Origin of the sequence: Pseudomonas sp. BIGb0176, assembly GCF_024810175.1 — a bacterium.
Classification (GTDB): Bacteria; Pseudomonadota; Gammaproteobacteria; order Pseudomonadales; family Pseudomonadaceae; genus Aquipseudomonas; species Aquipseudomonas protegens.
On the sequence record NZ_JANUEC010000007.1, the window covers coordinates 169,999 to 227,669 of the forward strand.

The following is a 57,671-nucleotide window of genomic DNA, read 5'->3' on the forward strand; positions in this document are numbered from 1 at the left end:
TCTATCACTCGTCGAACTCCTCGTAGAGCCCCACCGCAAGGGTTTTCACCTGGCCAAGAATGCCGGAGCTGATACTCCCGCTGGTACTCAGGGCAGCGCCCAGAGCATCCTGCATCTGGGTCAGGGTGGCGTGGCGGATCTGCGTCGACGAATAGCGTCTGGGCAACGCACCGGCACGCTGTTGCAGCTTCAGCAGCTTGGAGGTCAGGCTCGGGTCCCGCAGGGTCAACAGTTCCTTGGTCAGCTTGGCCCGTTCCTGGCGGTTGAGGCCCTTGAGCAACTGCATCCAGCTTTTGCCGGTGTTCGCCGCCTTGCTGGCCTTGAGCAGCCTGAGAGTGGTCAGCGCCGAACCGCCGACACCCACCAGGGAAATGCCATCGAGAATCGGCGTGACTATGTTGTACCACTCGGCATCGTCCATGCGGTCGTTGGCCGCCGGGTCCTGGATCTCGTTGATCACCCGCGCGCCGCCAATCACGCACTGAGCGGTGCCGGCCATCGCCGCCGAGGCCCCAAGCGCTACCACCCAGACACTGGCACCGGCGGTGAAGGGCACGGCGATGCTGCCGCTGAACACCACCAGCCAGCCGATCACTGCGGCCGTGCAGGCCAGGGTGGTGTTGAAGGATTCAGTGGCCAGCCGCGATTCGCGCGGGTTGTTCTTCACCTGGTCGACGAACTGCTGGGGCGCGATGTAGCGCTTGGCCTCGCGCAAGATCACCCGCTTGGGCACGATGCTGCAGATCGGCCTGAATTCGCGCAGGGTCACGACATTGAAGTCGGCATCGATGTACACCACCCCGGCACCGGCAATCGAGGGATCGGTGTCGATGGCGGCAAACAGACGCGGCAGGTTTATCTGGCTTTCGATCCGTTGGCGGGCAAGAACCTGGGTCAGGCTGAGGTCCCTGATCACTCCGTCTAGTGGGCTGGTCACGCGGTTCATCCTTGGTCTGACGATGTGAATCTGCCTGGTAGCCATGAGCCAGCCAGGCATCGCGGCAATGCAAGCCCGGCAACCTTAACAAAGCCCTGACCGTTTGTTGCTCGCCCGCCGGTAAAAAAATCGATCTCCATAAAAGCAAAACGCCAGCTCGGTGGCTGGCGTTTTGTGGGGTTTAGCGCGGCACTACCGGCTTGCGGGTCGGCTTCTTGCCCTTGGCCGCGTCGGCGCGTTCCTTGGCCGCCTGCTTGTTGCGGGCAAACGCTGCGGCCTTGGCCTGTTCGCGCTTGTCCCAGGCATTGCCGCCGTCGCTGCCGCGAGGAGGTAGCCCGGTGTGCTGGGTAAGGATCTTGGTTTCCTTGGCCACCTTGTGGCTGCCGGCCGGTGTCGAATTCTTACGACGGGCACTCTGGTAGCTGTCGGTAGCCGGCTGGTGGGTCGGAATCAGCTGGTTCTTGCCCGGACCGATCAGGTCGCCACGGCCCATGCGCAGCAGAGCCTCGCGCAGCATCGGCCAGCCCTTCGGATCGTGGTAGCGCAGGAACGCCTTGTGCAGGCGGCGCTGCTCCTCGCTCTTGACGATGGTCACGCCGTCGCTCTTGTAGGTGACCTTGCGCAGCGGGTTCTTGCCCGAGTGGTACATGGCCGTGGCGGTGGCCATCGGCGACGGGTAGAACGCCTGCACCTGGTCCGCGCGAAAGCCGTTGCCCTTGAGCCACAGGGCCAGGTTCATCATGTCTTCATCGGTGGTGCCCGGGTGGGCGGCGATGAAGTACGGAATCAGGTACTGCTCCTTGCCCGCTTCCTTGGAGTATTTCTCGAACATCCGCTTGAAGCGGTCGTAGGTACCAATGCCCGGCTTCATCATCTGATTGAGCGGACCTTCCTCGGTGTGTTCCGGGGCGATCTTCAAGTAGCCGCCCACGTGGTGGGTCACCAGCTCCTTGACGTACTCCGGCGACTCGACCGCGAGGTCGTAGCGCAGGCCGGAAGCGATGAGGATCTTCTTCACCCCGGGCAAGGCACGGGCGCTGCGATACAGCTGGATCAGCGACGAATGGTCGGTGTTCAGGTTCGGACAGATGCCGGGGAACACGCAGGACGGCTTGCGGCACGCGGATTCGATTTCCGGGCTCTTGCAGGCGATGCGGTACATGTTCGCGGTCGGGCCACCGAGGTCGGAAATGACCCCGGTAAAACCTGGAACCTTGTCGCGAATTTCTTCGATCTCGCGAATGATCGACTCTTCGGAACGGTTCTGGATGATCCGCCCTTCGTGCTCGGTGATGGAGCAGAAAGTACAACCGCCGAAGCAGCCGCGCATGATGTTCACCGAGAAACGGATCATGTCGTAGGCCGGGATCTTTTCCTTGCCATAGGCCGGGTGCGGAATGCGCTGATAAGGCATGCCGAACACGTAGTCCATTTCCTCGGTGGTCATGGGAATGGGCGGCGGGTTGAACCACACGTCCACGTCGCCATGCTTCTGCACCAGGGCGCGGGCGTTGCCCGGGTTGGTTTCCAGGTGCAGCACGCGGTTGGCGTGGGCGTACAGGACCGGGTCGTTGCGCACCTTTTCCATGGACGGCAGGCGGATCACGGTCTTGTCCCGAGTCATGCGCGGGCTGGCAAGGATCTGCACCACCTTGGCTTCCTGGGGATCGTCCACCGGGCCCTTTTCCTGCTCGATGGCGCAGGCCTGGGTGTCCTGGGTGTTGACGTAGGGGTTGATGATCTTGTCGATCTTGCCCGGGCGGTCGATACGGGTGGAGTCCACTTCGTACCAGTCCTTGGGCGTGTCGCGGCGGATGAAGGCGGTGCCGCGCACGTCGGTGATGTCTTCGATCTTGTGGCCGTAGGACAGGCGCTGGGCCACTTCGACAATGGCTCGCTCGGCGTTGCCGTACAGCAGGATATCGGCACTGGCGTCGATCAGGATCGAGTTGCGCACCCGGTCCTGCCAGTAGTCGTAGTGGGCGATGCGGCGCAGGGACGCTTCAATGCCGCCGAGAACGATGGGCACGTGCTTGTAGGCTTCCTTGCAGCGCTGGCTGTAGACCAGGCTCGCACGATCCGGGCGTTTGCCCGCCAGGCCACCGGGGGTGTAGGCGTCGTCGGAGCGGATTTTCTTGTCGGCGGTGTAGCGGTTGATCATCGAGTCCATGTTGCCGGCAGCGACACCGAAGAACAGGTTCGGCTCGCCGAGCTTCATGAAGTCGTCTTTGGACTGCCAGTTGGGCTGGGCGATGATCCCGACGCGAAAGCCCTGGGACTCCAGCAGCCGGCCGATGATCGCCATGCCGAACGACGGGTGATCGACGTAGGCATCACCGGTGACGATGATGATGTCGCAGGAATCCCAGCCGAGCTGATCCATCTCCTCCCTGCTCATGGGCAGGAATGGTGCTGGCCCGAAACATTCGGCCCAGTACTTGGGATAGTCAAATAACGGCTTGGCTGCTTGCATGTCGATGACCGGTGTTGGCTTGGATAGGGACGCGTTGATTCACAGGGAAATTCGCGGGCGCGGAATATAGCACAAAAAATAACCAATTCCGACCGTTATGGTCGGAATTCGGTGCAGCCGATTCGCCGGCGAGCCGGCTCCTACAGGCTCCTACAGGCTCCTACAGGCGCCGGCAGGCGGATGGCCGGCGAACGGGCGGGTTATTCGTCGTCGTCGAAGTTGTAGCTGCCCGGAGCAAGGTTCTCGAAGCGGGTGTACTTGCCGATGAACGCCAGGCGGATAAAGCCGATGGGGCCGTTCCGCTGCTTGCCGATGATGATCTCGGCAATGCCCTTGTGCTCGGTTTCCGGGTGATACACCTCGTCCCGGTAGACGAACATGATCACGTCGGCGTCCTGCTCGATCGCTCCGGATTCCCGCAAGTCGGAGTTCACCGGGCGCTTGTTGGGACGTTGTTCCAGGGAGCGGTTGAGCTGGGACAGGGCCACTACCGGGCAGTTGAACTCCTTGGCCAGGGCCTTCAGGGACCGGGAAATCTCGGAAATCTCGTTGGTCCGGTTGTCGCCGCTGGAACCTGGAATCTGCATGAGCTGCAGGTAGTCGATCATGATCATGGCGATATCGCCGTGCTCACGCACCAGGCGCCGGGTCCGCGCACGCATCTCCGAGGGGCTGATGCCCGCGGTGTCGTCGATGAACAGCTTGCGGTCGTTGAGCAGGTTGACCGCCGAGGTCAGGCGTGGCCAGTCGTCGTCTTCCAGCTGGCCGGAACGGACCTTGGTCTGGTCGATGCGGCCCAGGGAGGAGAGCATACGCATGATCAGCGATTCACCTGGCATCTCCAGGGAGTACACCAGCACCGCCTTGTCGCTGCGCAGTACCGCGTTCTCCACCAGGTTCATGGCGAAGGTGGTCTTACCCATGGACGGACGGCCGGCGACGATGATCAAGTCGGCCGGCTGCAGGCCGCTGGTCTTCTCGTCGAGATCGGTATAGCCGGTGGACAGGCCGGTGATGGCGTTGTCCGTGTTGAACAGGGTATCGATGCGGTCGATGGCCTTGGTCAGCAGTTCGTTGACCCCCACCGGGCCGCCGGTCTTGGGCCGCGCTTCGGCGATCTGGAAGATCTGCCGCTCGGCCTCGTCGAGAATCTCTTCGGCGGTGCGCCCTTCCGGGTTGAAGGCACTGTCGGCGATCTCGGTGCTGATGCCGATCAGCTGGCGCAGGGTTGCCCGCTGGCGAACGATCTGCGCATAGGCCTTGATGTTGGCCACCGACGGAGTGTTCTTCGCCAGCTCGCCCAGGTAGCCCAGGCCGCCGACCTGTGAAGTCTGGCCTTCCTTGTCCAGTTGCTCGGACAGGGTGACCACGTCGATGGGCATGTTCTGGTCGGCCAGCTTGGCGATGGCGCGGAAGATCAAACGGTGGTCATGCCGGTAGAAATCGCCGTCGGACACTTGATCCAACACACGTTCCCAGGCGTTGTTGTCCAGCATCAGACCACCGAGCACGGCCTGTTCGGCCTCGATGGAGTGCGGCGGCACCTTCAGGGCAGCGGTTTGCAGATCGTATTGCTCGGGAGCGGAGATATCGTTCATGGCCACTTGGAATTCGGGGGATGAAAATCAGGATCAGCAGAAAGACAAAGGGCACGACCTGTAAACAGGATCGTGCCCGATGTTAACCGTCAGCCACACAAGGTGCCAGACGATTTGGTACTGCTTAAGCAGCCACCACGACAACGCGTACGGTTGCTTCAACTTCAGCGTGCAGGTGCACGGCTACGTCGAATTCACCTACGTTGCGGATGGTGCCGTTCGGCAGACGAACTTCGCTTTTTGCCACTTCAACGCCCGAGGCGGTCAGTGCATCAGCGATGTCGTGGGTGCCGATCGAACCGAACAGCTTGCCTTCGTCACCGGCGGTGGCAGTGATGGTCACTTCCAGCTCAGCCAGTTGCGCAGCGCGAGTTTCGGCAGAAGCCTTCTTCTCTGCAGCCAGTTTTTCCAGCTCGGCACGACGCGCTTCGAACGCAGCCAGGTTGGCAGCGGTAGCAGCGGTGGCTTTGCCGAAAGGCAGCAGGTAGTTACGGCCGTAACCAGCCTTAACGTTTACCTTATCGCCCAGGTTGCCCAGGTTGGCGATTTTTTCCAGCAGGATCAGTTCCATTTGGTAATAACCTCTTAACTTTTAACCTTCACCGTTCGCAGAGCCGTTATCAGCGTCTTTCGGCGCCAAACGACCGCGAAAATCAACCAGACTGTCGACAATGGCCAGGACCACGAGCAACGGATAGATCAGTTGCATGAACGGCAACAGCGTGACGTACAACCCCACCAGCCAGAACCTGGCCAGTCGCCCTTGTGCCACCAGCCCGTGAATCAGGGCCAGCCCGGCAAAAGCCAGCGGGACACTGCACATCGGCGTCAGCATGGCCAGTTGAGGTCCGAAGTTCGGCCCTACCAGCATGCACGCCAGCAGCAACATCGCTGGCCCAAGAGGGATTCTGATGGCGCGAAACTCGCGACCAAAACCACCCGGGTTATACAACACAGCCTGCCAGTAACGCCCAAGAATCAGGCTCAGCACGCTGATGGCTTGCAACAGGGCCGCTATCAGGCCGGTCAGGATCGGTGCAATCAGCGTGGCAAGACGAGCTCGCTCTTCAACCGATAGCTGCTGGTAGACCTCACCCAAGGCCATCGGCAGGATTTTTATCAATTCCTGTGACAGCGCTTCGATCTGAGGGCGGAAAGCCGCACCCAGGACTCCAGCAAACACCAACCCCATCGCTATGCTGACCAGCAGCACGCGGCTCCAGGACTCGCTTGCGCGCAAAACCAACGCAAGACTCGAAGAACCCAGCAGCACCAGAAGTGCCCGCGGGTCATCGAACGTCAGCCACCAGAGCAAAGCTGGCAGCACTCCCAGAGCGAGGACGCCAAGGGCATCCTTCAATCCGCGCCGCAGAAGCACCAGGCTCCCGGCGGCAGCACCCAACCAATACAACAACGGCAATGCCGAACAGCCAGCCACTACCAGAGTGGCCTGCATACGACCGCGCATGATGAACTCAGCTAAGGCGCGCATGCATTCAATCCCTTACTACTTGTCGACTGCCCGATCTCAGCGGCCGTGGCTGTCGGTGTAGGCCAGCAGGGCCAGGAAGCGGGCGCGCTTGATAGCGGTGGCCAGCTGACGCTGATAACGAGCTTTGGTACCGGTGATGCGGCTTGGAACGATTTTGCCGGTCTCGGATACGTAGGCTTTCAGAGTGTTGAGATCTTTGTAATCGATCTCTTTCACGTCTTCAGCGGTGAAGCGGCAGAATTTACGACGACGGAAGAAACGTGCCATGTAATTGGCTCCTCAAAAGGTCCGTGGATTACTCGTCAGCGTTATCGCTGGCGTCGCTGTTGTCGCTGTCATCGCCATCGGCGCTGTCAGCATGCTCAGGACGGTCACGACGCTCACGGCGCTCACTGCGGTTTTCTTCAGCCTTGAGCATCTCGGATTGGCCAGTGATGGCTTCTTCGCGACGGATGACCAGGTTACGGATCACAGCATCGTTGTAACGGAAGTTGTCTTCCAGCTCAGCCAGGGCTTTACCGGTGCACTCAACGTTCAGCATCACGTAGTGAGCCTTGTGAACATTGTTGATTGCGTAGGCCAGTTGACGACGGCCCCAGTCTTCCAGACGGTGGATTTTGCCGCCGTCTTCTTCGATCAGCTTGGTGTAACGCTCAACCATGCCGCCGACTTGCTCGCTTTGATCCGGGTGGACCAAAAAGATGATTTCGTAATGACGCATGAATGCTCCTTACGGGTTGTAGCCTGCCGCCTATAAGCGGTCAGACAAGGAGTGAATGACACTGGTGTGTCTTGCCTGGTAGTAGGCACATATGCGCCTGCCGTCACGGCAAGGGGCGCAATTGTAGAGAAGGGGGAACAGCGGCGCAAGGCAATTGGTGATTATTTGAACAACCACCTGCGGGAGCCGGCGTGCCGACGATGGACGGCAGCACGCGCCTCGCCGGCAAGCCGGCTCCTGCAACTGCGGGTCAGGCTTTCTTGGCGCCGGCCTTGGCCTTGGCACCGCGCTGGCGCATGGCTTCGAACAGGCACACGCCAGTGGCCACGGAGACGTTGAGGCTGCTGACGCTGCCGGCCATCGGCAGGCGTACCAGGTAGTCGCAGTGCTCGCGGGTCAGGCGACGCATGCCCTTGCCTTCGGCCCCCATGATGATGATGGTCGGGCCGGTCAGGTCCTGGTCGTACAGTTCCTGTTCGGCCTCGCCGGCGGTGCCGACGATCCACAGCCCACGCTGCTGGAGCTTCTCCAGGGTGCGGGCCAGGTTGGTCACGGCTACCAGCGGAATCACTTCGGCGGCGCCGCAGGCCACTTTGCGCACGGTCGGAGTCAGGGTCGCCGACTTGTCCTTGGGCACCAGCACTGCCAGGGCACCGGCCGCATCGGCAGTACGCAGGCAGGCCCCGAGGTTATGCGGGTCGGTCACACCGTCCAGCACCAGCAGCAACGGCGCGCCTTCGGTACGGTCCAGCAGCTCGTCGAGCATGGCCTCGCCCCACACCTGGCTCGGGCTGACTTCCGCCACTACGCCCTGGTGCACGCCTTCAACCCATGCGTCCATCTCACGACGCTCGGCCTGGCCAACCGAAACACGGTTCTGCGCAGCCAGGTCCACCAGCACCTGAACCCGTGGATCACTGCGCCCTTCAGCCAACCAGATCTGCTTGACCCGCTTGGGATGGTGACGCAGCAACGCTTCTACGGCATGCACGCCGTAGATCTTTTCCAACTGACTCATGACTTGGCCTTAGGTTTGCGCGCCCCGCCGCTTTTAGCGCCGGAAGCGGAGCCCGCCTTGGGCGGACCTTTACGATGTTTGCTCGGCTTGGCGGGCTTTTCGCCAGCGCGCGAGGGCGCCGGCTTACCGGACTTTCCCGCAGACGTCGCTTTACCACCGCCCTTGGCTTCGGCCAGCAGCGCCCGCTTCATTTCACGGCTTTTGCGCACTTCGGCGTTTTTCGCTGCTGCGTCGCTTGGACGATAAGCCTCGACCGCCTTTTCCTTGGCGGAGCTGCGACGCCCCGCCTTGGCTGGAGCCGGCTCTTCCACGACCTTGCTGGCAGGTACGTCCGCGGCGCCACGCTTCTTGCGGCCGATCGGTGCGTTGATGGTCTTCTCGGCCATTTCGAAATCGATCTTGCGCTCGTCCAGGTCGACGCGCATGACCCGCACTTCCACAGTATCGCCCAGGCGGAAGCTGCGACCGGTGCGTTCGCCCGCCAGGCGGTGATGCACAGGGTCGAAGTGGTAGTAGTCCCCCGGCAAGGCGGTGACGTGCACCAGGCCCTCGACGTAGATGTCGGTCAACTCGACGAACAGGCCGAAACCGGTCACCGCGGTGATCACACCCGGGAAGGACTCGCCCACACGATCCTTCATGAACTCGCACTTGAGCCAATTCACTACGTCCCGCGTAGCCTCATCGGCACGACGCTCGCTCATCGAGCACTGCTCGCCGAGCTGCTCCAGGGTCGCTTCGTCGTACGGATAGATACGCGCCTTCGGAATGGTCATCGCCCCGGCGCGACGCACGTGCGGCGTGTCCTGCTTGGAGTGGATGACGCTGCGGATGGCCCGATGGGTCAACAGGTCCGGGTAGCGACGGATCGGCGAGGTGAAGTGGGTATAGGCTTCGTAATTCAGGCCGAAGTGGCCCTGGTTATCAGCGCTGTACACCGCCTGGCTCAGGGAGCGCAGCATCACGGTCTGGATCAGGTGGTAATCCGGACGGTCCTTGATGGTTTCCAGCAATGCCTGGTAGTCCTTCGGCGTCGGGCCATCCTTGCCCTTATGCAGGGACAGGCCCAGCTCGCCGAGGAAGGCGCGCAGTTTTTCCAGACGCTCCGGCGGCGGACCATCGTGCACCCGGTACAGGGCCGGAATCTCGTGCTTCTTGAGGAACTCGGCGGTGGCCACGTTGGCCGCCAGCATGCATTCCTCGATCAGCTTGTGCGCATCATTGCGTGTAGTCGGACGAATTTCGGCGATCTTGCGCTCGGAACCGAAGATGATCCGGGTTTCCTGGGTCTCGAAGTCGATGGCGCCCCGGGTATGACGAGCCCCCAGCAAGACCTTGTACAGCGCATACAGCTGCTTCAGGTGCGGCAGGACATCGCCGTATTCACCGCGCAACTGCTTGGCTTCGCTGGTTTTCGGCTGCTCGAGCATGGTGCTGACCTTGTTGTAGGTCAGACGCGCCTTGGAGTGGATCACCGCTTCGTAGAACTGGTAATCGGTCATCTCGCCGGACTTGGAGATGGTCATCTCGCAAACCATGGCCAGGCGATCGACTTTCGGGTTCAGCGAGCACAGGCCGTTGGACAGTTGCTCGGGCAGCATCGGGATCACCCGCTCGGGGAAGTAGACCGAGTTGCCGCGCACCTGGGCTTCGGCATCCAGAGCCGAACCGATCTTCACGTAACTGGAGACGTCGGCAATCGCCACATACAGCTTCCAGCCACCACCAAACAGGCGCAGCTTGCCGGGCTTGGCTTCGCAGAAAACAGCGTCGTCGAAGTCGCGGGCGTCTTCGCCGTCGATGGTGACGAAAGGCAGATCACGCAGATCGATGCGCTTCTCTTTGTCCTTCTCTTCCACTTCGGGCTTGAGCTTGCCGGCTTCCTTGAGCACCGCCTCTGGCCAGACATGAGGAATATCGTAGGTGCGCAGGGCAACGTCGATTTCCATGCCCGGTGCCATGTAGTTGCCCACCACTTCCACCACATCACCTTGCGGCTGGAAGCGCGGCGTCGGCCAGTGAGTGATCTTCACTTCGACGAACTGACCGATCTTGGCATTGGCATTGCGCCCCGGCGTTACCAGCACTTCCTGCTGGATCTTCGGGTTGTCTGCCACCACGAAACCGATGCCACCTTCTTCGAAGTAGCGACCGACGATGCTTTCATGGGCACGGGACACCACTTCGACGATCACGCCTTCGCGACGGCCGCGGCGATCCAGGCCGGAAACCCGGGCCAGGGCGCGGTCGCCATCGAATACCAGGCGCATTTGCGCCGGGCTCATGAACAGGTCGTCGCTACCGTCATCCGGCACCAGGAAGCCGAAGCCGTCGCGGTGACCGCTGATACGGCCGAGAATCAGGTCGAGCTTGTCCACCGGCGCATAGGTGCCGCGGCGGGTATAGATCAGTTGAGCGTCGCGCTCCATGGCGCGCAGGCGGCGGCGCAGGGCTTCCAGCTGGTCTTCCGTGGTCAGACCGAACTCTTCGACCAACTGCTCGCGACTAGCAGGCGAACCCCGGTCAGCAAGGTGCTGAAGGATGAGTTCGCGGCTAGGAATAGGGTTTTCGTATTTTTCCGCTTCACGAGCGGCCTCGGGATCGAGGGACTGCCAATCGGCCATTAGATAAATTTCACCTTGTCTATATGCGGGTTAGTTTGGCATACGCGTATTGAAACGGGAAATTTCAGGCTCAGACAACCTGGGAATAATCCTCGCCATCGCCTCAGAAACATCGTCACGCATACCGCCGGAGACTTTTTTCAAACTTTTTTGAAATCTGGGGTTTACAGCTCAAAAGAGCCTCCGTATAGTGCGCGCCATCGACGACGGAGACGTCAGCGATACTGCCCAGATGGTGAAATTGGTAGACACGCCAGCTTCAGGTGCTGGTGGCCGCAAGGCCGTGGAAGTTCGAGTCTTCTTCTGGGCACCAATTCAAGAGCTTGAGATTAGATCAGTTTCAAGGCTCGAACAAAAACCCGCGAAAGCGGGTTTTTGCATTCTAAGTGTTTGATTTAATAAAACCAAAACAGGGGTTTACAGATCAAAACGCTGTCCGTATAGTGCGCTCCATCGACACGGCGACGACGTCGATACTGCCCAGATGGTGAAATTGGTAGACACGCCAGCTTCAGGTGCTGGTGACCGCAAGGTCGTGGAAGTTCGAGTCTTCTTCTGGGCACCAATTCAAAACTTGAGAGCATCGCTTTCAAGTCTCACAAAAACCCGCGAAAGCGGGTTTTTGCGTTTCTGCCCCCTGATATTTCCCCGCGCCATCGCCTTCCTCCGCATCCGCAAAGCGCACATGAGAAACGATATCGTTTATGATTGTTACAAGTTTTTGCGGCACTACAGTGAGGAAACCTGCGAATGATGTTCAGAAATACCCTCCTTCCAACATCCCTTCTGCGTGGCTTGACCATCACTTTGCTGGGGCTGACCCTGGCATCCCCCTTCACCCAGGCAGCCGATCCGGTTTCCCTGACCCTGTACAACGGTCAGCACAAGGAAGTCGGCGACGCGGTAGCCAAGGCTTTCGAAGCCAAGACCGGCATCCATGTGAATGTCCGCAAGGGCAGCAGCAATCAACTGGCCAGCCAGGTTGTCGAAGAAGGCGACCGCTCCCCCGCTGATGTGATCTACACCGAAGAATCCCCTCCCCTGAACAAACTCGGCGAGCAGGGCCTGCTGGCCCAGACCGACACCACGACCCTGGCCGTACTGCCCAAGGAATATGTTGCGGGCAACGGCACCTGGATCGGTGTCACCGCGCGCGTACGAGTCGTCGCCTTCAACCCGAAACTGATCGACGAAAAAGACCTGCCCAAGTCGGTGATGGAATTTTCCCAGCCGCAGTGGCAAGGCAAGGTTGGCTTCGTGCCCACCAGTGGCGCCTTCCAGGAACAGGCCGTGGCCATCATCAAGATGCACGGCAGGGATGCTGCCGAAGAATGGCTGACCGGCCTGCGGGCTTTCGGCAAGGTCTACAGCAACAACATGGTGGCCCTCAAAGCCGTGGAAAACGGCGAAGTGGCCACGGTCCTGGTGAACAACTACTACTGGTTTGCCCTGCAACGGGAAAAAGGCCAGCTCGACTCGAAACTGCACTACTTCATGGGCGGCGACGTCGGCGGCCTGATCACCGTGTCCAGCGCAGCCGTACTCAAGTCCAGCAAGCATCCGAAAGAGGCCCAGCAGCTTCTGGCCTACATGGCCAGCGAAGAAGGCCAGCGGGTGATTACCCAGACCACGGCCGAGTACCCGCTGCATAAAGGCATGCAGTCCGATCGTGGACTCAAGCCCTTCAATGAACTGGAAGCCCCGAAGGTGACCCCAGCCGATCTCGGCAATGCCGAGGAAGCCCTGGACCTGGAACGTGACGTCGGCCTGAACTGATGAATCCATCGCCATCCGCTTCCGCCTTGCGCACCACCTTCGTGCCGAGGCGCAAGCGGCCTTCGATCTGGCTACTGCTGCCAGTCCTGCTACTGGTCTGCCTGAGCCTGTTGCCACTGTTATATGTCGGCCTCAAGGCCTGGCAGGCCGGCTGGGCTGAAGCCCTGCACCTGCTGTGGCGCCCCTATGTGTTGCGCCTGCTGAGCAATACCCTGCTGCTGATGCTCGGCGTGACCCTTGCCTGCGCCGTGCTCGGCCTGTCCCTGGCCTGGCTGCTGGAACGCAGCGATTTGCCGGGAAGGCGGATCTGGGGCGTGGTGCTGTGCTTGCCCTTCGCCGTACCGGCCTTTGTCAGCAGCTTCACTTGGGTATCCCTGAGCGCCGGGTTCGAAGAACTGGGCGGCGCGATCCTGGTGATGACCCTGTCCAAATACCCGCTGGTGTTCCTGCCGGTGGCGGCCACCCTGCGTAATCTCGACCCCTCCCTGGAGGAATCGGCGCGGACCCTGGGGCAAAATCGCTGGGGCGTGTTCTTCAAGATAACCCTGCCCTTGCTCTGGCCTTCATTGCTGGCCGGCTCGCTGCTGATTGCCCTGCATATGCTGGTGGAGTTCGGCGCCCTGTCGATCATCGGCCTGCAGACCTTCACCACCGCCATCTACCAGCAATTCGAGCTGGAGTTCAGCAATGCCAACGCCGCCATGCTGTCGGCCGTGTTGCTGGCGCTGTGCCTGCTGCTGCTGGGGCTGGAACTGCGCGTCCGTGGCAAGGGCCGCCATGTACGCACTGGCCAGGGCGCAGCCAGGCACGCCGAACAGGTACGCCTGGGGGGCTGGAGCATCAGCGGACAACTTTACTGCCTGATGCTGGCGCTGATCGGCAGCGGTGTCCCCCTGGGCATGCTTGCCTATTGGCTGGCCGTCGGTTCATCGGCAGCCTTCCCCGTCGCGGCAATCAGCGAAGCATTGCTGTCTTCACTGGCCCTGTCCCTGGGCGGCGCCGGCCTGTGCCTGGTGCTGGCAGTGCCGGTGGGCCTGCTGGTGGTGCGCTACAAGGGGCGCCTGGCCATCTGGGCAGAGCGCCTGCCCTATCTGCTGCATGCCCTGCCAGGGCTGGTGATCGCCCTGACCCTGGTGTATTTCGCGCTGCACTATGTGCCGGTGCTGTACCAGACCTCGGCGCTGCTGCTGATTGCCTATGCCCTGCTGTTCCTGCCCCTGGCCCAGGCGCCGATCCGCACCGCGCTGAACAAGGCCGCGCCACAGCTGGAAGAAGCAGCAAGAACCCTCGGCGCATCGTCGTTCAGCGCCTTTTGCCGAGTGACCCTGCCGATCATCTTCCCGGCGCTGGGCGCGGCTTTCGCCCTGGTCTTTCTGGATGCGATGAAGGAACTGACAGCGACCCTGCTGCTCAGCCCAACCGGGCTCAACACCCTGGCCACAGAAGTGTGGGCGCATACGGCGAATGTGGAGTTTGCAGCGGCGGCACCTTATGCGGCGCTGTTGATACTGGTGTCAGGGCTACCGGTCTATCTGCTGACAACGCGGATGTATTTGAGTCGCTGAGAGGTGGCAAGCCGGCTCCTGCAGTAAGGTGGCAGGAGCCAGCTTGCCGGCCAGGCATCAGGCGCGGAACTGACCGAGGCTGGCCTTGAGCTGCGCCGCCAGGCTGTCCAGTACCTTGCCGCTGGCGGTGGTTTCTACCACGGCCTGAGCCGCCCGCTCGGCCTGGGCATGGATGGTTTCCACCCGCCCACGCACCGCCTGCGCGCCCTGCGCCTGATGGGCCGCAGCCTGGGTGGCCAGGCCAATCGCGGCGTGCACCTGCTCTACCGAAGACTGCACCGATTGTTGCAGGCGAGCACTGTCGCGCAGCACCAGCAAGCCCTCGCTGGCCTGACGCCCGGCCTGACCGATAGCCGCTACGGCCTCCCGCGCGCCCTGCTGCAGGGCACCGATATGGGCCTGGATATCGCCAGTGGAGCTTTGCGTCTTGCTGGCCAGGGCCCGCACCTCATCCGCCACCACGGCAAATCCGCGCCCGGTCTCGCCGGCGCGCGCGGCCTCGATCGCAGCGTTCAATGCCAGCAGGTTGGTTTGCTCGGCAATGCCATGGATCACCGTCAGCACCACCTCGATCTGCTCGCTCTGCTGGGCCAGGCGCTCGATCACCTTGGCCCCAGTATCCACTTGCCCCGCCAGCGCCTCGATCAGGCTGCCGACCTGCTCGGAGGTGCGGGTAGTCTCGTCCGTCGCCTGACGAATCTCCACCACCTGCTGCAGTGCGGCCTGCATCGCCTGGCTTTCCGCCTGGGCTTCATCGGCCATCTGCGACAACGCCCGCAGGCTCTCTGCCACCTCATCACGCTGCGCTTCGGCTGCGGCATCAGCCCCGGCATTACGCTGGCTCATGGCGCCGATCTCGACGCCTGTGCGCTGGGCCACATCCCCCGCTTCCCGCACGATGGGCTGCAACTTATCCACAAAGCGATTCACCGCCGAGGCCATGTCGCCAATCTCATCATTGCTGTTGAGCGGCACACGCTTGGTCAGGTCACCTTCGCCCGCTGCCAGGTCATTGAGCGCAGCGATCAGCAAATGCAGCTTGCTCACCACGCGACGCCCCAGCACCACTGCCAGCAACAGCAGCAGGGCCAGGCCAACCAGCGCCAGGCCGACGCCGATCTGCCAGCGCAAGGTGGCCGCCGCCTCCTGCACCGTGCTCGCGGTATTGGCCTGCATCTGTGCCGCCGTACCCTGGGCCGACTGCAAGCGCGAGCGCATGGCCGCCGAGCTGTCGGCAGAAGCTCCCTTGAGGCTGTCGCCAACCAACTGATCGCTGCTGGCAATCAAGGCACTGAAACGCTGATCCAGGGCGGCGATATCGGCCTCCACCGACGCGGTGGAGACTCCCATCAGCACCTTGCCGATTTCCACGCCATTGGGATTGATCGAGGCTTCAAGGTAGTACACCGAAGGATCGTTCTTCGCTGCATCCAGGACTTTGTCCAGCGCCCGGTCGCCCTTGCCCTTTTCCAGCAGCGCCTTGTTGATCGGGTTTTCACGATTCAGGTAGCGGGTCAGGTGCTCTCCCGCCGCATCGTCATAAACCACGAACAACACATTGGGGTTGCGCTGAGCCCGTCGGGCGAACTCGGACAAGGTCGGCACATCACTGTCCCACATGGCGCGAGGCGCCACGGAGGCCAGCAACTGAGCCATGTCATTGGCAGAGTCCTTCAGGTCCTTCTCCAGCGCTGCACGCAGCTGTACCTGTTCTTCCTTGAGACGCGAAGACAGGCCGGCCGTGAGGCGTTGGCGGGTACTGCTGGAAAGACTCTCCAGACTGGAGGTGACTTCTTTGCCCGCCTGCTCGAGCTCGCCAGCCAATTTCTGGCTGTCGCCGCCCAGGCGCGAAGCCAGATCCGCCTCGAGGGCAGTCACTGTGCTCCGAGTCAGGGCAACCGCTACCAGCACTTGCACCAAAAGGGCGATACCGAGAGTAACGAACACAGGCCGTAGTAAACGGCTTTGTAACAGTGAGAGAACGGCCGACACAGGAAATCCCTCTACTTTTGACGCCATTATTCTGATGGCACTCTAGAAGTGGATTTCACAGCAAGGGTCGTGCCGCGTGGCAGGCAGAAACGACAAAGGGCCCGATTAAGGGCCCTTTGTTTTTTACATCAACGACTTATCAAGCGAACGGATGACGCAGAACGATGGTCTCGTTGCGGTCCGGGCCTGTCGAAATAATGTCGATCGGCGCGCCGACCAACTCTTCGATGCGCTTGATGTAGGCCTGGGCGGCGGCAGGCAGCTCTTCCAGGGTCTTGGCACCCAGGGTCGACTCGCTCCAGCCCGGCATCTGCTCGTACACCGGCTCCAGGCCGATGTAGCTGTCGGCGTCGGTTGGCGCGTCGATGACTGCACCATCCTGGTTCTTGTAGCCGACACAGATATTGATGGTTTCCAGGCCGTCCAGAACGTCCAGCTTGGTCAGGCACAGGCCCGAGATGCTGTTGACGTCGATGGCGCGACGCAGGATCACGGCATCGAACCAGCCGCAGCGACGAGCGCGGCCGGTGGTGGCGCCGAACTCATGACCACGCTTGGCCAGGAAAGCGCCGATGTCGTCGAACAGCTCGGTCGGGAACGGGCCCGAGCCTACGCGAGTGGTATAGGCCTTGGTGATGCCCAGGATGTAGTCCAGGTACATCGGACCCACGCCCGAACCGGTGGCGATACCACCAGCAGTGGTGTTGGAGCTGGTGACATACGGGTAGGTGCCGTGGTCGATGTCCAGCAACGAACCCTGAGCGCCTTCGAACATGATGTCCTTGCCGGCGCGGCGCAGCTGGTGCAGCTCGGCAGTCACGTCGAGCATCATCGGCTTGAGCAGTTCGGCGTATTCCATGCACTCGTCCAGGGTCTTCTGGAAGTCGATGGCCGGCTCTTTGTAGTAATTCACCAGAACGAAGTTGTGGTAGTCCAGCAGCTCGCCCAGCTTGGCGGCGAAACGCTCGCGGTGGAACAGATCGCCGATGCGCAGGCCACGACGTGCAACCTTGTCTTCGTAAGCCGGGCCGATGCCGCGGCCGGTGGTACCGATCTTCTGCTCGCCACGGGCTTTCTCGCGGGCCTGGTCCAGGGCCACGTGATAGGACAGGATCAGCGGGCAGGACGGGCTGATACGCAGGCGCTCGCGCACCGGCACACCCTTCTCTTCCAGCTTGACGATTTCACGCATCAAGGCATCCGGAGCTACCACCACACCGTTACCGATCAGGCACTGCACGCCTTCGCGCAGCACACCGGACGGAATCAGGTGCAGGACGGTCTTCTCACCGTCGATCACCAGGGTGTGGCCAGCGTTGTGGCCACCCTGGTAGCGCACTACGGCGGCGGCATGTTCGGTCAGCAGATCAACGATCTTGCCTTTGCCCTCATCACCCCATTGGGTGCCCAGGACTACGACATTCTTACCCATAACACTTGTCCTCATTCGCGCAAACTTGGTGCCGGCAGCCGCCGGCAGGAAAACTCAAGAAGCCAGCGGCAATACTTGCCAAAGCCCATTCTGCTGAATCAATTGCCGGTCGCAGTCCGCTTCACGGGCGGCGGCCAAAGGCTGCCCAGGCAAGGCCTGAACCACACGCTGACCCTCACTGCGCAAGCGGCAGACGGTCTGCCAGAGTGCCGCGTCAGTGTTGTCTGGCATCCAGATACCGCCAGACGGTAGCTCGACTTCAGCACGCCCCAGGGTCACCAGGGTTTTCAAATCGGTGGAGAAACCAGTCGCGGGACGGGCACGCCCGAAATCCGCGCCGATGTCATCGTAGCGCCCGCCCTGGGCGATGGATTGGCCCACGCCTGGAACAAATACCGCGAACACCACACCGGTGTGGTAGTGATAGCCGCGCAACTCGCCAAGGTCGAAATACAGCGGCAAGTCCGGGAACCGCACGGACAGGCGCTCGGCAATGGTCAGCAATTCATCCAGCGCCAGCAGCACAGACGTCGGCGCACCGGCCAGGCGACGGCGGGCATCGCCCAGCACTTCGCGGCTGCCGCACAGGTCCACCAGGGAGCGCAGCATGTCCGCCAGGTCGGCCGGCAGGCCTTCCGTCAGGCTGATGACCTCGTCGATCGCCTTGCGTTGCAGGGCATCGAACAGTTGCTGTTCAACAGCACCGGACAAGCCGGCGGCCTGTGCCAGGCCACGGTAGATGCCAACATGTCCCAGATCCATGTGCACATCGGGCACGTCGGCCAGTTGCAGCATGGCCAGCATCAGGCTGATGACTTCAACGTCGCTGCTCGGGCTGGCATCGCCATACAACTCGGCCCCCAGCTGGATCGGGCTGCGCGAGGACGACAAGGCACGCGGCTGCGCATGCAGCACACTGCCGGCGTAGCACAGGCGGCTCGGCCCTTCGCGGCGCAGGGTGTGGGCATCAATACGCGCCACCTGCGGCGTGATGTCGGCCCGAAACCCCATCTGCCGGCCCGACTGCGGGTCGATGACCTTGAAGGTACGCAGATCCAGATCCTGGCCTGCACCTGTCAACAGGGATTCCAGGTATTCGATATGGGGAGTGACGACGAACTCGTAACCCCAACTCTGAAACAGATCCAACACCTGACGACGCGCCACTTCGATGCGCGCCGCTTCCGGCGGCAATACTTCTTCGATGCCATCTGGCAGCAGCCAGCGGTCTACCGTTGCCATTACGCCATTCCCCTATGGTCCGGGCGGCAAGCCTGGGGCCAGCCTTAGAGTGAAGCAGAAAACAGTCGCATCCGACGCGAGCTCAGCCGGACAGGCAGCCAGGAATCAGCTGTACAGACCATTTTCCTCGAAAAATCTTGCCGGACTCTTGAACGAGCCACGGCCAATCAAAGATGCAGACGCAAAAAAGCCGGGAATTTCCCGGCTGCCGCATCATACACCCGTTTTCCCAAAGGATCACCCCGCGAGGCGTTTTAGCCGCCCGGCGGGGTGCTCCAGGGTCAGGGCCTGATCAAGGCTTGGACTTTTCCAGGTAGTGGAAGAAGTCGCTGCTTGGGTCCAGAACCATGACGTCGGATTTGTTCGCGAAGCTTTCACGGTAGGCACGCAGGCTACGGTAGAACGCGTAGAACTCCTGGTCCTGGCCGTAGGCCTTGGCATAGATCGCCGCTGCCTGGGCATCACCGTCACCGCGAGCCTCTTCAGACTCCCGATAGGCTTCAGCCAACAGCACGCGACGCTGACGATCGGCATCGGCACGGATGCCTTCCGCCAGTTCGTTACCCTTGGCCCGGTGCTCGCGAGCCTCACGCTCACGCTCGGTGCTCATGCGCTCGAACACGCTGCGGTTCACTTCCTTGGGCAGGTCGATGGCCTTGACCCGGACATCGACCACTTCGATACCCAGCTCCTTTTCCGCCATCTTGTTCAGCGACGCCGTGATATCCGCCATCAGCGCGTCACGCTCACCGGAAACCACTTCGTGCAGGGTGCGCTTACCGAACTGGTCACGCAGGCCCGACTCCAGGCGACGGGAAAGACGCTCGTCGGCAATCTGCTTGAGGCCGGAAGTCGCGGTGTAGAAACGCTCGGCATCCTTCACCCGCCACTTGGCGTAGGCATCCACCATCACGGCTTTCTTTTCCAGGGTCAGGAAGCGCTGCGTCGGTGCATCCAGGGTCATCAGGCGTGCGTCGAACTTACGCACCTGGTTCACGTAGGGCACTTTCACATGCAGGCCAGGCTGGACATCCGCCTGAACCACACGACCGAACTGCAGCAACACCGCACGCTCGGTCTGAGCGACGATGTAGAAGCTGTTCCAGGCAACCACCGCCACGACAACGCCCACGATCAGGGCGATCAGCGATTTATTGCTCATCAGCGAGTCTCCCTAGAACGCGTCTGCTGCTGTTGCTGCATATGGTCAGCCGCCGCGCGCGCATTCGCTTCATTGCTGGCCGCCGACGCTGCGCCCGTTACCGGAGCACTGCCGCTACGACCACTGTCGATCATCTTGTCCAGCGGCAGATAGAGCAGATTGTTCTGCCCGCCCTTGCTGCCAGTCACCAACACCTTGCTGGTGTTGCTGAAGACTTCCTGCATGGTGTCCAGGTACAGGCGCTGACGGGTGACCTCAGGAGCCTTGCGGTACTCGGCAACCAGTTTGGTAAAGCGATCTGCCTCACCCTTGGCCCGGGATACCACTTCGTCACGGTAACCGTTGGCATCCTCGAGGATGCGCTGGGCCTGACCACGGGCTTCCGGCACAACGCCGTTGGCATAGGTTTCAGCCTGGTTGCGCGAACGCTGTTCATCTTCACGGGCACGGATCACGTCATCGAAGGCTTCCTGTACTTCACGCGGTGCCGCTGCGCTCTGTACGTTCACCTGGGTCACGGTGATACCGGTGCGATAGTTGTCCAGGAAGCGTTGCAGACGCTCCTTGATCTCACTGGCCATCAATTCACGACCTTCGGTCAGCACCTGGTCCATGGCGGTGGAACCCACCACGTGGCGCAGGGCGCTGTCGGTCGCATGCTGCAGGCTGATTTCCGGCTGATCGACGTTCAGCACGAAATCCTGCAGGTTGCTGATCTTGTACTGCACGGTCAGCGGCACTTCGACGATGTTCTCGTCCTCGGTGAGCATCTGGCCCTGCTTGGTGTAGGCACGCTCGCGCGTGACGTTTTCCATGTACTTGCGATCGATCGGCGGGAAGTAGATGTTCAGACCCGGGCCGACGGTTTCGTAGTATTTGCCGAAGCGCAGCACTACGGCCTGCTCCTGCTCGTCTACTACATACACCGCGCTGTACAGCCACACGGCAGCCAGCACGACAAGACCGATACCCAGCAGGCCGAAACCACCGCCCTTGCCGGAACTACCGCCGTCATCACCACGTTTCTTACCACCACCGAACAACCCATTCAGGCTTTCCTGCAGCTTACGGAAGGCCTCGTCGAGATCTGGTGGCCCCTTGCGATCGCCATTATTGCGGCGCTTACCACCCCAAGGGTCCTGATTATTCGAGTTGCCACCCGGCTCATTCCAAGCCATAGCGCTCTCCATCTGATAAAGCAAAGACGCACCCACGGCGCGCCGACCAATGCTACAGAATGCCTGCTACAGCGGCACAACCGCTTGCCCAGGCTTTTATTGCAAAGTGTGTTGCTCGATGAATTCCGACGGCTGCATGCCTTCGCGACTGACCAGCCGGTTCAACTCGGCCCGTGGCAGGCGAACAGCAAGCAAGCTGACACCTTCGTCGTCGTGATCTTCTTTCTGCACAGCGTTCAACTGGAAAAACTGTGCTCGCAGTCGAGCAAAACGCTGAGGCAAGCGCAAGGTGCCTACAAACAAATCTTCACCCAGCAGCTCGGCGATGGCCTGCTTGAGCAGGTCCAGCCCCTGGCCATCACGGGCCGACAGCCAGACCCGCTGCGGCTTGCCGTCGGGGTCGCGCTGGATCTGCGGCTCCACACCCTCGAGCAAATCGAGTTTGTTATAGACCTCAAGGATCGGCAAGTCTTGAGCCCCGATCTCCCCCAGCACCACCATCACCTGCTCGATCTGCGCCATGCGCTCGGGCTCATGGGCATCGATCACATGCAGCAGCAAATCGGAGTTGCTCGATTCTTCGAGGGTAGCCCGAAACGCCTCGACCAACTTGTGCGGCAGGTGGCGGATGAACCCCACGGTATCGGCCAGCACAATCGGCCCCAGGTCATCCAGCTCAAGCCGGCGCAGGGTGGGGTCGAGGGTGGCGAACAATTGGTCGGCAGCGAAAACATCGGACGCAGTGACCGCATTGAACAGCGTGGACTTGCCGGCGTTGGTGTAGCCCACCAGGGACACTGAAGGGATATCCGCACGCTTGCGGCCACGACGGGCCTGCTCACGCTGGCTGCGAACCTTCTCCAGGCGCGCCTTGATCTGCCGCAGACGCACTCGCAACAGGCGCCGGTCGGTTTCCAGCTGGGTTTCACCGGGCCCGCGCAGACCGATACCGCCTTTCTGCCGTTCAAGGTGAGTCCAGCCACGAACCAGACGGGTGCTCATGTGCTCAAGCTGGGCCAGTTCAACCTGGAGCTTGCCTTCATGGGTGCGCGCGCGCTGAGCGAAGATATCGAGAATCAGACCCGTGCGGTCGATCACGCGACACTCGAATACACGTTCGAGGTTACGTTCCTGACTAGGTGTGAGGATGTGATTGAAAATCACCAGGTCTACCTGTTCGGCTTTGACCAGGTCGCGTAACTCCTCGACCTTGCCGCTGCCAACCAGGTATTTGGCGGTTGGCCGATGACGCGGCACGCTAACAAACGCGACGGTCTCGGCGCCGGCCGATAATGCCAGCTCCTGAAACTCCTGCGGATCTTCGCGCGCCTCAGGGTCCTGACCATCCAAGTGAACGAGAATGGCCCGTTCACCACCACCGTGGCGCTCAAAGAACAAAGGAGACTCCTATCAGGCGTTACCTGGCTCAGCGTCACCCTGTTCGGATTCGGAAGCGCTAGGCAGGCGAATCGGGCGAACTGGAACCACTGTCGAGATAGCGTGCTTGTAAACCATTTGGCTGACGGTGTTCTTCAGCAGGATGACGAACTGGTCGAAAGACTCGATCGTACCTTGCAGCTTGATCCCGTTGACCAGATAGATGGAAACCCCAACCTTCTCTTTACGCAATGTATTCAAGTAAGGGTCTTGTAGCGAATGCCCTTTTGACATGTGCCGCACTCCTTTAAGGATCAATAATAAAAATCAGAAAACAGATGGCCAAAGCCGTCACACCCCCAAGGATAGACGGCAATTGCAAGGACTCAGCTCAATATGGAGATCGTCCCCAAGTATTTCAAGGCGCGTGGCAGATTGTCGCAATCCAGGCTGTCCAACCATTGCAGGTCAGCCCAACTACGTAACCAGGTGAACTGGCGTTTCGCCAATTGGCGCGTGGCAATGATGCCCCGCTCCTGCATTTCGGCTGACGTCAGCTTGCCATCCAGATGATCCCAGACTTGGCGGTAGCCCACTGCACGTATAGACGGCAACCCGGCATGCAGGTCACTTCTGGAACGCAGAGCTACGACCTCGTCAATGAATCCCTGTTCCAACATTTGTGTGAATCTTTGTGCAATACGCTGGTGCAGTACCTGGCGATTCGCCGGAGCGATGGCCAGATTGGCGACAGTATAGGGCAATTGACTGCGTCCCGATGCGCCTGCTTCAGTACTTTGCGCCAATTGACGCTGGCGATGGGCGGTCATTGTCAGGCCACTGACCCGATAGACCTCAAGCGCCCGGGTCAGACGCTGGGGGTCGTTGGGGTGGATCCGCGCCGCCGACTCGGGGTCCACCGCCGCCAGCTGGTCGTGCAGGGCCTGCCAGCCAAGACGTGCAGCCTCCTCCTCCAGCTCGGCACGTACCTGCGGATCCGCCGCGGGCATGTCCGCCAGGCCTTCAAGCAGCGCCTTGTAATACAGCATGGTGCCGCCCACCAACAGCGGGATCTTGCCCCGGGCGGTGATATCGGCCATGGCCGCCAGCGCATCGGTACGGAAATCCGCCGCCGAGTAGCTCTCGGCAGGGTCGAGAATATCGATCAGGCGATGGGGAAACTGCGCCAGCAGTTCCCTGGAAGGCTTCGCGGTGCCAATGTCCATGCCGCGGTAGACCAGCGCCGAGTCGACACTGATCAGCTCGCAAGGCAGCACCTTGGTCAGTTCGATGGCCAGATCGGTCTTGCCCGCAGCGGTCGGGCCCATCAGGAAAATCGCTGGAGGAAGCTGGGTCATCAACGGCCGCGCAGAAAGAGTTTGTCCAGATCGTCCAGGCCCATTTGGGTCCAGGTCGGTCGACCGTGGTTGCATTGGCCACTGCGCTCGGTGTTTTCCATGTCCCGCAGCAAGGCGTTCATTTCCGGCAGGGCCAGGCGTCGATTGGCGCGGATCGCGCCGTGGCAGGCCATGGTGCCGAGCAGCTCATTGAGGTGGGCCTGGATCCGGTCACTGGTGCCGTACTCCATCAGGTCCGCCAGTACGTCGTGCACCAGGCGATTGGCTTCCGCCTGCTTCAACAATGCCGGGATCTGGCGGATCGCCAGGGATTCCGGGCCCAGGCGCTGCAGCTCGAAGCCCAGGCGCTGAAACCAGCTCATGTGTTCTTCAGCGCAATCGGCCTCACGCTGGCTGACGGCAATCGACTCCGGCACCAGCAGCGGCTGGCCGCTCAGGCCTTCGCTGGCCATGGCCACCTTCAAGCGCTCGTACATGATCCGCTCGTGAGCCGCGTGCATGTCCACCAGCACCAGACCCAGGGCGTTTTCCGCCAGGATGTAGATCCCCTTGAGCTGGGCCAGGGCATAGCCCAGGGGCGGAATGTCCTCCTGGCCGTCCGGCAAAGCCGCCGCCGGCGCCCCCGGCAACGGGGCAAAGAACTCGCGGTACACGCCCTGGCTCTCGGCGGCCGGCAACACTGGCTGTGGCCGTGGCGTGTACTGATATTGATAGCCACTGCCGGCTCCCGCGCCCGGCGCATTGAAGTTCGGCTGGGATTGGGGCTGCTCCAGAGCCAGGTTCGCGGCCAGGCGCATCTCACCCTGAGGCCCGAACTCACCGGCCTCGATACCTGTCGGGCGCACGATGCCGGCGACCGCCGCCGGCGCCGCCAACTGATCCTCGGGCCGCACATCACCCAGGGCCCGGTGCAAGGTGCCATAAAGGAAGTCGTGCACCATGCGCCCGTCACGGAAACGCACTTCGTGCTTGGTCGGGTGCACGTTGACGTCGACCACCGACGGGTCGACTTCGAAAAACAGAACAAAGGTCGGGTGTCGACCGTTGAACAGAACATCGCGATAAGCCTGGCGTACCGCGTGAGCCACCAGCTTGTCCCGTACTGCGCGACCGTTGACGTAGAAGTACTGCAGGTCCGCCTGGCTGCGGGAGAAGGTCGGCAAGCCCACCCAGCCCCACAGATGCAAGCCGTTGCGCTCGACCTCGATGGGCAACGCCTGCTCCAGGAAGCCCGAACCGCACACCGCTGCCACACGACGGGCACGAGCGGCGTCGTCCTTGGCCTCGTGCAGGCTGAGGATGCTCTTGCCGTTGTGCCGCAAGTGGAAGGCCACGTCGAAACGCGCCAGGGCCAGGCGCTTGATCACTTCCTGCAGGTGATCAAACTCGGTCTTTTCCGCCTTGAGGAACTTGCGTCGTGCCGGCGTATTGAAGAACAGATCGCGAACTTCCACCGAAGTGCCTACCGGGTGCGCCGCCGGCTGCACCCTTGGTGCCATGTCCCGGCCTTCGGTTTCCACCTGCCAGGCCTGCTCGGCATCCCGGGTACGGGACGTGAGGGTCAGGCGCGCCACGGAGCTGATGGAAGCCAGGGCCTCGCCGCGAAACCCCAGGCTCATCACCCGCTCCAGGTCTTCAAGGTCACGGATCTTGCTGGTGGCGTGCCGGGCCAGGGCCAGCGGCAAGTCGTCGGAGGAAATACCGCTACCGTCGTCACGTACCCGCAGCAGCTTGACCCCGGCCTGCTCCACATCCACATCGATGCGCTTGGCGCCAGAGTCCAGGCTGTTTTCCAACAGCTCCTTGATCACCGAAGCCGGGCGCTCGACCACCTCGCCCGCGGCAATCTGGTTGGCCAGGCGCGGGCTGAGCAGCTCGATGCGCGCGCTACTGATTACCGATTCACTCATTCCTTGGCCGCCAGTTCTGTACCGGGGATGGTCAACACCTGCCCCACTTTCAATTCATCGCTTTTCAGGTTGTTGGCACTGCGTAGCGTGGCCGCGGAGACCTGATAGCGCACGGCGATCATGGCCAGGGTTTCCCCCGGATTGACCCGGTGATCACGCGGCCCCTGGGCGATCTTCCCGGAATCGCGCAGCCAGGCAATATAGGTGCCCGGTGGCGGGTTCTGCTGGAAGAACTGCCGCACGCCGCTGCTGATGGAACGCGCCAGGGCCTGCTGATGGCTGGCGGTGGCCAGCTTCGAGGCCTCGTTGGAGTTGGAGATAAAGCCGGTTTCCACCAGGATCGACGGAATATCCGGGGATTTGAGCACCATGAACCCGGCCTGCTCCACCCGCTGTTTGTGCAACGGAGTCACCCGGCCGATGTTGTTCAGGACTTTCTGCCCGACATTCAGACTGGAGGTCAGGGACGCTGTCATCGACAGGTCCAGCAGCACCCCGGCCAGCATCCGGTCCTTGTCATCCAGGCTGACGTTGCCAGCCCCGCCGATCAGGTCGGAACGGTTCTCGCTGTCCGCCAGCCAGCGCGCGGTTTCCGACGTGGCACCACGTTCAGACAAGGCAAACACCGATGCGCCAAAGGCCGCGGCCGAAGGCGCAGCGTCGGCGTGGATCGAGACGAACAGGTCGGCGCCCTTCTTGCGGGCGATCTCGGTACGACCGCGCAATGGAATGAAGTAGTCGCCAGTACGGGTCAGCTCGGCGCGGAAACCCTTGAGGCCATTGACCTGACGCTGCAATTCGCGAGCAATGGCCAGCACCACGTCTTTTTCATGCTGCCCGCGGGAGCCGGAGGCACCCGGGTCTTCGCCGCCGTGGCCGGCATCGATCACCACAATGATGTCGCGCTTGCCCGCCGGGGCTGGCGGCAGCTTGATCGCCGGCTCCGCCGGAGTGACGGGCACTGCTGGGACAGTGGCCACAGTAGGTGGCGGCGCAGTAGGTGGCGCGGCGTCAGCCGGGTTGTCGAACAGATCGACCACCAGGCGATTGCCGTACTGAGCGTTGGGCGCCAGGGTGAAACTCTTCGGCGTGACGGCCTTTTTCAGGTCGATGACCACCCGCAGGTCACTGGGCGTGCGCTGTGCCGAGCGCATGGCGGTAATCGGTGTATTGGCCGTGGCGACGTTCAGCGGACCGCCAAGGGTCGCGCCATTGATATCGATCACCAGACGATCCGGGGCCGTCAGGGTAAAGACGCTGTGCTGAACCGGGCCGGACAGGTCGAATACCAGTCGCGTGTTATCCGGTGCCCGCCACAGGCGGACGCTGCGAACCTGTGTAGCGGCCACAGCATCGACGGCCAATGCCGTAAGCAACAGTCCTACGACAGCAACCAACGCGCGAATGCGCATACCTAACCCCATCAATTATTTGAATTCCAACGCCAAAGCGGCACACCAGGACTCGCCACGCGAGCCTTGAGACAACAGATGCACAGAACGCCCATTGTTATGCGGGGTAATGGTAATGGTCAGGTCAGGCTTTGGCAAAAAGCCTGCACCACGCTGGGGCCACTCCAGCAGGCACAGAGCATCGCCCTCGAAGTAGTCGCGAATCCCCAGGAACTCCAGCTCCTCAGGATCCACCAGGCGGTACAGGTCGAAGTGGAAAGCCCGCACCGAGCCGATCTCGTACGGTTCGACCAGGGTAAAGGTCGGGCTCTTCACTGCCCCCGCGTGCCCCAGGCCACGGATGATCCCTCGCGACAAGGTGGTTTTGCCCGCTCCCAGGTCACCCTCGAGGAAGATCACCCCCACGCCTTGGGTCACCTGGGCAATACGTGCACCAAATTCCACCATGGCCTGTTCGTCGGCCAGAAAAAGGGTTAACTCAGACACGGTGATTGTTCCTCCAACAACTGACGAATGGCTGGAATCAGATCACTGGCCGCCAGCCCTCGGCCCAATTTGCCTTGCTGCTCGCCCGCGCTGGCATGCAGCCAGACCGCCAGGCAGGCGGCATCGAATGCCGACAAGCCTTGCGCCAGCAAGGCGCCGATCAGGCCAGCCAGCACATCACCCAAGCCTGCCGTGGCCATCGCCGGATGCCCTACGTCACAGCGGGCCAGTCGCCCATCGGCAGTGGCGATCAGGCTACCGGCCCCCTTGAGCACCGCAACCGCTGCGTATTTTTTGCTCAACGCCAGGGCCGCTGCAGGGCGATCCGCCTGCACCTCGGCGCTGGAGATACCCAGCAGCCGCGCCGCCTCTCCCGGATGGGGAGTGATGACACTCGCGGCAGGCAGTTGCAGCCCGCCCTCGGCCAGCAGGTTCAAGGCATCGGCATCCCACACCTGGGGCAACGGCGCATTGGCCGCCGCCGACAGCAGACTGCGCCCCCAGGCGCCCTGCCCCAACCCCGGCCCGACCACCAGCACCGTGGCCCGAGCCAGCAACCCCATCAACTGGTTGGCCGAATGAGTGCCCTGGGTCATGACCTCAGGCAAGCGCGCCGCAGCGGCAGCCACATGCTCACTGCGGGTCGCCAGGGACACCAGCCCCGCGCCACTGCGCAAGGCACTTTCCGCACTCAGCAAGGCGGCGCCGGCAAAACCTCGATCGCCCCCAATCAGCAACAGGTGGCCGAACTGACCCTTGTGGGCATCGCGAAGTCGTCCATTCAGATGTGGCAAATGGCCAGAAGTCAGCAACTGAACGTCAGGTAGAGGGTGTTTTGTCTGCGGCATGCGTCTTCGAGCTCCGATGTCTGGCAGAATTATACGCACCTCAGCCCCGGTTTCTCTCGCCTCATGCCCGCTATTACCCAGGATCTTCCCGCTCTCGCCCAATCGATCAAGGACTGGGGCCGCGAACTGGGCTTTCAACAAGTCGGCATCAGCGGCCTGGACTTGGCCGAGCATGAGCAGCACCTGGAACGCTGGCTCGCCGCCGGCTACCACGGCGAGATGGAATACATGGGCGCCCACGGCAGCAAACGCTCCCATCCCGACCAGTTGGTGCCTGGCACCCTGCGGGTGGTTTCGCTGCGCATGGACTACCTGCCCGGCGACACCCAGATGGCCCAGCGCCTGGCCCAGCCTTCCAAGGCCTATGTTTCGCGCTATGCCCTGGGGCGCGATTATCACAAGCTGATCCGCAAGCGCGTACAGCAACTGGCCGAGCGCATCCAGCAAGCCATCGGCCCCTTTGGCTACCGCGCCTTCGTCGATAGCGCTCCGGTGCTGGAAAAAGCCATCGCCGAACAGGCCGGGCTCGGCTGGATCGGCAAGAACACCCTGGTGCTGAATCGCAAAGCCGGCAGCTACTTCTTCCTCAGTGAACTGTTCGTCGACCTGCCCCTGCCGGTGGACGCGCCCCACGCCACGGAGCACTGCGGCCGCTGCACCGCCTGCCTGGACATCTGCCCGACCAACGCCTTCGTCGGCCCCTATGTGCTGGATGCCCGACGTTGCATTTCCTACCTGACCATCGAGCTCAAAAGCGCCATCCCCGAAGACCTGCGCCCGCTGATCGGCAACCGGGTATTCGGCTGCGATGACTGCCAGATCGTCTGCCCCTGGAATCGCTTCGCCCGCTCAACGGCCGAGGGCGACTTCAAGCCCCGGCACAACCTGGACAATGCAGAACTGGCAGAGCTGTTCATGTGGGACGAGGACAAATTCCTCAGCAATACCGAAGGTTCACCCTTGCGCCGCGCCGGCTACGAGCGCTGGCTACGCAACCTGGCGGTGGGCCTGGGCAACGCACCCTCTAGCATTCCGGTGCTGGAAGCCCTCAAGGCCCGCCAGGACTACCCCTCGGAACTGGTTCGCGAACATGTGCAATGGGCCCTGGACCAGCACGCCAACCGTCAGTGTTCGTCGTTGTAGACGAACTTGGGCATTTCCCAGTGAAAACGGATCGCCAGCAGGCGCAATAGAAAGCCGCCGAACAGGGTGACCAGGATCGACTGCTCGCTGGGCAGTTGCAGGTAGATGCACAGCATGTAGCACCAGGCCGCGGCGAAGGACACGCTGGCGTACAGCTCGCGGCGAAAGATCAGCGGGATATCGTTGCAGAAGATGTCCCTGAGGATGCCGCCAAAGACCCCGGTGATCACCCCGCTGACTGAAGCCACCAGCATGCCGTGGCCCATTTCCAGGGCAGTCATGCAGCCGATCAGGGTAAAGGCCACCAGGCCCACGGCGTCGAGCACCAGAAACAGCGAGCGCAGGTGACGCATCAAGGGCGCGATGAAGATCGTCACCAACGCCGCCACCGACGTCAGCACCAGGTATTCCGGGTGCTTGACCCAGGTCAGCGGGTAGTGGCCCAGCAGCACATCACGCACCGAACCGCCGCCGAGTGCGGTGACGCAGGCAATCAGCACCACACCGAACCAGTCCATGCCGCGCCGGCCGGCAGACAGGGCGCCGGTCATGGCTTCGGCGGTAATGGCAATCAGATAAAGCATCAACAGCATGATGGCGGTCCTTGCAGGAAGGCGCGCAGTCTACTCAGTTGAAGCGGGCACCAAAAGGGGGCAAGTACGGGCGCCGAGTCGCAGCGGGCGCCCGTTCGCCGGCAAGCCGGCGCCTGCGGGTCAGAACTTGATGAAGTGCTTGCGGTAGTGCTGGAGCTCGGCGATGGACTCGCGAATATCGTCCAGGGCCAGGTGGGTGCTGCCTTTCTTGAAGCTGTCGCGCACGTCCGGCGCCCAGCGGGCGGCCAGTTCCTTGAGGGTCGAGACGTCCAGGTTGCGGTAGTGGAAGTAGCTTTCCAGAGCCTTCATGTGGCGGTACAGGAAGCGCCGGTCCTGGCAGATGCTGTTGCCGCAGATCGGCGATTTGCCCTTGGGTACCCACTGCTCCAGGAAGGCAATGGTCTGGGCTTCTGCTTCGGCCATGCTGATGCGGCTTTCGCGAACCCGCTGGGTCAGACCGGAACCGCCGTGCTGGCGGGTGTTCCATTCATCCATGCCGGCGAGGATCTCGTCGCTCTGGTGGATGGCGATGACCGGTCCTTCAGCCAAGGTGTTGAGGTTGCTGTCAGTGACAATGGTGGCCATCTCGATGATGACGTCGGTGTCAGGGTTCAGACCGGTCATTTCCAGGTCGATCCAAATCAGGTTCTGCGGGTTTTGCATGGGTGGGCTCCTCGGCGTAGTTGCGCAGTTTAGCCTAGAGGGCCTGCCCGGCGTGCTAAACTCGCCGCCGTTTTACCTATCCGCCGTAATTATCGACACGGAACACCAATGGCCAAACGCCAGCTCAATCGCCGCCAAAACTGGCGCATCGAAAAGATCCAGGGTGAGCGCGCCGCCCGCGCCGCCAAACGCGAGTCCTCTGCCGTCGAGGCGCTGGAAGGTGGCGACCTGGGCCCGGAACAGACCGGCCTGGTCATCGCCCACTTCGGCGTCCAGGTCGAAGTCGAGGCTCGCGAAGGCGAAACGGCCGGCCAGGTGTTCCGCTGCTACCTGCGGGCCAACCTGCCGGCCCTGGTGACCGGCGACCAGGTGGTCTGGCGCGCCGGCAACCAGGGCATCGGGGTGATCGTCGCGCAACTGCCGCGCAGCACCGAGCTGTGCCGCCCGGACAGCCGCGGCCAACTCAAGCCGGTGGCCGCCAACGTCGACATGATCGTGATCGTGTTTGCGCCCATGCCAGAGCCCCACGCCAACCTGATCGACCGCTACCTGGTAGCCGCCGAGCATGCTGGAATCCGGCCGTTGCTGCTGCTGAACAAGGCCGACCTGATCGATGAGCAGAACGCCCCTGCGCTCAACGCCCTGCTCGCGGTCTACCGCCAGCTGGGCTACCCGCTGCTGGAGGTCTCGGCTCATCACGGCGACGGCATGGAGCAGTTGCAAGCCCTGCTGGACGGGCGCATCAGTGTATTCGTCGGCCAGTCGGGGGTGGGCAAGTCGTCCCTGGTCAACAGCCTGCTGCCGGAAGTCGAAACCCGCGTCGGCCCGCTGTCGGAGTTCTCCGGCCAGGGCACTCACACCACCACGACCGCGCGCCTGTTCCACTTCCCCGGTGGCGGTGAGCTGATCGACTCCCCCGGTATCCGTGAGTTCGGCCTCGGCCATGTCAGCCGCGCCGATGTCGAGGCCGGGTTCATCGAGTTCAATGACTTGCTGGGCACCTGCCGCTTCCGCGATTGCAAGCACGATCGCGAGCCAGGCTGTGCCTTGCTCAAGGCCCTGGAAGATGGGCGCATCCAGCAGCAACGGATGAACAGCTACCGCTCGATCCTCGCCAGCCTGCCAGACAACAGCTACTGATTGACCTGACCCAGATACGACAAGGCCGCGATCTTCGCGGCCTTGTCGTTTGTCACTTCGCCGTGCCCGGCGTAGCGGGCGGCGCCACCGGAGCAGTGGGAGCCGGAGCCGGAGCGGAAGACTGGCCCGCCGCACCCTGCTCGTCCATCTTCAGCACACCGTCCTCGAAGATATTCATACGTTGACGCACCTCGTGCGCCGGCAGCGGTTCGCTACCGGGCGGCAAGGCATTCGGGTCGGCTGCCGCCCCCGGTACTTCACCGGGAGCACCGCTACCCTGGGTCGGTACCGGAGCATTGGGATCGGTCTGCTCACCCTCGATGGCACGCTGGGCCTTCTTGGTCAGCACGACGATATCGATGCGCCGGTTGACCGGGTTGAACGGGTCCTTGCGATCGAATAGAGCCGACGAAGCAAAGCCCACCACACGCGCAACTTGCGGATCAGGATAACCACCCGCCACCAGCGCCCGACGCGCAGCGTTGGCCCGGTTGGCCGACAGTTCCCAGTTGCCGAAGTCGCCAGTGCCCGAATAGGGCTTGGCGTCGGTGTGACCGCTGATGCTGATCTTGTTCGGCACGGTCTTGATGGTGTCAGCCATGGCCAGCAGGATGTCTTCGAAATACGGCTTCAGACGTGCACTGCCAGAGTCGAACATCGGCCGGTTCTCGGCGTCCATGATCTGGATCCGCAGGCCGTCCGGGGTGATCTCGAAGAGGATCTGGTCCTTGAACTTCTGCAGTTGCGGGTTTTCTTCAACCTTGTTCTGCAACTCTTGCAACAGCAACTCGAGACGCTCGCGCTCGACCTGCTCGGCCATGCCCTCCACCTGGTCGGCATCCACCGTGACCTTGTCCGGTTGTGGCTGGGACTTGATCTCGGGGTTGAGGGTGTTGTCCGGCGCCAGCTCAGGGGAGCCGCCCAGGTCGATGATGTAGGGCGTACCGCTTTCCGAGAAGCCGATCGGGTCCTTGAAGTAACCGGCGATGGCGATCTTCTGTTCCGGGGTGGCCGTGGACAGCAGCCACAACACTAGGAAGAACGCCATCATCGCCGTGGCGAAGTCGGCGAAGGCGATTTTCCAGGCGCCCCCGTGATGTCCGCCAGCGAAGCGCTTGACGCGCTTGATGATAATCGGCTGATTATTTTCCATGACTTAGCGACCGCGAACCGCTTGTTCCAGCTCGGCGAAGCTAGGACGGTGCGCCGGGTACAGAACCTTGCGCCCGAACTCCACGGCCAGGGACGGCGGCATGCCGGAAGCCGAGGCCACCAGCGACGCCTTGATGGCTTCGTAGACGTTCAGTTCTTCCTTGGCGTCGTGGGCCAGGGAGTGGGCCAGCGGGCCGAAGAAGCCATAGGCCGCGAGAATACCGAAGAAAGTACCCACCAGTGCCGCACCTACGTGCAGGCCGATGGACTTCTGGTCGCCATCGCCCAGGGAAGCCATGGTCACCACGATCCCCAATACCGCCGCGACGATACCGAAACCGGGCATGCCGTCGGCAATCCCGTTGACCGCATGGGATGGATGCTCAAGGTCTTCCTTGAGGCTGAACAGCTCCATGTCGAACAGGCCTTCCAGCTCGTGGGGAGCCATGTTGCCGGAGGACATGATGCGCAGATAGTCACAGACGAAGGCGGTCATGCGTTCATCTTTGAGCACCGCCGGGTACTTGGCGAAAATCGGGCTGGCCGCGGCGTCCTCGATATCGCCTTCGATGGCCATCATGCCTTCGCGACGACTCTTGTTGAGGATCTCGTAGATCAGGCCCAGCACTTCCAGGTAGAAGGTGTGGGTGAAGCGCGAGCTGAACATGCCCAGGGATTTCTTGACGACGTGCATCGTCATGTAGCCCGGGTTGGCCTGGAGGAATGCGCCAAAGGCTGCGCCGCCGATGATCAGCACTTCGAAAGGCTGGATCAGTGCCGCGATTTTGCCGTGGGAAAGCACGTATCCGCCGAGCACGCTCGCGAATACGACGATGATGCCGATAATTTTAGCCATAGGTAGGGGAGTACTTATTGAGTCGGGTTCAAGGTCATATTCGGAAGTTCTTAAAACTCTTCTTCTACTTATCGGCAAAACTGCGCCAGACTATAGCCAGTTAAGGCGAAAAGCCAGTTTGGCCCGCTCTGGGCGTGTTCACAGCAGACGATGATTGCGCCCGACCATGTCTAATGAAACCAGCGTCCCACATTCTCCGCCCGCCTCTCTCGACGCCTGGGTAAAGCTCCTCAATGGCGTGCGCCTGCCGGTGCCCCAGGCCAGCCATGACCGGGTCTGCCGCGCCATTGCCAACAACCGCAGCTCGCTGCGGGAGATTGTCGATCTGATGCAAAACAGCCCGGCACTGGCCTTGAGCGTGATCCGCGAAGCCAACCGGCATTCCCACGGCAGCATGAGCGAACCGGCGGAAAACCTGGAGATCGCGGTCAACCGCCTGGGCCTCAAGCGTACCGAGGAGTTGCTCGAGCAACTGCCGACGCTGCCTGAAGAGCAGATCCCCCAGGCATTGCGCCAGTTCCAGCTGATCAGCCAGCACGCCAGCCAGCAAGCCAATGGCTTCTTTGCCGGACGCCTGGCGCGACTCTGGCAGGACATCCACTGGGGCAGCCTGCTGTTTCTCTCGCCGCTGTGGGCCATGGCCCTGGTCTATCCCAAGCTGCTGGAAGAGTGGGAACTGCGGGTCATCTACCAGCACGAATCCGCACACGACGTTGAACTGCAACTGTTCGGAGTGCGACTGATGGAAATGTGCCAGGCCCTGGTCCTGGCCTGGCACCTGCCGATCTGGGTCCAGCAGGGCTATCGCCTGCTGACCCAGGAGCAGCACCTGCTGGCCAAGGTCATGCTGATTGCCCGCGACAGCGACAACCCGCTGCGCCAGCAACAACGCCTGGACGCTGAACCGGACCTGCGGCGCTGGCTGAACCAGCCGGCCAACACTGTGTTGCTGGCCAACGGCCTGGCGCTGGCGGCGCAACAGTCCTGGAACAGCCCCCATGGCCGGCGCTGGCAGAACCTTACCGCTCTTTATCTGCAGATCCCCCTGGACCAGGTCCAGCAACAGTTGCACCAACAGGCCGTACAAAGCGCCCGCAACGACACCCAGCCCGATCTCTGGCACCCGGCCCAGGCCCTGCTCTGGCCCTGGGATGCCCGACGCCTGCATCACGGCGAACAACCAGCCCCGGCGCCCACCGCACTGGAACTGGCCAAGTGGCGCAAGCTCTGCGGCGAACTGTTGCTGGACCCCAGCCCCTTTACCAACGCCGTGCACCTTACCGGCTTTGCCCGGGATGCCCTGGCGGCGTGCGGCATGCATCGGGTCATGCTGCTGATGGTCGATCGCAGCCTGAGCCACCTGCGAGTGCAACAGCTTTACGGCATGCCCAGGGAAGCGGCCAGCCTGACCCTGCAGGCCAAGCAGAGCCCGCTGTTGCAACGCCTGCTGGAAAAATCCGCGCAGATCCGCCTGACCCCGGCCAACCGGGCCCAGTTCGCCCCTCACCTGCCAAGCTCGCTGCGCCAGCTGTTTCGCGGCGAACACCTGCTGATCCGCTCACTGTCGTGCAATGGCCGGGTACTGATGCTGGCGATCGCCGACCAGGGCGGCGTGCCGTTCTCGGAAATCAGCGTCCAGGCCTTCGGCAAGACCGCCCAGTGCATCGAAAAAGCCTTGCACAGCTTTACCAACCGCAGCCAATGACGCTTGCGCTACAATCCTTCCCTTTGCGCCCTGGGGACCTGACATGTCTGACTTCTCTGGCTTGCCGCTGGTCATTGAACCGAGCGACCTGCTCGCCCGCCTGAACGCCCGCGAACTGATCCTGGTCGACCTGACCAGCGCTGCCCGCTATGCAACCGGGCATATTCCCGGGGCGCGCTTCGTCGACCCCAAGCGCACTCAGCTGGGCCAGGCGCCGGCTCCCGGGCTGCTGCCGCCGCAAGCGGCGCTTGAAACGCTGTTCGGCGAACTCGGGCACAACCCGGACGCGGTCTATGTGGTCTACGACGATGAAGGCGGTGGCTGGGCCGGGCGCTTCATCTGGCTGCTGGACGTGATCGGCCACCACCGCTACCACTACCTCGACGGCGGCCTGCCGGCCTGGCTGGCGGAAGGCCTGCCCGTGTCTACCGAAGTGCCGGCCGCGGTCGGCGGCCCCGTGGCGCTGGCCCTGCATGACGAGCCCACCGCCACCCGCGAATACCTGCAAAGCCGTCTCGGCGCGGCGGACCTGGTGATCTGGGACGCCCGCGGACCGCTGGAGTACTCCGGCGAAAAAGTCCTGGCAGCCAAGGGCGGGCATATCCCCGGCGCGGTGAATTTCGAATGGACCGCCGGCATGGATCAGGCACGCCACCTGCGCATCCGCCGCGACATGCCACAGATCCTTGCGGACCTGGGCATCAGCAAAGACAAAGAAGTGATCACCCACTGCCAGACCCACCATCGCTCCGGCTTCACCTATCTGGTGGCCAAGGCGCTGGGCTACCCACGGGTCAAGGGCTACGCCGGTTCCTGGGGCGAATGGGGCAATCATCCCGATACGCCCGTAGAGATTTAAGGTTTTTAAGGACACCCAATGAAAAAGCGTTTGTTCATCATCAGCCAGTACCTGCTGCCTCATCACCTGCTGTCGCGCCTGGCCGGCTGCATTGCCGAGTGCCGCGTGCGCTGGTTCAAGAATGCCTTCACCCGCTGGTTCGCCAAGCAGTATCAAGTGGATATGTCCGAGGCCCAGGTCGAGGACGTGACCGCCTACGAGCACTTCAACGCCTTCTTCACCCGCGCCCTCAAAGACGGCGCGCGGCCGCTGGACCCGACCCCGGGCGCGGTGCTCAGCCCTGCCGACGGCGCGGTCAGCCAACTGGGCCCGATCGAACACGGCCGAGTGTTCCAGGCCAAGGGCCACAGCTACAGCGTGCTGGAACTGCTGGGCGGTGACCCGGCCCTGGCACAGCCGTTCATGGGCGGCGACTTTGCCACCATCTACCTCTCCCCCAAGGACTACCACCGGGTGCACATGCCCCTGGCCGGCACCCTGCGGGAAATGGTCTATGTGCCGGGCCGGATCTTCTCGGTCAACCAGACTACCGCTGAAAACGTACCCGAGCTGTTCGCACGCAACGAGCGCGTGGTGTGCATCTTCGATACCGAGCGCGGCCCGATGGCGCTGGTGCTGGTGGGCGCGATGATCGTCGCTTCGATCGAAACCGTCTGGGCCGGCCTGGTAACGCCGCCCAAGCGCGAACTCAAGACCGTGCGCTACGACGAAGCCGCCCGCGCTCCGATCCACCTGGAGAAAGGCGCCGAAATGGGCCGCTTCAAGCTGGGCTCCACGGCCATCGTGCTGTTTGGCCCGGACCAGGTGCAGTGGGCCCAAGAGCTGGCTGCCGGCTCGCCCGTGCGGATGGGCCAGGGCCTGGGCCTGCCCAAGGCTTGAGGCCTGAATGCCGGACATAAAAAACGCCGCTGATCAGCGGCGTTTTTTATGAGCGGGGATTTTCCGGCGGCTCAGAGTTGCCCGTCGCGGTCACGGAACCCCAGCAGGTACAGCACGCCATCCAGGCCCAGGGTCGAGATCGCCTGCTTGGCCGACTGCTTGACCAGCGGCTTAGCGCGGAATGCCACGCCCAGGCCGGCAATGCCGAGCATCGGCAAATCGTTGGCGCCATCGCCGACAGCGATGGTCTGCTCCAGGCGCAGGCCTTCCTTGTGCGCCAGCTCACGTAGCAGATCGGCCTTGCGCTGGGCGTCGACAATCGGCTCCACCGCCACGCCAGTGACCTTGCCGTCCACCACTTCCAGCTCGTTGGCGAACACGTAGTCGATACCCAGCTTGGCTTGCAGCTGCTTGGCAAAGTAGGTGAAGCCGCCGGAGAGGATCGCGGTCTTGTAGCCCAGGCGCTTGAGTTCGGCGAACAGGGTTTCGGCGCCCTCGGTCAGGCGCAGGGAGGCGCCGATGGCGTCCAGCACATTGACGTCCAGGCCCTTGAGCAACGCCAGGCGCTCCTTGAAACTGGCGCGGAAGTCCAGCTCGCCGGCCATCGCCCGCTCGGTGATTTCCGCGACCCGATCGCCGACACCGGCCGCCTTGGCCAGCTCGTCGATGACTTCGGCCTCGATCAGCGTCGAATCCATGTCGAACACCGCCAGGCGCCGGTTACGGCGGAACAGCGAGTCTTCCTGGAAGGCGATATCGACGTTCAGCTCCTGGGCCACGCTGAGGAACTCGGCCCGCAGGGCTTGCGGATCGGCGGCTTCGCCACGTACCGAGAACTCGATGCAGCCCTTGCCCTGGTCGGCAGGCATATCCAGGGGCATGCGCCCGGACAGGCGATCGATATGGTCGATGTTCAGGCCGTACTTGGCGGTGATGGAGCTCACGCGCTGCAACTGTTCGGCGGTAACCTTGCGCGTCAGCAGGGTCACGATATGGCGCTTCTTGCCCTGCCCGGCGACCCACTGCTGGTAATCCTCCTCGGACACCGGCGTGAAGCGCACCTGCTGGTCGAGCTTGTAGGCGGTGAACAGGATGTCCTTGAGCACCGACGAGCTCTGCTCGTTGCTGGGAATTTCAACCAGGATGCCGAACGACAAGGTGTCGTGGATCACCGCCTGACCGATGTCGAGAATGTTCACACCACCCTGGGCCAGAACGCCGGTAATGGCCGCAGTCAGACCGGGACGATCTTCGCCGGTGATGTTTATCAGGACAATTTCGCGCAAGGCGCACCCCCGAGGTGGAAAAAAAGCGCATTCTACCCACTTTCGGTGACCATCGGGCACAGCCAGCGCTTTGCCGGTCTAGGGCCTGTCGCTATACTGCGCGTCAACTTCACGGACAAAAGAGCCGAGCTCAGTGAACCGGCCCACGCCAGTTAAAACCGATAACTTCTTCCTGCTGATCTTCCGTGCACTGCGCCACCGCCGTGTGCCGATTGCATTGCGCATTGCCAGCCATAACGTGATCCTGGTCGCCCTGGCCCTGGTGATCTATGCCGGCGTGATGGGCCTGCAGTTCAAGCAAGCCATGCACGAACAAGCCGACGCCCTGGGTCAGAGCCTGACCACCCAGACCGCCACCTCGGCCACCGAGCTGCTGGTGTCCAACGACATCCTCAGCCTCAATGTCCTGCTCAACAATCTGACCAAGAACCCGCTGGTGGCCCACGCGGCCATCTACAGCGTGGACAACCGCATCCTCGCCGAGGCCGGCCAGCGCCCCAAGAGCAGCCTGCTGGGTGAAACCGAGGGCGTGTACCAGACCAAGATCACCTTCCAGGACGTGACCGCGGGCAACCTGCGAATCAGCCTGGACATGGCGCAATTCCAGCAGCCGATGACCATCAGCCTGCAAAGCATGGGCATCCTCAGCGCCATCCTGCTGGCCCTGGCCCTGGCCTTGAGCCTGCGCCTGGGGCGGCACATCTCGACTCCGCTGCTGCAACTGCGAGTCTGGCTGCGTGACCTGGACGAACACACTCCCGCCACCCAGCGCCAGGACGAAATCGGCGATCTGGCGCGTCAGCTGCATGCCCGCCTGGTGCCGGAAAAACCCGAACCGGCACCGCAGCCCGAGGCTGAAGTACAAGACGACGAGGACGATGAGCCGGCATTCGAAGTGCGCAACCTGCGGGACCCGAGCTTCGACGAAAGCGCTCCGGTAGCAGGCCTGAAGCCTGCACCCCGGCACCTGGTTCACGCCGAAGAAGATGAACTGGACGAGGAAGACCCCTTCGCCGACCTGCGGGACAGCTCATCGACGCCTGCTGCCAAGCCACAACCGCAACCACAGGTTCCGGCCCAGCCCCAGCACAGTGCGGTACTCGCGGTGCAACTCGGTGCCCAGGAGCAACTGCGACGCCTGCCCCGCGCCCGCCTGATGGAACTGCTGGAACGCTACCGCGATTGCCTCGACCAGGCCGCCTCGCTGTACCAGAGCGAACTGCATACCCTGAACGATGGCAGCACGCTGATGCTGTTCCACAGCGAAGACAGCGGTGACGACTACCTGACCAACGCCATCTGCTGCGGCGAGTTGCTGCGCGCCCTGGGCCATGCCCTGCAGATCGAAGTGGCGGACAGCGGCATCACCCTGCAACTGCAACTGGGCCTGACCCTGGGCGACGAACTGTTCGGCCTGAGCCAGATCGACCTGCTGCTCACCGAAACCGCTCAGGATGCCCTGGCCCTGTCCCAGCACAGCCGCAACCTGCTGCTGGTGGAGCGCAAGGTCAATGACGACCCGCTGCTGCGCCAGCGGGCACGTATTCGCCCGATCGCCAGCCCGGAAGGTGCCTGCTGCGTGGAACGCCTGATGGAGCCCTACCCGTCGATGCTGGAGCGGCAACTGGCACGCATGCATGAAACACGGGCCAAGCTGTAAGGCTGACCCGCACAAAAAGAAGCCCGCCCAGTGCGGGCTTTTTCATGAGCTTTGTGTAGCCGCTGGCGCAGCCTGCGACAAGCCCCGCAGGGGCTTCAACGCTGGTGATATCGCTGCGTGCCTGCGGCCTGCTCGCAGCCTTCGGCAGCGGCTACAGGAGATTGCGTTGGCCAGAGCCAGAAACGACAAGGCCCGCTGTTGGGCGGGCCTTGTCTCGCGGCGTGTCAACTCAGAACCTGAACACTTCCATATCCGTGCGGATCGGCGTGGCCATCGGGATCTTCGGTTGCTTTTCCTGCCCGGCAGGCTTGGGCGCAGGAGCCGGGGCCGCCTTGCGTGGCACCTCCGCCACCGCCGGCTGATTGGCCAGAGGCTTGAGGGCACCCGACAACTGTTCCGCCAGACGCTGCAACAGCACGCCCTGGGCCTGGACCTGGGACGCCGTGGTTCCCGCGTGCTGCTCCTGCAGATGAACGATGCGGTTGTCCCGCACCTGGCCACGACGGTCGATCAGGCGCCATTGCGCATCCAGCACCGCCGGCTGCGACTTGCCTGAATCCAGGCGAGTGATCGACAGCAGCACCTGGACATCCGGAGTGAAGCCGCTGGTGGCCGGAGCCAATACAACCCGCTGGCTGTCGAGATGACCGGCCACCTGGCGCAACAGCAACTGGTCGATGTCCGAAGACAGGCTGCCGGCCCAGCGACCATCAGTGGAGGCCTGCAGGCTGCCATCATCCTGACGCTGCAGGAGGGTTTCACGTTGCAGGTAGTCGGCGATCAGCACCGGCCCCAGCAATACCGACATGCCGGCACTGGCCGGCTGAGCTGGACTTCCGCTGTCCAGCTGATACAGCGACACCGGCTGGTGTACGCTGCAACCCGCCAGGCCAAGAACGCCGGCGAGCAAGAAAACAAGAGGAAGGCGCAGAGCAGTCATCATCCCATCCAGGTGGCGGCCACAAGGCTAGCCACAGTGTAAATACTCAAAAAAACCTGAATAACGCCCGGCCACGCCAGCGTTTGAAAGCGCATATCATCCGTGAATATGCGCCCTGACTCCAGTGTTGTAGCGTCGATCCTGCGCTTAAATCGCAGATCGAACGCTCTAGCCCGCCCTTAACTGAGAGGCTCTACCAACAACGCATCCACCCGCTGGAAGCCGCGAGGCAGTTTGTTGCCACGGCGCCCGCGCTCGCCTTTGTAGTGCTCCAGATCGTCAGCCTTGAGCGACAAGGTGCGCTTGCCAGCCTGCAGCACCAGGGTCGCGCCGTCCGGCAGCACCGCGATATCGGTGACGTACTCTTCGCGGCTGGCCACGCGCTCACCGGGAATGCCGATGATCTTGTTGCCCTTGCCCTTGCCCAGCTGCGGCAGGTCGCTGATCTTGAACACCAGCAGGCGCCCTTCGGTGGTCACCGAAGCCAGCCAGTTCTGTTCGCGATCGGCCACTGGCCGCGGCGCCAGCACCTTGGCATTGTTCGGCAGGCTCAACAGCGCCTTGCCCGCCTTGTTCTTGGCCTGCAGGTCCTCGCCCTTGACCACGAAGCCGTAGCCGGCGTCAGAAGCGATCACATACAAGGCATCGTCATCCGGCAGCAGCACGCATTCGAACGTCGCACCCGGCGGCGGTGTCAGACGGCCGGTCAGCGGCTCGCCCTGACCCCGGGCCGATGGCAGCGTATGGGCCGCCACCGAGTAACTGCGCCCGGTGGAGTCGATGAACACCGCGAACTGGTTGGAACGCCCGGGCGCGGCGGTCTTGTAGCCATCGCCGGCCTTGTAGGACAGACCAGTGGCGTCAATATCATGCCCCTTGGCGCAACGCACCCAGCCTTTTTCCGACAGAACGATAGTCACCGGCTCGGTAGGCATCAGCTCGTTTTCCGACAGCGCCTTGGCCTCGGCCCGGGCGACGATCGGCGAACGGCGGTCATCGCCGTAGGTTTCTGCGTCTTGCAGCAACTCGGTGCGCACCAGCTTCTTCAGTTTGGCTTCGCTGTTGAGCAAGGCTTGCAGCTTGGCCTGCTCCTTGAGCAACTCATCCTGTTCGGCCCGCAGCTTCATCTCTTCCAGACGCGCCAATTGGCGCAGGCGCGTGTCGAGGATGTAGTCGGCCTGGATTTCACTCAGGGCGAAACGCTCGATCAGCTTGGCCCGTGGATGCTCCTCGGTACGGATGATGTGGATCACTTCATCCAGGTTGAGGTAGGCAATCAGCAAACCGTCCAACAGATGCAGGCGACGCTCGACCTTGTCCAAGCGGAACTGCAGCCGGCGACGCACGGTGGTGACCCGGAACTCCAACCACTCCACCAGCAGGGCCCGCAGGTTCTTCAACTGCGGCTTGCCGTCCAGGCCAATGATGTTGATGTTGACCCGGTAGGTGGATTCCAGCTCGGTGGTGGCGAACAGGTGCTGCATCAACTCATCGGCGTCGACCCGATTGGAGCGCGGGATGATCACGATGCGGCACGGGTTCTCATGGTCCGACTCGTCACGCAGGTCGGCCACCATCGGCAACTTCTTGGCCTGCATCTGGCCGGCGATCTGTTCCAGCACCTTGGCCCCGGAGACCTGGTGCGGCAGCGCGGTGACGATGATGTCGCCGTCCTCGACCCGGTACACGGCGCGCATGCGCACCGAGCCACGGCCGGTTTCGTAGATCTTCAGCAGGTCGGCACGCGGGGTGATGATCTCGGCTTCGGTGGGGTAGTCCGGGCCCTGGATATGCTCGCAGAGCTGCTCGACCGTGGCCTTGGGCTCATCCAGCAGGCGCACGCAGGCCGAAGCCACTTCCCGCAGGTTGTGCGGGGGCACGTCGGTGGCCATGCCCACGGCGATGCCGGTGGTGCCGTTGAGCAGGATGTTCGGCAGGCGTGCCGGCAGTACCAGCGGCTCCTGCAGCGTGCCGTCGAAGTTCGGCCCCCAGTCCGCAGTGCCCTGGCCCAGTTCGCTGAGCAGCACTTCGGAATAGCGCGACAGGCGCGCCTCGGTGTAACGCATGGCAGCGAAGGACTTGGGATCGTCCGGCGCACCCCAGTTGCCCTGGCCGTCCACCAGCGTGTAGCGGTAGCTGAACGGCTGGGCCATCAGCACCATGGCCTCATAGCAGGCCGAATCGCCGTGCGGGTGGAACTTGCCGAGCACGTCACCCACGGTACGCGCGGATTTCTTGTGCTTGGAATCGGCATCCAGCCCCAGCTCACTCATGGCGTAGACGATACGCCGCTGTACCGGTTTCAGGCCGTCGCCGATATGCGGCAGAGCACGGTCCATGATCACGTACATGGAGTAGTTGAGGTAGGCATTTTCGGTGAAGTCAGCCAGTGACCGGCGTTCTACGCCATCCAGGCTGAGATCAAGGGAGTCGCTCATGCGGGCCTCATTGGTTCGTAGTCTGGCGCAGCAGCATGCTGCCGCCGCGCTGAGTAAATTCAAGTTTTTTCAAAGCGCTCATGCCCAGCAGAACCTGGTCGCCGTCGAGCCCCGGCGCCACCAGCGCGGCCACGTCCCGCAGCACGATATCCCCCAGCTGCAGGAGTTCGATACGGGTCCGATAACCTTCGCTGCGCCCATTGGCCGTGCTCAGGGTGACCGGCGCACCGCGCTCCAGGCCCAGACGTTCAGCGAGATCCGCAGGTACCGAGACATCGGTGGCCCCGGTGTCGAGCATGAATTGCACCGGCCGCCCGTTGATATGGCCGCTGGCGACGAAATGCCCCTGGCGATTGCCCGCCAGTTGCACTTCGATGTAACCCTCATGTTGTTGCGAACTGACGACAGTGTTGGGGTTCTCCTGGTGCGCTTCCCAGTCGGCAAAGAACCGCGTGGCCAGGAACAGCGCCGCCGCCCAGGCCATGATCAGCATCACCCGCCCGGCACTCTTGCCCGGTTGCTGGCTCACGGCTTGGCACTCCAGCCGCCTTCGGGAGCTGCAAAACGCCAGACGATCGGTCGGGCCTCGCCGTCGGCGCGAGCACCGTTGTTGTTATCCAGGCCAATCCAGGCGCCCTTGGCGTCCACCACCAGGGCTTCCGCCAACCCGTAGGGCTGTGGATAACGCCGATGCTCCATCAGTGCTTCGCCAGCATACGACCAGCACTGCTCGACCTTGGCGCTCAGCGCGTCCCGGCGACAGATCTGATAGGCGTTGCGCTCCAGGGTGAACAGCTTGCCGTCGAACAGCGACAGGTCGGCAAAGTCACGGGATACGGCCTTGGCGTTGGGCATCTGCTCAGGCTGCATTAGCGCCCCTGCTTCACTGAGCAGCACGCAACCGCCATCGCAGTCCCAGGTGGTCTGGCCACGCTTGATCAACAGCAGCCCGCGCCGCTCGCGTTCCGCCGCCAGCCAGATCCGATCCCCGGCAGGGTTGACCGCCAGCCCTTCGAACAGGGCATTGAAGTGCAGCAGCATGCCGCTGGCACGGGCTTCGCGCACCATGATCGGGGAAATCTTCAACCAGGCCGGCGCGCCTTGCGCCGGAACCTGCAGCACCGCGGCATGGGCTTCGCTGACCACATATTTGTTGCCGGCGGCATCACAGGTGATGCCCTCGAAATCCAGGTCGCCGCCACGCACGAAGGACGCCGCCCAGGTCCGCACCTTCAAGCCCCAGGGCAAGCCGGAATCCGGCACCGCAGGCACCTCGATCCCGACGGTCTCGGCCTGCCAGACAGTGTTACGGGTATCGAGCCTGTAGATCTGCTCGTCGTCGCGATCGGAGACGGTCCAAAGCTCCTGACCACACAGCGCCAGCCCGGACAGATTGCCGCCGCGCATGCCTTGCACAGGATGCTCGGACAGCAGTTTCAGTTCGGGCGCCGGCGCGGCCACCACCGAGGTTGCCAATAGCGCCAGGGCCAGGGCAAAACCTCTGTGCATCAGGCCAGCACCTCGGCCAGGTTGCCCTTGGACTCCAGCCAGGACTTGCGATCACCGGCGCGCTTCTTGGCCAGCAGCATGTCCATGATTTCCGCGGTGGCCTCGACGTCGTCCAGGGTCAACTGCACCAGGCGCCGGGTGTTCGGGTCCATGGTGGTCTCGCGCAGTTGCGGCGGGTTCATTTCACCCAGCCCCTTGAATCGGGTGACCTGTGGCTTGCCGCGCTTCTTCTCGGCCACCAGGCGGTCGAGAATGCCGTCGCGCTCGGCTTCATCCAGGGCGTAGTAGATCTCCTTGCCCAGGTCGATGCGGTACAGCGGCGGCATGGCCACGTAGACGTGACCGGCATCCACCAGCGGACGGAAATGCTGGACGAACAAGGCACACAGCAAGGTAGCGATGTGCAAGCCGTCGGAGTCGGCGTCGGCGAGGATGCAGATCTTGCCGTAGCGCAGCTGGCTCATGTCCTCGGCGCCCGGATCGACCCCGATGGCCACGGCGATGTTGTGCACTTCCTGACTGGCCAGGACCTCGCTGCCGTCCACTTCCCAGGTGTTGAGGATCTTGCCGCGCAACGGCAGGATCGCCTGGAACTCCTTGTCCCGCGCCTGCTTGGCCGAACCACCGGCGGAGTCACCTTCCACCAGGAACAGCTCGGAGCGCATCGGGTCCTGGCCGGCACAGTCCGCCAGCTTGCCTGGCAGTGCCGGGCCCTGGGTAATGCGCTTGCGCTCGACCTTCTTGCTGGCCTTCAAGCGGCGCCCGGCGTTGCTGATGGCCAGCTCCGCCAGTTGCATGCCCAGCTCGGGGTTGGCGTTGAGCCACAGGCTGAAGGCGTCCTTGACCACACCGGAAACGAACGCCGCCGCCTCGCGGGAAGACAGGCGCTCCTTGGTCTGGCCGGAGAACTGCGCATCCTGCATTTTCATCGACAGGACAAAGGCAATGCGCTCCCAGACGTCTTCCGGGGCCAGCTTCAGGCCGCGGGGCAGCAGGTTGCGGAACTCGCAGAACTCGCGCATGGCATCCAGCAGGCCCTGGCGCAGGCCGTTGACATGGGTGCCGCCCTGAGCCGTGGGGATCAGGTTGACGTAGCTTTCCTGGACGCTGTCGCCGCCTTCGGGCAGCCACAACAGGGCCCAGTCCACCGCTTCCTTGTTCCCTGCCAGGCTGCCGCAGAACGGCTCGGCCGGCAGGCGTTCGAATTCACTGACCGCATCCACCAGGTAGGAGCGCAGGCCATCTTCGTAGTGCCACTCGACCTTCTCGCCGCTGGACTTGTCCTCGAAGCTCACCAGCAGCCCCGGGCAGAGTACGGCCTTGGCCTTGAGCACGTGCTTGAGACGGCTGACGGAGAATTTCGGCGAGTCGAAGTATTTTGGGTCCGGAGCGAAGTACACGCTGGTGCCGGTGTTGCGTTTGCCCACGGTGCCGACCACTTCCAGCTCGGTGGCCTTGTAGCCGTCGGCGAAAGTCATCTGGTATTCGTTGCCGTCGCGCTTGACCCGCACCCGCACCTGGTTCGACAAGGCGTTGACCACGGAGATGCCCACCCCGTGCAGACCGCCGGAGAACTGGTAGTTCTTGTTGGAGAACTTGCCGCCGGCGTGGAGCTTGGTGAGGATCAGCTCGATCCCGGACACGCCTTCTTCCGGGTGGATGTCCACGGGCATGCCGCGGCCGTCGTCGGACACTTCCAGGGAATGGTCGGCGTGCAGGATGACCTGTATCGACTTCGCATGGCCGGCCAGGGCTTCGTCGACGCTGTTGTCGATGACTTCCTGGGCCAAATGGTTGGGCCGCGTGGTGTCGGTGTACATGCCCGGGCGTTTGCGCACCGGGTCGAGTCCCGAGAGGACTTCGATGGCGTCTGCGTTATAAGAGCTAGCGCTGGGAGTGGCCATGGGTTCTCGTCGTTAGTCGTTCAATGAATATGGGGCGAAGGCTCACAGTGCAGTGAAGTCGATCGCCTGGTACTGATCGGCAGTGATGCCGGCAAAATTCAACATCGCCGGCAATTGTCCGGCAAAACCTTGGAAACTATGATCGCCGCCGGCCTGTATGCGCAAGGCGCAGGCGCGGTAGTAGCGCTCGGCGCTGCGATAGTCCAGCGTCTCGTCCCCGGTCTGCAACCACACCTGATAACGCTCAGGGTCCTGGGGTGGCGCCACTTCCAGCGCTGCCAGGGCCGCGACATGGTCGTGGGTCAGCTCCCAGGTCTCGTCGGTGTACAGGTTCTTCTGCGTGCCCAGATAACCGTCGAACATCCGGTGCGGGCTGACAGCAGGGTTGATCAGCAGGGCCTTCAGACCATAGCGCTCGGCAAGGTGAGTCGCATAGTAGCCGCCGAGCGAGCTGCCGACCAGCAATGGACGACCGAGTTCGGCAATCGCCTGTTCCAGCTGGCCAATGGCCTGGCGCGGATGGTGATGCAGGGCCGGCACCCGCAGTTGCCCGGCCAGGCCGAGCTGCTCCATGACCTGGCGCAACTGGGAGGCCTTGGTCGATGCCGGAGCACTGTTGAAGCCGTGGATATAGAGGATCGAACCGGACATGCGAGCTCCCTGTGCACCTGGGCAAAAGCCGCAGTTTACAGGGATGGGGCCAGGTTACGCAGCCGCTTCAGTAGCCTTCGCTACCGTAGTCGATGGTGAATTCATAGCCTTCGACCCGCTGCACGCCGGTTTCCAGCCGTCCATCGGGCAGCAGCCGCAACCAACGGTAGCCCGGCACCTGCTCCTCGACCTTGAAGTCGTCGCTCAAGGGCTCGAACTGGATGCAGGTGGAAGGTGAGGCCAATAGCCGCACGTCGCCCCGCAGGCGATCGATCTCCTGGTGAACATGCCCCCAGAGCACGGCGCGCACCTGGGGGAAAGCGTCGATCACGGCAAACAGCGCCTGGGCATTGCGCAGGCCGATGGGCTCCATCCAGGCGCAATCGATGGACACCGGATGGTGATGCAGGCAGACCAGGTGGTGCCGCTCTGGTGCTTCGCTCAGGGAGCGGGTCAGCAGTTGCAACTGCTCATCCTGCAGATAACCCGGTACCGAACCCGGCACCGCCGAGTCCAGCAGGGTGATGCGCCAGTTGCCGATGTCCACCACCGGGTCCAGCAAGTCACTGCCGCTGGCGGCCTGCTCCATGACCTGCGGTTCGTCGTGGTTGCCCGGCAGCCAGCGGCCTGGGGCGGCAATCTGCCGGGTCAGTTGGCGAAAGCGTTGATAGGACTCCAGCGTGCCGTCCTGGGACAGGTCGCCGGTGGCCAGCATCAGGTCGATCCGTGGCTGCTGCGCCAGCACCAGGTCGATGACCCGTTGCAGGCTGTCGGCGGTGTTCATGCCCAAGAGCGTGCCGTCCGTCTCGGCAAACAGATGGCTATCGGACAGCTGCACCAGCAACACGGGGTCGGCGGCAGTCAGTGCGGATACGCTTGGCACGGCGTTCTCCCGGAGCAAGATCACAAAGCGTGAAGAAGGGGGCAATTATGCTGGGGGAAGTGAAAAAGAGGAAACCTGGGAAGCGGACCCAGTTCACATCTAGCGCACGGCTTCGAACTCGTGGCCGCAGGCCAGGCAGTGGCTCAGCCACTCGCCGAGGAACACGTTCAGCTGGGCCTTTTCATCAGGCTGGTGCATGAAGGCATTGGGATAGGGATAGATGCTGCGAAAACGCCGGGCATGTTCGGCACTGATGACTTCCGCCATGCGCGCGTCGTGATAGACCTGCACTTCCAGCTGCGGCACAGGCAGCCAGGGCAGGCTGTGCTCCTGGCGCACCTGCAAGGTGGTGGTATACGGGCAGGCCAGTACCACCTCCAGGGCCAGTACGCCGAGCATCTGGTCGCCCTGGGTCACGGCGATGCGCCGGGCCACGGGCTGGTTGCGCATGTCGGGCAGCAGGCGCATCAGCCGGGCGTAGTTGGCCTCGCAGGAAGCTTGCAGCCCCGCGAGATCCACCCGATAGCGGTCGCGTACCTTGTTTACGACCATAACCCCCTCACTTCCGCGCGATTGAGCGCCAGCCACTGCAAGGCAATGATGCTGGCGGCATTGCAAATCCGCCCGTCGCGCATGGCCTGCAAGGCATCCTCATAGGCCATCACGCACACCCGAATGTCTTCCGCCTCTTCCTCCAGCCCATGCAGCCCACCGGCGGCGCTGCTGTCGCAACGCCCCAGGTACAGATGGACGAATTCGGTGCTGCCACCGGGCGACGGGAAGTACTGGGTCATCGGCCACAGCGCCGAGATGTCCAGGCCAGCTTCCTCCTGCGCCTCGCGGCGGGCAACCTGTTCCGGCTGCTCGTCCTTGTCGATCAGCCCGGCCACCAGTTCCACCAGCCAGGGCGAAGCCGTCTTGCCCATGGCACCGACGCGGAACTGTTCGATCAGCACCACCTCATCGCGCTGCGGGTCGTACGGCAGTACGCAGACCGCATCGTGACGGACAAAGACTTCACGATTGATTTCACGCCCCATGCCACCGGCGAACAGCTCATGACGCAGTTGCAGGCGATCGAGCCGGTAGAAACCCTGGAAGCAGTTTTCGCGCCGGATGATCTCGATGGCACTCGGCGTGGAGTTGGCAAAGTCAGTCATAACAATCCTCGTGTACAGCATGTTCAATCCGAGGATCCCCCTCGACTTCGCGCCATCCTAACGCGCTCGCAGCTGATCATGCAGCCCCTTTACCCTCAGCGGGATAGACGGCGAGGGGCTAAACCTACTCTAATTGCCTCTATTGAGCTTAGTGGCGAACCGACTGCCTCGCAGGCAGTCGAAGCCGGTAACTTTTGCCTCCCCCTGGTTTATGAAGGACGCCCATGTCGCTTGTCAAAATCGCCTCCGTGGCCTGTATCGCCCTGACCCTGGGTGCCTGCCAAAGCCTGTTTCAACCCAGCTACATGACCCCGCTGGAACCCACCCGGGACAAGTCCGAACAACTCAAGCCCGGCTGCAGCGGCGCCGACTGCCCACTGGTCAACCTCGACACCGTGCATTTCCCCGCCGAACCGCAGCTGGATGCCATCATTGAAAAGCGCCTGCTGCAAATGACCCGCACCAGCCCCGATGCTGCGCTGCCGGCCAGCCTTGCGGCCTATCGCGAGCAGTTCCTGCGCAGCGCGCCGGACCGCCACGGCATGTACCTGCAATCCAAGCTACGCGAGCAGCATGACGGCCTGGTGATCATCGAACTGGCCAGTTACCTGGACACCGGCGCCGCCAATGGCACCCCGGGCCGTGGCTTCGTCAACTATTCACGCCAGCAGCACAAGGCCCTGAACCTGGCGGACATGCTCCTGCCCGGCCAGGAAGAGATGTTCTGGAAGGCCGCGCGGGTCGCCCACAACAACTGGCTGATCAGCACTCACCTGGATCGCGAGGCCGAGTTCGTGAAGACCTGGCCCTTCCAGAAGACCCAGAACGTAGCGCTGACCCGCAACGCCGTGACCCTCAAGTACGACGTCACCACCATCGCGCCCTCGGTCCTGGGCCACATCGAACTGCAGATCCCCTACAACCGCCTCAAGGGCGTGCTCAAGCCCGAGCTGTTTCCTGGCGGTAACTGAAAGCCCGGCCCAACAGCCATTGCAGCAGCCCTGCCAGTACCAGTGACGGCAGGGTTGCGCCGATATCCGGGTACAGATTGGCCAACAGATGATAGGTGCTCACCCCACCCAGCCAGGCCAGCAGCGCCGGCCAGCGCAAGGCTGACGCCGGGTTCTGCCCCGAGCGCCGACGCAGGATGAAGTGATCCACCAGCACCACGCCAAACAGCGGCGCGAATACCGAGCCGATCAGCAACAGGAAGTTCTGGTACTGGGCCAACGGCGCCAGGCAGGCGATCAGGGTGCAGAGCACGCCTATGGCCAGCGCCAGGTGCTCGACCTTGAGGCGCAGCAGGATGCCGCTGGAAACCGCCGCCGAATGGATATCGGCAAAGGCGTTCTCCGATTCGTCCAGCAGAATCAGCAGCAACGGAATCCCCAGCCCGGCCCCGGCCAGCGCCAGCAGCAAGGCATTCACTTCACCACTGGGAGCGAAGGCCAGGGTGTAGGCGACGCCCAGGCTCATCAACCAGAAATTGCCGATGAAAAAGCCCAGGGCCGTGCCGCCGAACACGCTCTTGGCGCGCTTGCCGAACCGCGAGTAGTCGGCGATCAGCGGCAACCAGGACAAGGGCATGGCGATGGCGATATCGAAACCCACGGCGAACGGCATCGAGCCGTCCCCGGCCTGGGCCCAGAGCGCCGCCAGGTCGGCTCGAGCGAAGAGGTTCCAGGTCAGCCACAGGCAGGCGGCCAACAACAACCAGATTCCCCATTTGCGCAGGATCTGCCGGACGAAGGTCAAGGGCCCGCTGACCGCCAGCAAGGTGGCCAGGGCACCGAAAAACAGGGTCCAGAGCAACGGGTTGGCCAGCAAGCTGCCTTCGCTGAAGGCCCGGCTGCCCAGGAGGCTCGCGGCATCGCGCATGACGATGATTTCAAACGAGCCCCAGCCCACCAGTTGTAAGAGGTTCAACAGTGCCGGCAGGCTGGCACCGCGCCGGCCCAGGCTGAGCTTGAGCGCAGCCATGGACGACAGGCCGGTGTCGCTGCCGATCACCCCCACCGCCGCCAGCAGCAGAACGCCGACCGCGGTGCCGAGCAGGATCGCCAGCAGCGAATGGGCCAGCCCCAGGCCTGGCGCCAGCAAGGCGCCGGTCTGCAGCACCATCAGGCCGATACCGAGGGAAAACCACAGGGAAAACAGATCGCGGGCGCCAAACACGCGCTTGTCGGCCGGTACCGCGAGATCGGGAGAGTAGGTACTGATTGGACTGCTCAAGGTTGATATCTCGAAGGAATAGGGTCTGCAGGAGCCGGATTGCCGGCGAAAGCGCCACCTTGTCGAGAGCGCGGCGCCTGATTCGCGGGCAAGCCCGCTCCTACAGGAATGTTCACGGGGGCTATCTCGAACGCCCAGCCTCTGCAGGAGCCGGCTTGCCAGCGAAAGCGCCACCTTGTCGAGAGCGCGGCGCCTGGTTCGCGGGCAAGCCCGCTCCTGCAGAGAGGGGTCAGACTTTCTTGTACAGCTGGCTGCCTTCCTGCTTGAAGCGCTCGGCCTGTTCCGCCAGGCCCTTGGCGACATCCACATCCACCGCTTCGATACGCTGGTTGGCTGCGTACTCACGCACTTCCTGGGTGATCTTCATCGAGCAGAACTTCGGCCCGCACATGGAGCAGAAATGCGCGACCTTGGCCGAATCCTTGGGCAGGGTCTCGTCGTGGTACGAGCGGGCGGTGTCCGGGTCCAGGCCGAGGTTGAACTGGTCTTCCCAGCGGAACTCGAAACGCGCCTTGGACAAGGCGTTGTCGCGGATCTGCGCGCCCGGATGACCTTTCGCCAGATCCGCAGCATGCGCGGCGATCTTGTAGGTGATGATCCCGGTCTTCACGTCATCCTTGTTCGGCAGGCCCAGGTGTTCCTTGGGCGTGACGTAGCAGAGCATGGCGCAGCCGAACCAGCCGATCATCGCCGCACCGATACCGGAGGTGATGTGGTCGTAGCCGGGGGCAATGTCGGTAGTCAGCGGGCCGAGGGTGTAGAACGGCGCCTCGTCGCAGCACTCCAGCTGCTTGTCCATGTTCTCCTTGATCAACTGCATCGGCACGTGGCCCGGGCCTTCGATCATGCACTGCACGTCATGCTTCCAGGCGATCTTGGTCAGCTCGCCGAGGGTCTCCAGTTCGCCGAACTGGGCTTCGTCGTTGGCGTCGGCAATCGACCCCGGGCGCAGGCCATCTCCCAGGGAGAAGCTGACGTCGTAGGCCTTCATGATTTCGCAGATTTCGTCGAAGTGGGTGTAGAGGAAGTTCTCCTTGTGGTGCGCCAGGCACCACTTGGCCATGATCGAGCCACCCCGGGACACGATGCCGGTGACCCGCTTGGCGGTCAGCGGCACGTAACGCAGCAAGACGCCTGCGTGGATGGTGAAGTAGTCCACACCCTGCTCGGCCTGCTCGATCAGGGTGTCGCGGAACAGCTCCCAGGTCAGGTCCTCGGCCACGCCGTTGACCTTTTCCAGGGCCTGGTAGATCGGTACGGTACCGATCGGCACCGGCGAGTTGCGGATGATCCACTCGCGGGTTTCATGGATGTGCTTGCCGGTGGACAGGTCCATCACCGTGTCCGAACCCCAGCGGATGCCCCAGGTCAGTTTCGCCACTTCTTCCTCGATCGAGGAACCCAGGGCACTGTTGCCGATGTTGCCGTTGATCTTCACCAGGAAGTTGCGGCCGATGATCATCGGTTCCAGTTCGACGTGGTTGATGTTGGCCGGGATGATCGCGCGGCCACGGGCGATTTCCTCACGCACGAACTCGGCGGTGATTTCCTTGGGGATGCTGGCGCCGAAGCTGTGGCCGGCGTGTTGCTGCTTCAGCAGGCCGGCGGCACGGGCCTCTTGCAGCTTCATGTTTTCGCGGATGGCGACGTATTCCATCTCGGCGGTGATGATGCCTTTGCGCGCGTAGTGCATCTGGCTGACGTTGGCCCCGGCCTTGGCCCGGCGCGGGTTGTTGACGTGGGCGAAGCGCAGCTTGGTCAGCTCCGGGTCGGCCAGGCGCTGCTGGCCGAAGTTGGAGCTCAGGCCGGCCAGGCGCTCGGTGTCGCCACGGTCTTCGATCCAGGCCGAACGCACATCGCCCAGGCCCTTGCGCACATCGATCACCACGTTCGGATCGGTGTAGGGGCCGGAGGTGTCGTACACGGTCACCGGGGCGTTGATCTCGCCGCCGAAGTCGGTGGGGGTCACGTCCAGGGTGATTTCGCGCATGGGCACGCGGATGTCCGGGCGCGAACCCTGGACATAGACTTTTTGCGAGCGGGTAAAGGGCTGAACCGATTGTTGGTCGACTTGGGCCGACTCACTGAGGTTGCTAGCGTTTTTTAATTTTGTCGTCATCACGGGCTCTCCAGACAGCATCCAGGCAGTGGATTTTTGTCGGAGCGAACCTGTAACGGACGGACGCACCCTGGCTAGGCAACTAGTTGAGTGCAGTGCTTGGTACTCGAGGGGTGTTCGATTGTCGAACAACATCCCGGACGAAGCACAAGAGGACTCGCCGGGTGACGAGAAATCTTGTTCCCTACGCAGGCGCTAACCTGATCAGGTTCAACGGGATCCGGATTATCCGATCTCAGCCTCATAGCAAGGCACCCCGACAAGAACCGGGCCAGTCTAGACAAAGCCACAGCAGAACGCCAACCCCCCGTACGATCAGCATGATGAATGGCGTAATTGCAGGATTGTTGCCACCCCCCAGCGCATCTACACTCGTTGCCCTGTGTCGAACCTTGACGCTCCGTGGGTCGCGCCTTAGCCTTGGCGCCTGAATTATTGCCGTAATATCAACTCTAGGGATCGCCGAATGCTGCGCAAACTCTCACTGGCTGTTGCCGTGTCTTGTGCGTCCAATGGAATGGCCTGGGCAGCAGAAGCGCCTTTGACCACCAAGACCGATCTGGTCAGCGTCTACCAGGAAGCGGTGGACAACAACGCCGATCTGGCCGCTGCGCGCGCCCAGTACGGTGCCCAGAAGGAAGTGGTGCCCCAGGCTCGTGCCGGGTTGCTGCCTAACCTTTCGGCCGGCGCGGACATGAACAACACCCGCACCAAGTTCGACGAACCGTCGATGACCTCTACCCGCAGCGGCAACGTCTACCAGGCGACCCTGGCCCAGCCACTGTTCCGGGCCGACCGCTGGTTCCAGCTGCAGGCGGCCAAGGACATCAACGAACAGGCTTCCCTGCAACTCTCGGCCACCGAGCAGAACCTGATCCTGCAGAGCGCGGAGAACTACTTCGCGGTGTTGCGCGCCCAGGACAACCTGGCCTCGACCAAGGCCGAGGAAGCGGCCTTCAAGCGTCAGCTGGACCAATCCAACGAACGCTTCGACGTGGGCCTGTCGGACAAGACCGACGTCCTGCAATCCCAGGCCAGCTACGATACCGCCCGGGCCAACCGGATCCTTGCCCAGCGCCAGGTGGATGATGCCTTCGAGGCCCTGATCACCCTGACCAACCGCGAGTACAACTCGATCCAGGGCATCGTCCATACCCTGCCAGTGCTGGCGCCGACCCCCAACGACGCCAAGGCCTGGGTGGACACCGCCGCCAAGCAGAACCTCAACCTGCTGGCCAGCAACTACGCAGTCAGCGCCGCCGAGGAAACCCTCAAGCAGCGCAAGGCCGGGCATGCCCCGACCCTGGACGCAGTGGCGCAGTACAAGAAAGGCGACAACGACGCTTTGGGCTTCAGCAACCCCAACCCGCTGACGCGCTACGGCAGCGACGTCGAACAGCGCTCCATCGGCCTGCAACTGAACATTCCGATCTACAGCGGCGGCCTGACCAGCTCCCAGGTGCGTGAATCCTACTCGCGCCTGAGCCAGACCGAGCAACAGCGTGAATCCCTGCGCCGCCAGGTGGTGGAAAACACCCGCAACCTGCACCGCGCGGTGAACACCGATGTCGAGCAGGTCCAGGCCCGGCGCCAGTCGATCATTTCCAACCAGAGCGCAGTGGAGGCCACGGAGATCGGCTACCAGGTGGGCACGCGCAATATCGTCGATGTGCTCGACGCCCAGCGCCAGCTGTACACCTCGGTGCGCAACTACAACAACAGCCGCTACGACTACATCCTCGACAACCTGCGCCTGAAACAGGCGGCCGGCACCCTCAACCCGGGGGACCTGCAGGACCTGTCGCGCTATCTCAAGGCCGACTACAACCCGGATCGCGACTTCCTGCCGCCAGATCTGGCCAAGGCCGCCCAGGAGCAGCTCAGGGCCCGCCCCTGAAGGTCGCAAGCATGAAAAAGGCCACCTTTGCGGGTGGCCTTTTTCATGGCGGTGTAACGGCCTTTTACGGCCATGCGACAGCGGCTACCGAAGGCGACGATCAGTGCCTGCCCAGGAGGCGGCCAAGGCCATCGAGCAGCCGTTGCAAGGCGCCCTGGTTGGCCTTGAGCACCTTGAGCCCGGCATCGGCCATCTTGCGCGCATCCTGGGGTAGCTCGAACAGACGCTGCACCGCCACCGCGAGCCCCTCGGCATCGTCCACTTCCTGCAAGGCTCCGGCCTCACGCAGCATCGCGGCGATTTCCAGGAAATTGAACAGATGCGGCCCGCTGATCACCGGCTTGGCCAGGGCCGCCGGCTCCAGCAGGTTGTGCCCACCGTTGGGCACCAGGCTGCCGCCGACAAAGGCGCTGTCGGCCAGGGCATAGAGGAACAGCAATTCGCCCATGGTGTCCCCCAGCAGTACCGAGGTGGTGGCAAGCACCGGCTCGGCTGCAGAACGGCGTACCGTGGCAAAACCCTGCTGCCGGCACAGCTCATGCACCGAGTCGAAGCGCTCCGGGTGCCGCGGCACCAGGATCAGCAAGGCATTGGGGTAATTGCCCAGCAGTTGCCGGTGGGCATCGAGCACCACCGCGTCTTCGCCCTCGTGGGTACTCGCGGCGATCCACACCGGGCGCTCCATGGCCTGCCATTGCTGGCGCAGCTCAGTGGCCCGCTGCAGCAACTGCGGGTCGATGCTCAGGTCGAACTTGATCGATCCGGTCACTTGCACAGTCTCTGGCCGGGCCCCAAGCCGGAGGAAACGCTGGGCCTCGGCTTCGGTCTGCACCGCGAACAGGCTCATCTGCGCCAGCATCGGTGCGGTCAGCCGAGCAAAACGCCCATAGCCCTTGGCCGAACGCTCGGACAACCGGGCATTGGCCAGGGCTACCGGAATCCCGCGCCGGGCACACTGGTCGATATGGTTGGGCCACAGTTCGGTTTCCATGATCACCGCCAGCTTGGGCTGCACCCGATCGAGAAACCGCGCCGCGGCGCAAGGCAAGTCGTAGGGCAGGTAGCAGTGCTGGATCCGCGGCTCGTTGGCAAACAGCGCGTGGATGCGCTCGGAGCCGGTGGGAGTCATGCAGGTCACGGTAATCGGCAGCTGTGGATAACGCGCCAACAGCGCCCGGATCATCGGCGCGGCAGCGATGCTCTCGCCCACCGACACCGCATGCACCCAGATGCCACCGGGTTGCATGCTCGGCAAGCCGAGAGAGAAACGCTCGCCAATGCGCTTGGCATAAGCCGGCGCCTTGCGCGAGCGCAGCCACAGGCGGATCGCTACCAATGGCAGCCCCAGGTAAAACAATGCGGTATAGAGAGTTCTATTCATGGCGGCGGAGTTTATCGGTT

Annotated in this window: 49 protein-coding genes, 2 tRNA genes and 1 riboswitch (1 of these 52 running past the window's edge); of the genes, 12 read left to right on the plus strand and 39 right to left on the minus strand. The window is 62.7% G+C overall.

All coding sequences use genetic code 11. The features are described 5' to 3' along the window. From M2395_RS30925 to rnr, 10 genes are all read right to left on the minus strand, one after another. A protein-coding gene (locus M2395_RS30925) for a hypothetical protein (RefSeq protein WP_011058954.1) crosses the window boundary here: on the minus strand, positions 1 to 8 show its beginning. It extends 442 nt beyond the left edge of the window; 8 of the gene's 450 nt are visible here — the first part of the coding sequence; its start codon is at positions 6 to 8; its stop codon lies off the left edge, out of view. Beyond that, complete coding sequence (locus M2395_RS30930; protein WP_220802981.1) at positions 5 to 946, minus strand: NAD synthetase; 942 nt, start codon at positions 944 to 946, stop codon at positions 5 to 7. Before M2395_RS30930 ends, M2395_RS30925 begins: the two co-directional genes overlap by 4 nt. A 172-nt stretch (positions 947 to 1,118) precedes the next feature. Next, positions 1,119 to 3,410 carry a YgiQ family radical SAM protein gene (locus M2395_RS30935; RefSeq protein WP_123431199.1) on the minus strand — a complete coding sequence of 764 codons (2,292 nt, stop codon included), beginning with the start codon at positions 3,408 to 3,410 and terminating at the stop codon, positions 1,119 to 1,121. Positions 3,411 to 3,610: 200 nt separating this feature from the next. Beyond that, a complete protein-coding gene (dnaB, locus tag M2395_RS30940; protein ID WP_011058951.1) occupies positions 3,611 to 5,008 on the minus strand; it encodes a replicative DNA helicase in 1,398 nt (465 codons plus the stop codon). Between the two features lie 124 nt (positions 5,009 to 5,132). Beyond that, entirely contained in the window at positions 5,133 to 5,579 is a 447-nt protein-coding gene (rplI, locus tag M2395_RS30945) for a 50S ribosomal protein L9 (protein WP_007921484.1), read from the minus strand. 21 nt (positions 5,580 to 5,600) lie between these two features. Then, complete coding sequence (locus tag M2395_RS30950) at positions 5,601 to 6,500, minus strand: hypothetical protein (RefSeq protein ID WP_011058950.1); 900 nt, start codon at positions 6,498 to 6,500, stop codon at positions 5,601 to 5,603. 36 nt (positions 6,501 to 6,536) lie between these two features. Further along, positions 6,537 to 6,767 (minus strand): 30S ribosomal protein S18, encoded by a 231-nt coding sequence (gene rpsR, locus M2395_RS30955; protein WP_002551829.1) that lies wholly within the window; start codon positions 6,765 to 6,767, stop codon positions 6,537 to 6,539. 28 nt (positions 6,768 to 6,795) lie between these two features. Beyond that, positions 6,796 to 7,221, minus strand: coding sequence for a 30S ribosomal protein S6 (gene rpsF / locus M2395_RS30960; protein WP_011058949.1), 426 nt, complete (start codon positions 7,219 to 7,221; stop codon positions 6,796 to 6,798). Between the two features lie 250 nt (positions 7,222 to 7,471). After that, complete coding sequence (rlmB, locus tag M2395_RS30965; protein WP_015633942.1) at positions 7,472 to 8,239, minus strand: 23S rRNA (guanosine(2251)-2'-O)-methyltransferase RlmB; 768 nt, start codon at positions 8,237 to 8,239, stop codon at positions 7,472 to 7,474. Further along, positions 8,236 to 10,863 carry a ribonuclease R gene (gene rnr / locus M2395_RS30970; protein ID WP_015633941.1) on the minus strand — a complete coding sequence of 876 codons (2,628 nt, stop codon included), beginning with the start codon at positions 10,861 to 10,863 and terminating at the stop codon, positions 8,236 to 8,238. The genes rlmB and rnr overlap by 4 nt, the downstream gene beginning before the upstream one ends. Before the next feature lie 226 nt (positions 10,864 to 11,089). Here rnr and M2395_RS30975 point away from each other — a divergent pair. The 4 genes from M2395_RS30975 to M2395_RS30990 all read left to right on the plus strand — a co-directional run bounded on the left by M2395_RS30975 (position 11,090) and on the right by M2395_RS30990 (position 14,204). Then, a tRNA-Leu gene (locus tag M2395_RS30975) sits at positions 11,090 to 11,176 on the plus strand. A gap of 165 nt (positions 11,177 to 11,341) precedes the next feature. Then, positions 11,342 to 11,428: transfer RNA gene (locus tag M2395_RS30980), tRNA-Leu, on the plus strand. Between the two features lie 185 nt (positions 11,429 to 11,613). Continuing rightward, on the plus strand, positions 11,614 to 12,639 hold the full coding sequence (locus M2395_RS30985; RefSeq protein ID WP_011058946.1) for an extracellular solute-binding protein: 1,026 nt from the start codon (positions 11,614 to 11,616) through the stop codon (positions 12,637 to 12,639). Further along, entirely contained in the window at positions 12,639 to 14,204 is a 1,566-nt protein-coding gene (locus M2395_RS30990; RefSeq protein ID WP_123431200.1) for an iron ABC transporter permease, read from the plus strand. Before M2395_RS30985 ends, M2395_RS30990 begins: the two co-directional genes overlap by 1 nt. Positions 14,205 to 14,261: 57 nt before the next feature. Here the strand turns inward: M2395_RS30990 and M2395_RS30995 are convergent, their stop codons facing one another. The 12 genes from M2395_RS30995 to M2395_RS31050 all read right to left on the minus strand — a co-directional run bounded on the left by M2395_RS30995 (position 14,262) and on the right by M2395_RS31050 (position 28,601). Then, positions 14,262 to 16,196, minus strand: a complete 1,935-nt coding sequence (locus M2395_RS30995; RefSeq protein ID WP_011058944.1) for a methyl-accepting chemotaxis protein — start codon at positions 16,194 to 16,196, stop codon at positions 14,262 to 14,264. Between the two features lie 139 nt (positions 16,197 to 16,335). After that, the gene (locus M2395_RS31000) at positions 16,336 to 17,628 is read right to left on the minus strand and encodes an adenylosuccinate synthase (protein WP_011058943.1); all 1,293 of its coding nucleotides are present in this window, start codon (positions 17,626 to 17,628) and stop codon (positions 16,336 to 16,338) included. Positions 17,629 to 17,682: 54 nt separating this feature from the next. Beyond that, entirely contained in the window at positions 17,683 to 18,870 is a 1,188-nt protein-coding gene (locus M2395_RS31005; protein ID WP_011058942.1) for an ATP phosphoribosyltransferase regulatory subunit, read from the minus strand. Positions 18,871 to 19,162: 292 nt separating this feature from the next. Further along, positions 19,163 to 20,032: a protease modulator HflC gene (gene hflC, locus M2395_RS31010; RefSeq protein ID WP_011058941.1), complete on the minus strand. Its 870-nt coding sequence runs from the start codon at positions 20,030 to 20,032 to the stop codon at positions 19,163 to 19,165. Next, positions 20,032 to 21,210, minus strand: a complete 1,179-nt coding sequence (hflK, locus tag M2395_RS31015; RefSeq protein WP_011058940.1) for an FtsH protease activity modulator HflK — start codon at positions 21,208 to 21,210, stop codon at positions 20,032 to 20,034. Before hflK ends, hflC begins: the two co-directional genes overlap by 1 nt. Before the next feature lie 96 nt (positions 21,211 to 21,306). Then, on the minus strand, positions 21,307 to 22,608 hold the full coding sequence (gene hflX / locus M2395_RS31020) for a ribosome rescue GTPase HflX (RefSeq protein WP_011058939.1): 1,302 nt from the start codon (positions 22,606 to 22,608) through the stop codon (positions 21,307 to 21,309). A gap of 12 nt (positions 22,609 to 22,620) precedes the next feature. After that, positions 22,621 to 22,881 (minus strand): RNA chaperone Hfq, encoded by a 261-nt coding sequence (gene hfq, locus M2395_RS31025; RefSeq protein WP_007921378.1) that lies wholly within the window; start codon positions 22,879 to 22,881, stop codon positions 22,621 to 22,623. A 92-nt stretch (positions 22,882 to 22,973) separates the two neighbouring features. Continuing rightward, positions 22,974 to 23,945, minus strand: a complete 972-nt coding sequence (gene miaA, locus M2395_RS31030) for a tRNA (adenosine(37)-N6)-dimethylallyltransferase MiaA (RefSeq protein ID WP_011058938.1) — start codon at positions 23,943 to 23,945, stop codon at positions 22,974 to 22,976. Next, on the minus strand, positions 23,945 to 25,855 hold the full coding sequence (gene mutL / locus M2395_RS31035) for a DNA mismatch repair endonuclease MutL (protein ID WP_015633938.1): 1,911 nt from the start codon (positions 25,853 to 25,855) through the stop codon (positions 23,945 to 23,947). Before mutL ends, miaA begins: the two co-directional genes overlap by 1 nt. Then, a complete protein-coding gene (locus M2395_RS31040) occupies positions 25,852 to 27,279 on the minus strand; it encodes an N-acetylmuramoyl-L-alanine amidase (protein ID WP_197731927.1) in 1,428 nt (475 codons plus the stop codon). Before M2395_RS31040 ends, mutL begins: the two co-directional genes overlap by 4 nt. A 3-nt stretch (positions 27,280 to 27,282) precedes the next feature. Beyond that, on the minus strand, positions 27,283 to 27,753 hold the full coding sequence (gene tsaE / locus M2395_RS31045; protein WP_015633937.1) for a tRNA (adenosine(37)-N6)-threonylcarbamoyltransferase complex ATPase subunit type 1 TsaE: 471 nt from the start codon (positions 27,751 to 27,753) through the stop codon (positions 27,283 to 27,285). Beyond that, positions 27,741 to 28,601, minus strand: a complete 861-nt coding sequence (locus tag M2395_RS31050; protein ID WP_011058934.1) for an NAD(P)H-hydrate dehydratase — start codon at positions 28,599 to 28,601, stop codon at positions 27,741 to 27,743. The genes tsaE and M2395_RS31050 overlap by 13 nt, the downstream gene beginning before the upstream one ends. A 63-nt stretch (positions 28,602 to 28,664) precedes the next feature. Between M2395_RS31050 and queG the strand changes: the two genes are divergently transcribed. After that, positions 28,665 to 29,744: a tRNA epoxyqueuosine(34) reductase QueG gene (gene queG, locus M2395_RS31055; RefSeq protein WP_011058933.1), complete on the plus strand. Its 1,080-nt coding sequence runs from the start codon at positions 28,665 to 28,667 to the stop codon at positions 29,742 to 29,744. Here the strand turns inward: queG and M2395_RS31060 are convergent. Together M2395_RS31060 and orn are read right to left on the minus strand one after the other, a co-directional pair. After that, positions 29,726 to 30,340 carry a trimeric intracellular cation channel family protein gene (locus tag M2395_RS31060; RefSeq protein ID WP_169893104.1) on the minus strand — a complete coding sequence of 205 codons (615 nt, stop codon included), beginning with the start codon at positions 30,338 to 30,340 and terminating at the stop codon, positions 29,726 to 29,728. The genes queG and M2395_RS31060 overlap by 19 nt on opposite strands. Positions 30,341 to 30,457: 117 nt before the next feature. After that, positions 30,458 to 31,000, minus strand: a complete 543-nt coding sequence (gene orn, locus M2395_RS31065) for an oligoribonuclease (RefSeq protein WP_011058931.1) — start codon at positions 30,998 to 31,000, stop codon at positions 30,458 to 30,460. Between the two features lie 108 nt (positions 31,001 to 31,108). On the opposite strand from orn, the gene rsgA reads away from it, so the two are divergent. Beyond that, complete coding sequence (gene rsgA / locus M2395_RS31070) at positions 31,109 to 32,140, plus strand: small ribosomal subunit biogenesis GTPase RsgA (RefSeq protein ID WP_011058930.1); 1,032 nt, start codon at positions 31,109 to 31,111, stop codon at positions 32,138 to 32,140. A 52-nt stretch (positions 32,141 to 32,192) separates the two neighbouring features. Here rsgA and motB read toward each other — a convergent pair whose 3' ends face one another. Together motB and motA are read right to left on the minus strand one after the other, a co-directional pair. Further along, positions 32,193 to 33,293 (minus strand): flagellar motor protein MotB, encoded by a 1,101-nt coding sequence (motB, locus tag M2395_RS31075; RefSeq protein ID WP_077933263.1) that lies wholly within the window; start codon positions 33,291 to 33,293, stop codon positions 32,193 to 32,195. Between the two features lie 3 nt (positions 33,294 to 33,296). Then, positions 33,297 to 34,148, minus strand: coding sequence for a flagellar motor stator protein MotA (motA, locus tag M2395_RS31080; protein ID WP_011058928.1), 852 nt, complete (start codon positions 34,146 to 34,148; stop codon positions 33,297 to 33,299). 166 nt (positions 34,149 to 34,314) lie between these two features. Here motA and M2395_RS31085 point away from each other — a divergent pair, with 166 nt between their 5' ends. Genes M2395_RS31085 through asd form a run of 3 tightly spaced genes read left to right on the plus strand, consistent with a single transcriptional unit; the run spans position 34,315 to position 37,591 of the window. Continuing rightward, complete coding sequence (locus M2395_RS31085) at positions 34,315 to 35,853, plus strand: HDOD domain-containing protein (RefSeq protein ID WP_123431201.1); 1,539 nt, start codon at positions 34,315 to 34,317, stop codon at positions 35,851 to 35,853. A 43-nt stretch (positions 35,854 to 35,896) separates the two neighbouring features. After that, on the plus strand, positions 35,897 to 36,712 hold the full coding sequence (gene rhdA, locus M2395_RS31090; RefSeq protein ID WP_015633933.1) for a thiosulfate sulfurtransferase: 816 nt from the start codon (positions 35,897 to 35,899) through the stop codon (positions 36,710 to 36,712). A gap of 18 nt (positions 36,713 to 36,730) precedes the next feature. Further along, positions 36,731 to 37,591: an archaetidylserine decarboxylase gene (gene asd / locus M2395_RS31095; protein ID WP_015633932.1), complete on the plus strand. Its 861-nt coding sequence runs from the start codon at positions 36,731 to 36,733 to the stop codon at positions 37,589 to 37,591. 71 nt (positions 37,592 to 37,662) lie between these two features. Here asd and serB read toward each other — a convergent pair whose 3' ends face one another. Then, positions 37,663 to 38,877, minus strand: a complete 1,215-nt coding sequence (gene serB, locus M2395_RS31100; RefSeq protein WP_011058924.1) for a phosphoserine phosphatase SerB — start codon at positions 38,875 to 38,877, stop codon at positions 37,663 to 37,665. A gap of 133 nt (positions 38,878 to 39,010) precedes the next feature. Between serB and M2395_RS31105 the strand changes: the two genes are divergently transcribed. Further along, positions 39,011 to 40,537, plus strand: a complete 1,527-nt coding sequence (locus M2395_RS31105) for an AhpA/YtjB family protein (RefSeq protein WP_015633930.1) — start codon at positions 39,011 to 39,013, stop codon at positions 40,535 to 40,537. Positions 40,538 to 40,766: 229 nt separating this feature from the next. On the opposite strand, the gene M2395_RS31110 is transcribed toward M2395_RS31105, so the two are convergent. The 9 genes from M2395_RS31110 to M2395_RS31150 form a co-directional block, all read right to left on the minus strand. Continuing rightward, the gene (locus M2395_RS31110; protein ID WP_041115443.1) at positions 40,767 to 41,477 is read right to left on the minus strand and encodes a membrane integrity-associated transporter subunit PqiC; all 711 of its coding nucleotides are present in this window, start codon (positions 41,475 to 41,477) and stop codon (positions 40,767 to 40,769) included. 179 nt (positions 41,478 to 41,656) lie between these two features. Further along, positions 41,657 to 43,915: a DNA topoisomerase IV subunit A gene (parC, locus tag M2395_RS31115; protein ID WP_011058921.1), complete on the minus strand. Its 2,259-nt coding sequence runs from the start codon at positions 43,913 to 43,915 to the stop codon at positions 41,657 to 41,659. A gap of 7 nt (positions 43,916 to 43,922) precedes the next feature. Then, positions 43,923 to 44,444, minus strand: coding sequence for a TIGR02281 family clan AA aspartic protease (locus M2395_RS31120; RefSeq protein ID WP_011058920.1), 522 nt, complete (start codon positions 44,442 to 44,444; stop codon positions 43,923 to 43,925). After that, positions 44,441 to 45,424: an esterase-like activity of phytase family protein gene (locus M2395_RS31125; RefSeq protein ID WP_123431202.1), complete on the minus strand. Its 984-nt coding sequence runs from the start codon at positions 45,422 to 45,424 to the stop codon at positions 44,441 to 44,443. The genes M2395_RS31120 and M2395_RS31125 overlap by 4 nt, the downstream gene beginning before the upstream one ends. Beyond that, positions 45,424 to 47,328: a DNA topoisomerase IV subunit B gene (gene parE, locus M2395_RS31130; protein WP_011058918.1), complete on the minus strand. Its 1,905-nt coding sequence runs from the start codon at positions 47,326 to 47,328 to the stop codon at positions 45,424 to 45,426. The genes M2395_RS31125 and parE overlap by 1 nt, the downstream gene beginning before the upstream one ends. A gap of 42 nt (positions 47,329 to 47,370) precedes the next feature. Further along, entirely contained in the window at positions 47,371 to 47,979 is a 609-nt protein-coding gene (locus tag M2395_RS31135; RefSeq protein ID WP_015633927.1) for a YqiA/YcfP family alpha/beta fold hydrolase, read from the minus strand. Between the two features lie 67 nt (positions 47,980 to 48,046). Beyond that, positions 48,047 to 48,862 carry a 3',5'-cyclic-AMP phosphodiesterase gene (cpdA, locus tag M2395_RS31140; protein ID WP_011058916.1) on the minus strand — a complete coding sequence of 272 codons (816 nt, stop codon included), beginning with the start codon at positions 48,860 to 48,862 and terminating at the stop codon, positions 48,047 to 48,049. A 99-nt stretch (positions 48,863 to 48,961) separates the two neighbouring features. After that, entirely contained in the window at positions 48,962 to 49,414 is a 453-nt protein-coding gene (locus tag M2395_RS31145) for a DUF1249 domain-containing protein (protein WP_011058915.1), read from the minus strand. Next, positions 49,405 to 50,022 (minus strand): NUDIX domain-containing protein, encoded by a 618-nt coding sequence (locus M2395_RS31150; protein ID WP_077933260.1) that lies wholly within the window; start codon positions 50,020 to 50,022, stop codon positions 49,405 to 49,407. Before M2395_RS31150 ends, M2395_RS31145 begins: the two co-directional genes overlap by 10 nt. Positions 50,023 to 50,246: 224 nt before the next feature. Between M2395_RS31150 and M2395_RS31155 the strand changes: the two genes are divergently transcribed. Beyond that, positions 50,247 to 50,993 (plus strand): RsiV family protein, encoded by a 747-nt coding sequence (locus tag M2395_RS31155; RefSeq protein ID WP_123431203.1) that lies wholly within the window; start codon positions 50,247 to 50,249, stop codon positions 50,991 to 50,993. Here the strand turns inward: M2395_RS31155 and cytX are convergent. Both cytX and thiC read right to left on the minus strand, forming a co-directional pair. Further along, positions 50,962 to 52,254 carry a putative hydroxymethylpyrimidine transporter CytX gene (gene cytX / locus M2395_RS31160; RefSeq protein ID WP_019093041.1) on the minus strand — a complete coding sequence of 431 codons (1,293 nt, stop codon included), beginning with the start codon at positions 52,252 to 52,254 and terminating at the stop codon, positions 50,962 to 50,964. The genes M2395_RS31155 and cytX overlap by 32 nt on opposite strands. Before the next feature lie 229 nt (positions 52,255 to 52,483). Continuing rightward, positions 52,484 to 54,373 carry a phosphomethylpyrimidine synthase ThiC gene (gene thiC, locus M2395_RS31165; RefSeq protein WP_015633923.1) on the minus strand — a complete coding sequence of 630 codons (1,890 nt, stop codon included), beginning with the start codon at positions 54,371 to 54,373 and terminating at the stop codon, positions 52,484 to 52,486. Positions 54,374 to 54,537: 164 nt separating this feature from the next. Further along, a riboswitch (TPP riboswitch) is annotated at positions 54,538 to 54,642 on the minus strand. 197 nt (positions 54,643 to 54,839) lie between these two features. Here thiC and M2395_RS31170 point away from each other — a divergent pair. Continuing rightward, positions 54,840 to 56,270 carry a TolC family outer membrane protein gene (locus tag M2395_RS31170; protein ID WP_011058910.1) on the plus strand — a complete coding sequence of 477 codons (1,431 nt, stop codon included), beginning with the start codon at positions 54,840 to 54,842 and terminating at the stop codon, positions 56,268 to 56,270. Positions 56,271 to 56,370: 100 nt separating this feature from the next. Here M2395_RS31170 and waaA read toward each other — a convergent pair whose 3' ends face one another. Further along, a complete protein-coding gene (gene waaA / locus M2395_RS31175; protein WP_011058909.1) occupies positions 56,371 to 57,651 on the minus strand; it encodes a lipid IV(A) 3-deoxy-D-manno-octulosonic acid transferase in 1,281 nt (426 codons plus the stop codon). Positions 57,652 to 57,671 lie beyond the last annotated feature (20 nt).

Bases quoted from the DNA above. Each gene is read 5' to 3' on its own strand.
- M2395_RS30930 (WP_220802981.1), bottom strand. From the start codon at position 946: ATGAACCGCGTGACCAGCCCACTAGACGGAGTGATCAGGGACCTCAGC.
- M2395_RS30935 (WP_123431199.1), bottom strand. From the start codon at position 3,410: ATGCAAGCAGCCAAGCCGTTATTTGACTATCCCAAGTACTGGGCCGAA.
- dnaB (WP_011058951.1), bottom strand. From the start codon at position 5,008: ATGAACGATATCTCCGCTCCCGAGCAATACGATCTGCAAACCGCTGCC.
- rplI (WP_007921484.1), bottom strand. From the start codon at position 5,579: ATGGAACTGATCCTGCTGGAAAAAATCGCCAACCTGGGCAACCTGGGC.
- M2395_RS30950 (WP_011058950.1), bottom strand. From the start codon at position 6,500: ATGCGCGCCTTAGCTGAGTTCATCATGCGCGGTCGTATGCAGGCCACT.
- rpsR (WP_002551829.1), bottom strand. From the start codon at position 6,767: ATGGCACGTTTCTTCCGTCGTCGTAAATTCTGCCGCTTCACCGCTGAA.
- rpsF (WP_011058949.1), bottom strand. From the start codon at position 7,221: ATGCGTCATTACGAAATCATCTTTTTGGTCCACCCGGATCAAAGCGAG.
- rlmB (WP_015633942.1), bottom strand. From the start codon at position 8,239: ATGAGTCAGTTGGAAAAGATCTACGGCGTGCATGCCGTAGAAGCGTTG.
- rnr (WP_015633941.1), bottom strand. From the start codon at position 10,863: ATGGCCGATTGGCAGTCCCTCGATCCCGAGGCCGCTCGTGAAGCGGAA.
- M2395_RS30985 (WP_011058946.1), top strand. From the start codon at position 11,614: ATGATGTTCAGAAATACCCTCCTTCCAACATCCCTTCTGCGTGGCTTG.
- M2395_RS30990 (WP_123431200.1), top strand. From the start codon at position 12,639: ATGAATCCATCGCCATCCGCTTCCGCCTTGCGCACCACCTTCGTGCCG.
- M2395_RS31000 (WP_011058943.1), bottom strand. From the start codon at position 17,628: ATGGGTAAGAATGTCGTAGTCCTGGGCACCCAATGGGGTGATGAGGGC.
- M2395_RS31005 (WP_011058942.1), bottom strand. From the start codon at position 18,870: ATGGCAACGGTAGACCGCTGGCTGCTGCCAGATGGCATCGAAGAAGTA.
- hflC (WP_011058941.1), bottom strand. From the start codon at position 20,032: ATGAGCAATAAATCGCTGATCGCCCTGATCGTGGGCGTTGTCGTGGCG.
- hflK (WP_011058940.1), bottom strand. From the start codon at position 21,210: ATGGCTTGGAATGAGCCGGGTGGCAACTCGAATAATCAGGACCCTTGG.
- hfq (WP_007921378.1), bottom strand. From the start codon at position 22,881: ATGTCAAAAGGGCATTCGCTACAAGACCCTTACTTGAATACATTGCGT.
- miaA (WP_011058938.1), bottom strand. From the start codon at position 23,945: ATGACCCAGCTTCCTCCAGCGATTTTCCTGATGGGCCCGACCGCTGCG.
- mutL (WP_015633938.1), bottom strand. From the start codon at position 25,855: ATGAGTGAATCGGTAATCAGTAGCGCGCGCATCGAGCTGCTCAGCCCG.
- M2395_RS31040 (WP_197731927.1), bottom strand. From the start codon at position 27,279: ATGGGGTTAGGTATGCGCATTCGCGCGTTGGTTGCTGTCGTAGGACTG.
- M2395_RS31050 (WP_011058934.1), bottom strand. From the start codon at position 28,601: ATGCCGCAGACAAAACACCCTCTACCTGACGTTCAGTTGCTGACTTCT.
- queG (WP_011058933.1), top strand. From the start codon at position 28,665: ATGCCCGCTATTACCCAGGATCTTCCCGCTCTCGCCCAATCGATCAAG.
- orn (WP_011058931.1), bottom strand. From the start codon at position 31,000: ATGCAAAACCCGCAGAACCTGATTTGGATCGACCTGGAAATGACCGGT.
- rsgA (WP_011058930.1), top strand. From the start codon at position 31,109: ATGGCCAAACGCCAGCTCAATCGCCGCCAAAACTGGCGCATCGAAAAG.
- motB (WP_077933263.1), bottom strand. From the start codon at position 33,293: ATGGAAAATAATCAGCCGATTATCATCAAGCGCGTCAAGCGCTTCGCT.
- motA (WP_011058928.1), bottom strand. From the start codon at position 34,148: ATGGCTAAAATTATCGGCATCATCGTCGTATTCGCGAGCGTGCTCGGC.
- M2395_RS31085 (WP_123431201.1), top strand. From the start codon at position 34,315: ATGTCTAATGAAACCAGCGTCCCACATTCTCCGCCCGCCTCTCTCGAC.
- rhdA (WP_015633933.1), top strand. From the start codon at position 35,897: ATGTCTGACTTCTCTGGCTTGCCGCTGGTCATTGAACCGAGCGACCTG.
- asd (WP_015633932.1), top strand. From the start codon at position 36,731: ATGAAAAAGCGTTTGTTCATCATCAGCCAGTACCTGCTGCCTCATCAC.
- M2395_RS31110 (WP_041115443.1), bottom strand. From the start codon at position 41,477: ATGACTGCTCTGCGCCTTCCTCTTGTTTTCTTGCTCGCCGGCGTTCTT.
- parC (WP_011058921.1), bottom strand. From the start codon at position 43,915: ATGAGCGACTCCCTTGATCTCAGCCTGGATGGCGTAGAACGCCGGTCA.
- M2395_RS31125 (WP_123431202.1), bottom strand. From the start codon at position 45,424: ATGCACAGAGGTTTTGCCCTGGCCCTGGCGCTATTGGCAACCTCGGTG.
- parE (WP_011058918.1), bottom strand. From the start codon at position 47,328: ATGGCCACTCCCAGCGCTAGCTCTTATAACGCAGACGCCATCGAAGTC.
- M2395_RS31135 (WP_015633927.1), bottom strand. From the start codon at position 47,979: ATGTCCGGTTCGATCCTCTATATCCACGGCTTCAACAGTGCTCCGGCA.
- M2395_RS31145 (WP_011058915.1), bottom strand. From the start codon at position 49,414: ATGGTCGTAAACAAGGTACGCGACCGCTATCGGGTGGATCTCGCGGGG.
- M2395_RS31150 (WP_077933260.1), bottom strand. From the start codon at position 50,022: ATGACTGACTTTGCCAACTCCACGCCGAGTGCCATCGAGATCATCCGG.
- M2395_RS31155 (WP_123431203.1), top strand. From the start codon at position 50,247: ATGTCGCTTGTCAAAATCGCCTCCGTGGCCTGTATCGCCCTGACCCTG.
- thiC (WP_015633923.1), bottom strand. From the start codon at position 54,373: ATGACGACAAAATTAAAAAACGCTAGCAACCTCAGTGAGTCGGCCCAA.
- M2395_RS31170 (WP_011058910.1), top strand. From the start codon at position 54,840: ATGCTGCGCAAACTCTCACTGGCTGTTGCCGTGTCTTGTGCGTCCAAT.
- waaA (WP_011058909.1), bottom strand. From the start codon at position 57,651: ATGAATAGAACTCTCTATACCGCATTGTTTTACCTGGGGCTGCCATTG.